We start from the raw sequence: 46,013 nt of genomic DNA, 5'->3' as shown, positions 1-46,013 counted from the left end.
CTCTAAAAAACGCGATTCCAAGTAATCAAGAGGGTATGCCCAGCCTATCAAAAAGGATTTTGTTTTTGATAGGGGCAAATCGAACCGCTAGTATACTTCTTAAAATCAGTAAGTTAAAGGCTTAGCGTGTAAATCCGCCCTTCTGCAACAAGAACCCCTTAGTTCACCCGCACCAGCTTTCGCGTATACACCTGGCTGCCGGTTACCAGCCGCACGAGGTACATGCCCACCGCCAGCTCGGAGCCGGCCAGCGTGAACTGCCGGCGCTCGCCGGCCGCGGCCGAGCCAGCAAAAAGCCGCCGCACGAGACGGTTTTGCACATCGTAGATTTCGAGGGTGGCGCGGCCCGCCTGGGGCAGCACAAACCCGATGCTAGCCTGGCCGGTAAATGGATTGGGGTAGAGGATGAGGCCGGTGGCGGCGGGGTCGGCGGCATCATTGGTGGCCAGGGTGCGGGCGCTTTGGGCGCTGGCCTCCTGGCCACCGAGAAGGCTGGCTGCCGTGCCAAACGGGAGGAGGTGCGCGCCCGCAATGGGCGCTTCGACGGTGCCGCCGGGCAGCGTCCAGCCCACGGCCACGAAGTCGCCGCCGCCCATTTCGAGGTGCAGAGCTTCGATGTAGTAGCGGCGGCCGGCCAGCAGCTGCACCGGGGCCGACTGCTGGCTGGCGTACTTGGTCCACTCGCCGGGGTTAGTCCAGCCATTTACGTTGGCAATCAGCATTTTATTAGCCGCGTTGTCGTCGGTGCTCAGCCACAGCTGGCAGTCGTCGTCGCCGGCAATCGCGAAGGTGTAGCTGCCATCCTGGGGCGGGCATACGTAGCCCCGGATGCGCGCCCCGTAGTTGTCGCCGATGTTGTGGGCGCTCTCAAACTGCGTGAGCAGCACGGTATTATCAGGCGTTTTCTGGGTCGGAATCGCGCTTAGCGAATTGCCGTTCACGTTCGTCCACTGCTCCCAGCCGATGGAGCCGGTGCCGGTGCAGGCGCTGGCCGTGGGGGGTATAGCGGGCGTGCCACCGGCCGCCACAAACTGCGGCGTTTCGGTCACGGTGAGGGTGAGGCGGCCGCCGGGGGCGCTCACCGGGGTGGTGCTCATGCTGGCCTGGCCCGCCTGCGGCTGGTAAATGGTAGCGGTGGTAGCCCCGCCCAGGTCGAGAGTGTAGGTGGCGGTGCGGCCCTTCTCATCGGGCACCACCAGGGCAAAGATGGTCTTGCCAGCCGCCTCGTAGCGGTCCACAAGGGGGTCGCTGTTGAGCGTGCCGGTGAAAATATAGGCCCCCAGCAACTGGTTGGCCTGGCGCAGGAAGTCGGCCGCGGGCTTAGCCGAGCGGTCGGCATTGACGAGGCCCGACGAGCTGAACTGCACCGCGCTGGCGGGGTTGTCGTCGGCCAGCTGGTAGAAGAACGTGCGCTCCACGCCCCAGCGCGCATACAGCAGGGCGGTGCGCAGCGTCCAGTCGGCTTCGGTTTGCAGCACCGAGCGCGGCCCGATGGCAATGGCCTTGAGCGGGCTGCCCGGGTTGGTGTCGTAGCCGGTTTCGGTTACCCACACCGGCATGTCGTTGGCGTATTGGTGGGCCATCGTCACGAAGGCCTGGGCCACCTGGGCCACGTTCGACACCTCGGGGGCCGCGCCGCGCGTCGAGTTGCCGCCCTGCGAGGTGCTGGCGTCGTTGGAGTAGAGGTGGTAGTTAATCACGTCCCAGCAGAGGTTCACGCTGCCGTCGGGCTTGTAGCCGCGGTACTGCTTGCACCAGTCTAGCATGCCGCGCACGTAGTCGGGGGTGGCGGCGGCCAGGCCGCCCATCACCACCTGCATGGTGGGGTCAGCGTTTTTGACGCCCACGCCCGCGCCCAGCGTGTTCTTATTCCCGTCGTAGAAAGCCGACAGGTTGGCGGCGTACTCGCGGCCGGTTTGATAGGCTTTGCGGCCCTTCCACCACTTGTCGCGCTCATTATCGCATTCGATGTAGTGCACCAGGTTGAGGCCGATTTTAACCTCGTTCACGCCGTCGCCGGCCCAGCGGGTGCTTTGGTCCACGTGCAGCAGGTTGGCCGGCACACCGGGGTTGGCCCCGTAGCGCGCCGCGAATTGAAACGCCACCTTGGCCTGCTCTACGTAGGAAGCGGGGTCGGCAAAGTCCTTGCCATAGCGCACGGGCACGTTCTCCAGCTCGCGCTGGTCACCGGGGTAGGTAGCCAGCAGCCAGTCGGGCAGCGTTTTAAGGCAGGTTAATACCGTAACCCCTTCGCTTTTAAGGCGTTGGTACAGCAGGTCGTAGTTCCAGCCGCCGCTGTGCACGGGGTTGAAGGTGTAGCCGCCCTCCGTCGATTCGAGCTTCTGCCAGTCGAGGTAATGCCGGAAGCCGGTGAAGTTTTTCACCCCTTTGAGGCGCGTTTCGTCAATCTGGCCGGGATTGTTGGGGTCTTCCACGTCCCACTCAAAGGCGTTGACGCCCAGCTCCTGGCTGAACTTGATTTTCTTTTGCACGGCCAGCGCGGCTACGTCGGCCACGGGCAGCGGCGAGCCCGCCGCGTAGCTGCCACCCAGCTCAATCTCCGTCGGATACGCCCACGAGGCCGTAATAACCAGGTAGCGAATATTGCCAACGGCCGCAGGCAGCTTGAACACGTCGGGCTGGTTGGGGTCGGGCCCCACCCAGCGGTTGTACTGCCCGCCCGTGAAGGTGGCCACCGGTACGCGCTGCCAGGTATCGGTAATGACGGAGAGCGTCATCGGGTCACCGGGGTTTGTACCGTCGCCGTCAAATAACCGAATGGTTTCCAGGCTCATCGCCTCGCCTGGTAGCAGCGGATAATAGGCATCGTACACCGGAATCACCTTGCCCCAGCCAATGGTAGCGCCTGTGTTCGTTGCGCCATCGAAGAGGGGCTTAATTTCATTAGGCGCATTGGTAAGCTGGTACCAGCGGCTGGCATCGAGCGGAATTTTGCCCGCCGTCACGGGTCCGGTGGGCGGCGTGGGAGTAGGGGTTGGAGTGGGCGTGGGCGGCGGCGGCGTAGTGGCGGCGGCCTGCACGGTCAGCGTTTGGGTGGCGCTGGCGGCCAGGTAGGTGCTGCTGGCCGCCTGGCTGGCCGTGATGGTGGCCGTGCCGGCCCCGGTTACCGTAGCCAGCCAGGTACCGGCGCTGGTCTGGGCCACGCTCACCACCCCGGCATTAGACGAAGCAAACGTGATGGGAATCAGCCCATTGGTACTGCTGGCCGCAAGGGCAAACGGCGCATCGCCCACCGTTTTGGTAGCCAGTGCGCCAAAGCCCAGCAGGGCCGCTACTGGCGCGGTGGGCACGGGCGTAGTAGTGCCCCCACTAGCCTGGCCAAACACCTTGATTTTGACCGGAATATTGTTGCAAAACTTGTGAATGACGATGGCATCGGCCGGGAGGCTGCCGGGCGCGGCCAGGTCTACCCACACGTTGTACTGCGACCCGTCGAAGCTGCCGATGAGGGTGCGCTGGCTACCGCTTTGGGCGTAAATGAGCGCCGGCTGCGCCGTGAATATTCCTTGGTAGTCAAACAGCGAAATTCGGGTGAGCACGGTGGGCTGGGCGAGCTTCAGGGTCACGTCCACGTACTGGAAGTTGGTGGGAAACCAGCTGTCCTTCACCAGATTGCCGGGGTTGTCGTCGAGCCAGGGCGAATAGTCCTGGCCAGTGTCGAGGCTGGGCGTGATGCCGGTGATGGCCACGCGCTGCTCGCCGGCTACCTGGGCCTGCGCCGAAAAAACCAGTAAGTAGCTGGCCAGCAAGGCCGCTAATCGACTCATTAGGGTAGGGATGCGCATGATAATAAGGAAAAAAATGAGCACGCGGATGCTGGTATCAGCCGCCTGATAAAATCAAAAACCGGAATAGGGATGGGTGGGAGCGGCGGCCAAAAGCCGCCCGGGATAAGGATTAAGCAGGCGGCGATTTTTGTAATCGCTACCCTCAGCGAACTAAATGGGGCAATGTTCCGGCAGCGTTGCCAGCGCCCGCGGGGCCAGCAACCTGGGGCAAATCTGTACGCTGCGAAAATACAACCCAAAAGACAAACTACTCCAAATGACCAGGTTAATTTACGGTTTAGTAATCAAGCAGTTGCATCTTCTTTTTATACTTTTCGGCAAACTGGTAGCACTTTCTTTGGCTTGCTATATTCGCCCTAAACAGTGCCTGATTTTTCCTGAAAAACCAACTCAATGCTGCCCCTGCGCCGCGTAGAGCGCCGAATACCGGCCACCACCGTTGCCCGGCGCAATGCCAGTTAGCCAGCGGCCGCAACTACTTGACTGATTGCACTTTTTTTTTGCTGGGGCGCCTAAATAAAATCTACTACCCTACTGCCCCAGCGGTGTGCGCGCAAAAAAAGCCGGCGTGCCCGTGAGGGCAAGGCTAGTGCCGGGGCAGGGCTGGCCGGCCGCGCCGGGCACATGGTTCCAGGCGTAGCGCGTGAGGGTGGGCTGCTGCCAGGCGGCGGGCAGCGGGTAGGTGGCGGCGGCCGCCTCGCTCTGGTCGGCTCGGGCCTGGGCCCACAGCACCAGCACCGCGCCGGGGCCAGTGCCAAAGGCCGCCCCCGCCACGCCGGGCGGCAGGTGCAGCGCGGCGGTGCCGGCCGCGTCGTAGGGCCGGCCGGCCAGCAGCCGGCCGCTGGTGCGCAGGGCTTGGCCCAGCTCGGTGAGCTTTTGGCGGCCGGGCGGGTCGCGGGTCAGGCTTTCGTAGAGGCCCATGAGCTGAAATTCGGTGTCGCCACTCACGGCCTCACCGGGCGGCGGGGCCACGGCCCCCTCGCCCACCCGGTAAAAATGCAGCTGCGTAATGCCGGCCTGCTGGGCCAGCACCAGCGCCTTCAGGCCAAAGTTGCGCTGTAGCTCGTCGGAGCCGGCGCGCCAGTCGGCGGGCCGCCGGCCCACGTTGGTTTCGCTCACCAGGAAGTGCTTGCGTGGGTAGGCGGTGCCGTCGTAGCCGTATTTGTGCAGCACGGCGGCCATTGCCTGTTGGTGGGCAATGACTTGCTCGGCCGCAAAGTCGGAGTTGCGGGTGTAGGCAAAGCGGCCGGCGCGCTGCCAGTCGCGCCGCCGCAGGTCGTACGACGGATACACATGGTAATCAAGCACATCGAAATACGCGCCGCCGGTAGCCGGGTACTCGGCGTTGGGCGCGCCGTCGCGGGGGTTGTCGGAGTAGCGCAGCAGGGCATCGAGAAACTCGGGGTAGCCCAGGCCGCCGGGGGCCACGTAGGCGGTGGGCTGGTATTTTTTCACCACCTCCCAGGTGATGCGCAGCGTGCGGATGTAGCGGCCAATGGGGGCCAGCACATTGGGCAGCTCGGCGGGCGCGGGGGCACGGTCCAGCCACTTTCTATTGAGGGTGCCCGTGATGTAGTCGGGCTCGTTCACCACCTCCCACACCCGCACGTGCCGCCCGTAGCGCTGCGTGAGCTGGTAGATGTACTGGGCGTAGTAATTCTTAGGATTAACGGTACTATCGGCGTTCCAAATGGGCTCGTACAAGTTGGCAAACAGGTGGCTGGGCTCGGGGCAGCCAGGGTACACCACGGGGTCGCGGTGGGCCGGGCTGGGGTCGCCTACAAAGCACGTCAGGTTGCTAAATTTCAGGGAATCAGTATAATAACTGAAAGTGCTTTTACGCACGTCCCAGCCCCACTGCACCAGAAACTGCTCGGGCAGTGTCACGCGGATGGTGTTGCCGCCGGCCGCGTGCACGGCGCGGGCCAGCTGCTCATCGGGCCAGGTGGGGCCGTAGTAGCCCAGGTTGCAGCCGTAGCCGAAGGCCGCCGGGTAGGGCCGCACGGCCACCTGCGCCGTGTGCGGGGCCGGTGGCAGGCGGGCGGGCGGCTCGGCGTTGCAGGCACTGAGGCAAGCGCCCAGCAGCAGCGTGGCCCCGCGGCCGCGCCCAAGCCGGCCAATAATTAAAGGAGCGCACGCGGGCCTTTCTGTCATAAACAACATAGGCGGAGTTACCTGATAGGTGCTTTTCTTGCCAATTCGGCAGCGGGGCCGCAGTGGGCCCCGCAAGCGACGGTCGGGTGGGCGGCGGCGGCGCGACGAGTGCGTTAAGTTAGCAATGTACCTCAAAACAGCACTTTACTAGGTATTGGCAGCAAAAAACCAGTACCTATGCAGCCTTTCGGGCGAAAGGAGCATCTGGAGGGAGTGGCTGCGCGGGGGTGCCTTACCCGTCGAGCAAAGGGCGGGTCTGGTCGATTAAGCTGGGCTTTTAGAAACTAAAGGGCCCGGCACGGTGCTTGTTCATTAGCAAATCACCGCCTACCCGTTACTTTTGAGCCAGCCCTGGCTTTTCCACGCTATTTTCTTCGTACCCATGCGCTTAGCTACTCGTTTTTTATCTTTGGCACTCGCGGCGCTGGCTTTGCTACCCGCCGTTACCGCCGCCTACGGCGCGCACCTGGGTGCGGCGCCGGCCGCGGTGGCCGCGCCGCAGCAGTTGCCTAGCCAAACGGCTACTATTACGCAAACCACCGCGCGCCTAGTGTGGGCGCGGAGCGTGCGCCCCACGGGCCTCGGCAACCCGCTCGCCACCTGGACGCCCGGCAGCCCGATTCCTGGCATGGCGGCTTTCCTCACGCCAGCTAGCCCCGCTACCTTCACGGCACCCAGCCTGCACGCGGCGCTGGCGGCCGTGCCCGCGCCCAGCCAGTCGGGCGCGCCGTCGCTGAGCGTATTTCCGAATCCTGCGCGCGGGCTGCTCACGGTGCAGCTCTCGGCCCAGCACGGCCCTGACTACAAGCTGCGTCTGAGCAACGTGCTTGGTCGCGAGGTGCGCCTGCTGCCCTTGCCGCTGGCAACCGCCGCCACGGGCCTACCCCTCGATGTGACGGGCCTACCAGCCGGCCTGTACTTCTGCTCGCTGCTGGTGAATGACAAGGCCGTGAGCACCAACCGCCTGACCTTGCTCTAGGAGTAGCTATCAAACGTTTGTCCTTGCGCGCGCAACGAAGTGGAGCGCGGCAATCACACCAGAACGACCTGCATGGGTAGCGTTCGAGTGTGATTGCCGCGCTCCACTTCGTTGCGCGCGCAAGGACAAACGTTTTTAAACCCTTAATGCGCTGGCCGACGCAACCCCTGGCGGGTTAATGCCTACTTTTGGGGGATTCTTGCCAAATGGCAAGGCTTTAGTTATTCCGGAATTTCCCGCTAGTCTGGCGGCGCGGGCCTTTGGCCGCGGCGACCAGCCTTTTTTGCCCCGTATGCGTTCATTTCAACGGTTGAATAACCTGGTCGGTTGGGTGGTGTTTGCCATCGCTACCGTCGTCTTTCTGCTCACGCTCGAGCCCACTGCCTCGTTCTGGGACTGCGGCGAGTTCATTGCCTGCTCCTACAAGCTGCTGGTGCCGCACCCCCCCGGCGCGCCCACCTTCCTCATTCTGGGGCGGTTGATGTCACTGCTCAGCTTCGGCGACGTGACCAAGGTGGCCGTGCTGGTCAATGCGCTATCGGCCCTCAGCAGCTCGTTCACGGTGCTGTTCTTGTTCTGGATAATCACCCGGCTGGCGCGCAAGCTGCTGCTGGCGCGGGGCGAGTTTGAAACCGAAACGCCCGAGCCCACCGGCTACCAAACGCTGCTCATTTTGGGCGCGGGCGTGGTCGGCGCGCTCTCGTTCGCGTTTTCCGATTCGTTCTGGTTCAACGCCGAAGAAGGCGAGGTGTACGCCATGTCGGCCCTCTGCACCGCCGCCGTGGTCTGGATTATGCTGAAGTGGGAGGAGCACGCCAGCGAGGCCGATTCTGATAAGTGGCTCATTCTCATTGCCTACGTCATCGGCCTCAGCATCGGCGTGCACTTGCTGAACCTGCTGGCGCTGCCGGCCCTGGCCTTCATCTACTACTACCGCCGCTCGGCCAACCCGAGCGTGCTGGGTGGCATCATCACGCTGGTTGTCAGCCTGGTTATCGTGGGCTCGGTGCTGGTGGGCATCATTCCGGGCCTGCCTACGCTGGCCGGTGGCTTCGAGGTGTTCTTTATTAATACGCTGGGTTTGCCCTTCGACTCGGGCCTGATTATTTTCCTGCTGCTGTTTGTGGGGTTGATTTACGCAGGCTTCCGGCTTTCGTACCAGCGCCGCAGCCAGCTGCTGAACACGGGCATGCTGTGCTTCGTGTTTATCCTCATCGGCTACTCGACCTACCTGATTGTGCCGATTCGCTCGTCGTTTCACCCCACCATCAACGAGAACAACCCCGAGGATGTGCTGAGCTTCGTGAGCTACCTCAAGCGCGAGCAGTACGGCTCGCGGCCCCTGCTCTACGGCCCGCAGTTCAACGCGCAGCCCGACCACTACGAAGAGGGCGCGCCGCGCTACAAGCGCGACGGCGGCAAGTACGTCGAAATCCTGCCCCGCGGCCAGGAGCCCGGCTACGCCGACGCCGACAAGATGCTGCTGCCCCGCCTCTACAGCTACGACCCCGCGCATATTCAGGAGTATAAGAAGTGGGTACCCGACTTGCAGGAAGGCACCAAGCCCACGATGGGCCAAAACCTGGGCTTCCTGTTCCGGTACCAGATTGGGCACATGTTCTGGCGCTACTTCGGCTGGAACTACATCGGCCGCGAATCTGATGTGCAGCAGGCGGGCGTGATTGGGCCGCTCAGCCCCAGCGCCTCCACCCTGCCCGACCGCATTGGCGGCAGCTTTGCGCACAATAACTTTTTCGCTATCCCGCTCATTCTGGGGTTAATAGGCTTGTTTGTGCAGATTCGCAAGCGCGGGCACGATGCGCTGGTGGTAGGTTTGCTGTTCCTATTCACGGGCATTGCCATTGTGATTTACCTCAACCAGCCGCCCATTGAGCCCCGCGAGCGCGACTATACCTTCACGGGCGCCACATTTGCCTTCGCCATCTGGATTGGCCTGGGTGTTATTGGCGTGGGCCAGGCGCTGGCCGCCGCTCTCAAGGCCGAAAACCTGCGCGCCAGCGTAGCTGTGCTGCTGGGGCTGATTTCGCCCGGTATTCTGCTGGCCCAGGGCTGGGACGACCACAACCGCTCGGGCCGCTACAACTCGGTCGATTCGGCCCGTAACCTACTCAATAGCTGCGCCCCGAACGCCATCCTGTTCACCAACGGCGACAACGACACCTTCCCGCTCTGGTACGCCCAGGAGGTGGAGGGCGTGCGCACCGATGTGCGCGTGGCCGTACTCTCGTACCTGAATACCGACTGGTACATCCAGCAGATGAAGCGCCGCTCGTATAAGTCTGACCCCGTGCCGGTTACAATGAGCGATGCCACCTACGCGCAGGGCAACAACGACATGCTGCCCTTCTCGCCCAACCCCTCGGTAGATAGCCTCGACCTCAAGCAGTTTATCAGCCTCGTGGGCCAGGGCAGCCCCCTTCTAAAGTACACCGATGGTAACTACTCGACCATGACTTTCCCCACGCCCAAGTTCTTCCTGAACGTAGATACGACGGCGGTTAAAGCCCTGGGTATCATTCCGAAAGACCGTAAGGGCCAGCTCGTAAGCCGCCTGGACTGGAGCATGGGCAAACGCGCCATCGAGAAGAAAAACCTGGTGATTCTGGACATGATTGCGACCAACAACTGGAAGCGACCCATCTACTTCAGCTCCACGGTGGCCCCCAGCGACTACATGAACCTGCAGCCCTACTTCCAGCTCGAAGGCATGGCCTACCGCCTGCTGCCGCTGCGCGACCCCAACTTCTCGCCGCGCGGCGACGAGGGCTACGTGGAGAAGGACATCTGCTACGACGTGCTGATGAACAAATTTCAGTACCGCGGCCTGGATAACGCCAGCGTGTTCTACGACGAAAACAACCTGCGCTTCCCGGCCAACTACCGCGACAAGTTTGCCCGCCTCGCCAACGCCTACCTCGCCGACGGTGACCTGGCCAAAGCCAAAGAGGTGGCCAACAAGTGCTTAGCCGTGATGCCCGACAACGCGGTGCCCTTCGACTTCTACACGCCGCAGCTGGTGCCGGTGCTCTACGCCGTGGGCGAAAAGGACAAGGCCAACGCCATCCTCGACAAGCTCACCACCCGCAGCCTCACCATCCTGAGCTACTACAACACCCACGACGGCGCCCTCTTCGACGACAGCCAGCGCCAGTACCTCTACATGCTGCAAAGCGTGTACCAGGCCGCCGCCCAGGTGAAGGACGAGGCGCGCGCCAAAAAGGCCTACGACGTGCTGGAGCCGTACCTGCGGCAAGGCGCGCAGTAGATAGCTCACGCATAAGAAAGCCCCGCCGACAGCAAGTCGGCGGGGCTTTCTTATGCGTGAGCTAATTGATAATCTGGCTACTTCTTCTTCAGTGCCGTGGCCACGGCCTGCTCCAGCAGCGGGCTCATAATGCGGTAGCCGGCCAGCGTGGGATGCACCTCGTCTTTGGCGAGGGCGGGCGGCAGGCCCTGGCGGCTGTCGGCCATGGCCGAGTGGTAGTCGAGGTAAGTGGCGTGCCGCTGGGCGGCGTAGGCTTTAATCATTTGATTAAGCGCCAGCACTTTGGGCGCGGGCGTTAGGCCCTTGCGCCAGGGGAAGTCGTAGGCGGGTAGCACCGAGCACAGAATGACCCGGATGCCGTTGGCCTGCGCCAGCTCGGTCATCGACTTCACGTTGTTGAGCGTGGCCTGTGGGTCGTAGGGGCCAGTGTTTTCGGCAATGTCGTTGATACCCGCCAGAATGGCCACCACCGCGGGGTGCAGGTCGAGCACGTCCTGCCGGAAGCGCACCAGCAGCTGCGGCGACGTTTGCCCCCCAATGCCGCGCCCCACGTACTCATAGCGCTTACTGGCAAAGAAGGCCGAATCGGCCTTGGGCCAAATGTCGGTGATGGAGTTGCCGAGCAGCACAATGCGCGGGCGGGCGGGCTGGGGCGTGGGTAGCGCTTGGTTGGCGGCTGCGTAGCGCGTCAGGCCATCGCGGTCGGTGGGGGCTTGGGCGGCGGCGGGCGCGGCGTAGCCGCCTAGCGCCAGCAGCGCAACTATCAGTTTTTTCATCGTAACTACTACTTAATTAAGATTTTAACTCGTAGCTCGCAAAGTCTTTGCGCAGCTGGGTTTTGAGGAGCTTGCCGGTGGCGGTGTGCGGCAGCTGGGCTACAAACTCCACGGCGTCGGGGCGCCACCAGGGGGCAATTTTACCGTCCAGGAATTTCAGCAGCTCCTCACCCGTCACCTCGTGGCCGGGCTTGCGCACGGCTATCAGCAGGGGACGCTCACTCCACTTGGGGTGGGGCACGCCGATAACAGCCGCCTCGGCGATGCCGGGGTGGGCGATAGCCAGGTTCTCAAGGTCAATACTGGAAATCCACTCGCCGCCCGACTTTATCACGTCCTTCGAGCGGTCGGTAATGTGCAGGAAGCCCTCGGGGTCGATGGTGCCCACGTCGCCGGTGCGAAACCAGCCGCCGGCCGTGAGCTGGCCCGCGCCGGGCGCGCCAAAGTAGTCGCTCACCACAAACGGCCCGCGCACCAGCAGGTCGCCAAAGGCCACGCCATCGTGGGGCAGCGGCTGGCCGTCGCCATCCACAATCTCCATGTCGATGCCGAAAATAACGCGGCCCTGCTTGATTTTCAAGAAGAACTGCGCCTCCTCGGGCAGGTCGAGCTGCTGGGCTTTGAGGGTGCTCACGGTACCCAGCGGCGAGGTTTCGGACATGCCCCACGCATGGCGGATTTCCACGCCCAGCTCCTCATCGAAGGCGCGCAGCAGGGCCGGCGGGCACGACGCGCCGCCCACTATCATCTTGCGCAGCGTGCTAAACCGGCGCGCGCCCTCGCGCATGTATGTCAGCAGCCCAAACCAGATGGTGGGCACTCCGGCCGAGAACGTAACCCCTTCGCTTTCAAATAATTCGTAGAGGCTGGCCGCGTCCAGGGCGGGGCCGGGCAGCACCAGCTTACAGCCGTTGAGCGCCGCCAGGTAGGGCACGCCCCAGGCGTTGACGTGGAACATGGGCACCACGGGCAGAATCACGTCGCGCGCGCCGCAGTTGAAGCAGTCGGGCAATGAGGCCGCGTAAGCGTGCAGCAGCGTGGAGCGGTGCGAGTAGAGCACGCCCTTGGGCTCATCGGTGGTGCCGGAGGTGTAGCACAGCGAAGAAGCCGTGTTCTCGTCAAACGTAGGCCACTCAAAATCAGCACTTTCGGCGGTCAGCAAGGCTTCATAGCTAGCCAGGCCGGGCAGGGCCAACTCGGTGGGCAGGTGCTCGGGACCGGCCATCAATACCCACTTTTCTACCGAAGGGCAGTGGGGGGCCAGCTTATCGACGAGCGGCAGAAACGTGCTGTCGAAGAACAGCAGCCGGTCTTGCGCGTGGTTGATAATGTAAACCAACTGCTCGAAAAACAGCCGCGGGTTGATGGTGTGGCACACCGCGCCCAGGCCTGATATGCCGTAGTACAGCTCAAAATGCCGGTGCGTGTTCCAGGCCAAAGTGCCCACGCGGTCGCCCTCGGCGATACCCAGGCGGGTGAGGGCATTGGCCAGCTGCTTGGCCCGCTGGTGGGCGTCGGCGTAGGTGTAGCGGTGCAGGGGGCCGCCCTCGGGCAGGCGCGACACAATTTCGGTGGTACCGTGCCAGCGGGCAGCGTGTTCAATCAGCCCCGCGATGCGCAGGGGCGTTTGCATCATTAGTCCGAGCATAGTGCGGGGCAGAAATGGAGTGGGAAGTTGGCGGGCGGAAGATAGCAGCCGCACCGCGCATTGGGCGGCCGGCGCGGCCGGCTTTTTACGTAACCCGAACGCGGGGCCTGCCCCGACCGTTAGAGTGGCTACTTAGCGACTGACTGGCCCCCGTGGGCTGCCACTTTATGCCCCAGTTTTACCCGGCTTCTTCCGAGCGCCTCGAAATAATCTATCAACCTGATTTACAGATACTTTTTGGCCGCTGGCTGCGGCCCGTCACGGAAGCCGAAGCCCGGCAGGACTACGCCGACCTGCTGGCGGCCGCTCAGCATTTTGGGGCCCGCAGCTGGCTGTTTGATATTCGGCGGCGCGGCCGCAGCGACCCCGCCACCCTGGCTTGGCTCTTGGATGTGTACTACGCCCAGGCGGTGCGCGCGCTGGGCCCACCCGTGCGCCTGGTTTACTTCATGGCCCCCGGCTTGCGCCAGGAGTTCCAGGCCGATGGTGTGGTGCCCGAGCCGATAGCGTACGCTGCCAACCAGCCCTTTCGCATGAACCAGTGCATCACCGAGGGCGAGGCCGTCGGCTGGCTGCTGAGTGAGCAAGCGGCCTCTTGAGCTTGAGGCGGGCCCGCTGGTTATAGCCGATACCAAAGGCCAGTGCCATCCTCCTCATAGCCTACTACCCCTTTGCCACGTGCATAATAAACCCGCCGGATAGCCCGCAGCCGCGGGCTGTAGCCCACTGTATTCAGTTGAGGGCTGATGCGCAGGGTTGGGCCATAAGTTACACCACCCAGCACAACCGTAGGCAGCAACTCAACTGTGGAGCTCTGCAGGGGCCGATTGGTCGTGACAGCATCCAAGGGCAGGCTTTGGCTGAATGTTTTAGACCACTCCACATCTGCTCTTAATTCAACCGTACCCGTGCTTTTATTGTAGTACTTGTATAACTCCAATAACTCATCTACTACAGCCACCGAATCGCCATTGGTGCGAAAGATATACGTGAGAGAATCAGTGCGCTGCCCCAGCACGGTAATCGTCTGGTAAGTGCCTCGGGGTGGAATCAGCGAGCTACTTGCCTGAGGCTGTGTTTCATCCTGCACTTTCAGCACCCGAAAAGTGCGCACTTTAGGGCTGCCCGCGCGGCCAAAGCGTAGTTCTTGGCCTTGCTGGTAGCCCTGCCACACCAACTCGTCGGGCGTTAGTTGGTACGTGGGCGTAGGAAAAGGGTCAGGCTCCAGATTAAACTTGCAACTACTTAGTAGCAAGTATGATACGAAAGTAACGTAACGCTTGCGCTTGCGGGTGCCGATGAGTGCCATGAATAGCCTATTCGTTTTGAGGTATAGGCACGAAAGTACCGTGCTCCCTACCCAAAACGTCTTAGCTACTTTGGCTAACTAAAGTCCTTTTTCGAGGAAGAAAAAACGCTCTTTATGGTTCAAAAAATAAAATATTGCGCATTATTTCGGACTCCGGAGCACGTTTTATAAAGTCTGCTTTACTAAGAAATATTGTCTGTGCACCTACCGCAGGGCCTCAATTGCCACCTGCTGAATCTGGGTGCGCACGTTGAGGTCGCTCAGCTTGTTGTTGCGCCGCGAGGGATTGAGGCGGTTGGTGAGCACTACCACCACCAGTCCTTTATCAGGGTCTACCCAGAAGTACGTGCCCGTGAAGCCCGAGTGCCCGAAGCTGCCCGCCGATGCGCCTGGCGCGGTGTTGCCGGTGGCCGGGGCGCTGGGCCGGTCAAAGGCCAGGGCGCGCCGGTTGGCGGTACCGGGGAATTGCTGGCGCGTCCAATCGGCCAGAATCTCCTTACTGAATACCTGCTGGCCGCCGTAGCGCCCGCCCCAGGCGTAGGTTTGCGCCAGCTGCGCCACATCGTTGGCCGAGCCAAAGAGGCCCGCGTGGCCCGATACGCCGCCCAGCAGCGCCGCGCCCTCATCATCGACGTAGCCGCGCAGCAATTGGCGCCGAAACAGCGAGTCGTACTCGGTGGGCGCAATGCGGGTTGAGGCGGCGTGGTGCAGCGGCTGAAAGTGCAGCCCCGAGCCAAGTGGCTGGTAAACTGATTTTTCCAAAAATTGCTCAAACGACTGCCCGGTGCGCAGCTGCACCAGCTCAGGGTAGAGGTAGAATGACAAATCGGAGTACACATAGCCGGGCTTGGCGTTGAGTGGCGCGGCCCCAATCTGCTCATAGATGCGGGCGGGCAGCTCGCGGCGGCCCCACAGCCCCCGCGCCACCGGCAGCGGAAACCGCGCCGACGAGTCGGACCGGAACCAGCGGCGGCGCAGCGTGCCATCGGCCTTGGCATAGGCCTTCCAGAACGGAATCCAGGCGGGCAGGCCGGCTTGGTGAGTCAGCACATCACGCATTTTCAATCCAGCTTTATCGGTCTTCCGCAAGAAAGGAAACAGCTGCCCCAGCGTGCTGTCGGGGCTGAACTTGCCCTGCTCTTGCAACTTGAGCAGGGCCGGCGTGGCGGCCAGCACCTTGGTCAGCGAAGCCAGGTCGTAGAGGTCGGTATTCTGCACCCAGCGCGGCCCTTGCGGCCCGATGCCTGGCGCTGCTTGCGCGGACGGCGCACCGGCAGCCGCGCCCGGCTCACTCCCAAAGCCACTCGCCGCCGAGCTGGCATTTGGGTTTGTGGAGGAGCTGGCCGACAGCGCCGCGCCGCTCGTAGCAGCTTGGTAACCATAGCTTTTGCGCAGCACCACTACGCCGCGCCGCGCAATGAGCACCTGCCCGCCCGGCGTGGCCCCGGCGGCCAGCGCCTGCGCCATCACGCTGTCGATGCGGGCTTCGAGGCGGTTGTCCAGGCCCGCGTCTTCGGGGTGGGCGTAGGCCAGGCGCAGGCCGGGCTGGGTGGTGAGGCCGAAGCCCACTGGCAGGTTGTTGGCGACCGTCACGGGCAATTTTCCTACCGCGCCGATGCCGCCAAAAATGAGCTGCGCGGCCAGCTCCTGGGCCTCGGGGCTTTCCTGATACGCCATCACCACGGCACTGGCCCGGTCGAAGTCACGCACCTTGGCCGCCGCGTAGGCCGAGCCGAAGATGCTGAGAATAATGCGCTGGCCCGGCTTGGTGAGCTCGCGCAGCAGCAGGTTGGCCTCGGGCGCAATGCCGAAATTGGTGGCCGGCAGCCGGCCCAGGCTTTGCAGCGCCACCAGCACTACGTCGTAGCCAAACAGCTTGGCCCGAATGTCCACCAGCTCATCGAGCGTAGGCGCGGCGGGCAGGTGAAAGTGCGCCATGGGTACGTAGCTGGCCACGGCTTTTTGGAAGTCGGTGGTGTCGGCGGGGTTGCCGCCCAGCACCAGCGTGGCCATGCGTAGGGTGTCGAGCCGCTGCACGGGCAGCAGGTTGCCCTGGTTGCGCAGCAGCGTGAGGCTGTGGGCCGTGAGGCGGTGGGCCAGGTAGCGGGCGTGGGCCGGGTTGAGGTCAGCCATAATATTCAACTCGCTGATAACCGGCTTCTTACGCAGGCCCGCCCACTGCTTGAGGGCCAGCACCCGGCGGCAGCTTTCGTCGATGCGCGCCTGGCTGATGCGGCCGCTGTCCACGGCGGCCAGCACGCTGGCCAGGGCCAGCGGCACATTTTTGCTGAACTCCAGCACGTCGTTGCCGGCCAGCAGAGCGCGCACCTCGGCCTCGCCGGTCGGCACCTGCGTGATAAGGCCCTTCATGTTCATAGCATCGGTAAACACCACGCCTTTGAAGCCTAGCTGCTGCCGCAAAATGCCCGTGACGATGGGTTTGGAAAGCGTACTGGGACCGCGCACGGTGTCGAGGGCCGGCACGTTGAGGTGGGCCACCATCATACCGCCTATGCCATTGGCAATCATGTTTTTAAAGGGCGGCAGTTCCAGCGTATCCAGGCGCTCGCGGTCGACGCGCACCACCGGTAGGGCCAGGTGCGAGTCGGCATCTACGTCGCCGTGGCCGGGGAAGTGCTTGGCCACGGCCAGCACCCGCGCATCCTGCATCCCCTTCATATACAGGCGACTGAGGCGCGCCACGGCCGCCGGGTTTTCGCCCCATGAGCGGAAGCCGATAACCGGGTTGGCGGGGTTGTTATTGACATCCACCACCGGCGCAAAATTGACCTGCATGCCCAGGCGCGTGAACTGCCGCGCCACCTCGCGCCCCATGTCATACACCAGCCCCGAATCGGCGGCCGGCACCGCACCCAGGCTCATTTGGTACGGAAACTTCAGCACGCTGTCGAGGCGCATGCCCGCGCCCCATTCGCCATCCATCGCCACCAGCAGCGGCACCCGGCTTTGACCCTGGAAGCGGTTGAGCAGGCGCGCTTGCCGTACCGGCCCACCCTGAAAAAATATCAGCCCCCCAATGCCATAATCCCTTATCAGCGTGGAGATGGAGTCCTGGTAAATGGCGGGCTTGTTGGAATACGCGGCCAGCATAAACAGCTGCGCCACCCGCTGCCGGGGCGTGAGCGCGCGCATCAGGCTATCGACCCACGGCGAGTGCAGGTAGCGCAAAAAAGCGGGCGACTGGCCGCTGGGCACCGTTTTTTTGGCGATAACGACCGCCTTAGTCGGCCGCGGACGGGCAGCGGGGCGGCGCTGGGCCGAGGCTAGCAGCGGCATGGCCAGCAACAGCAGCAGCAGGTATTTTTTGAGCAGCAAGCGGAGGGGTAGCAAAGAGTGAGGCAGCGTGAATGTAGGGTAAGCTTTAGCTTGCCACCGTTGGGCCAGATGGTCAATGCGCTAAACAGCCCAGCGGTGGCAAGCTAACGCATCCCCTACATGGGCAGCAAATCGCAGAACCAAAAGCCGGTGGCAAACGGGTCGTCGGGCCCGCTGGCCGCCGTACCGGCCGGCGACGCGTACACCCGGCGCACCAGCTCTCCTTTGGTGAAGGCGATGGGCGCGCTGAAAATCGGGCCGTCGAAGACAAAGCTATGGTACTCGCCATTTTCGCCGCAGGGGTCTACGCCGGGTGGCAGGTCGCGCACAAAGTCGGCATCGAGCAGCCGCCCGCAAAAGCTGGCGTCGAGCCAACACTCATTCACACAAACGATTACCGCCCGAAAGCCCAGCTGCCAGAACTCGGCCAGCAGCTCAGCGCCCGGCCGCTGCCACAGCGGAAACTCGCCCCGCAGCCCCGCCCGCGCCAATTGCTGCTCGCGGTAGGCCCGCAAGTCTTCCAAAAAAATATCGCCGTAAACGGCTACCGCCACTCCCTGCGCCCGCAGGCCGGCGAAGGCCGCCCGCAGGGCCTCGTCGTAATCGGCCATGGTGGGCATTTTGGCCAGGCGCAACTGCGTGAGCGGCAGTCCAATGCGCGTCGCCTGGGCTTCGAGCAACGCCAGCCGCACGCCGTGCATCGATACGCGCTCATAGTGGGCGCTCACCGACGTCAGCAGGTGCGTCACGGTATAGTGCGGGTTGCGCTGGGCGTGGTACAGGGCCAGGGCCGAGTCTTTGCCACCGCTCCAGCTCATCAGGGCTTGCTCGGGCATGGAAAGGGGGATTCTCTAGCTAAAAATCAAAAAGAACGTCATGCTGAGCTTGCCGAAGTATCTCGCTCGCGCCGCTGGATTACCAACTCCAACGATTCGAGCGAGATGCTTCGGCAAGCTCAGCATGACGTTCTTTTACTCAGTCAACTATCTTATTATTAATTACTTAAGTGTAAACATAGCTTTGCCCATCAAAGCGCCGCCTTCGTACAGCTCTACCGTGTGCTGGCCGATTTTGTAGTCGGCACCCTTGGCGTACACAAAGTTGAGGGCCTGCTTGGTATTGTCAAATACTACGTCCTGCTTCATGGTGTAGAAGGCCTCCTGGCCGTCCACGGTGAAGGTGCCGCCGCCGGTACTCAGGTTGTAGAGGGCCGCGCCGTCGGGCTCCAAAATGCGCATGTAAATAGTTTTGGTGTCTTTGGGCGTCACATCGTTGCGCGACAGCGCGAAGGCCACTTTCACGCGGTCCACCTTCTTGGCTTTGAACTCCTCCTTATCGTCCTCCTTCTCCTTGTCCTTCTTATTGAGCACGCTCACGTGAATGTTGCTGGCCTGCACGCGCGAGGCCAGGGTCACCTTCTCGCTCAGGTCGCGGTTGGTTTTGGCAATTGTGCTGATGGTGTCGGCCAGCTTGTTCTGCTTTTCCTTGAGGGTCGTGGTTTCGACGTACAGGTCGTCGTTCGACTTTTTGAGGTCGGCAATCTGGTCGTCTTTTTTCTTCAGCTGGCTTTCCAGGTTGAGGGCGCGCTGCTTAAAGCGCTGCTGTTCGGCCACCGAAAACGAGCCGGCCTTGAAGGAGCGCAGCTTGAGCAAATCGGCGTTGATACCCGAAATGCGGGCTTCAAGCGAGTCGTTGCTGAGGCCCAGCTTTTGCAGGTCCTGGCTCTGGCGCTCGTAGCTGGCTTTCAGGTCTTCGTACTCCTTGATTTGGGTTTGCAGCTTGGTGTCCTTGGCCTGCACCTGGGTAGTTAGCTGCTCGTTTTCCGTTTTCTTCTGCGAATTCAAATAAAACAATACGCCATTGATACCGAGCAGCACCAAAACGAGCGCTACCCACAGCAGCACGCGACTATTGTTTTTGCGGGGTTCGGGGTATTCCTGTTGAGGCTCCATAAAAGGGGTTCTGGGGGAAAGAAGTGGCGGAAAAAGGGCGGGCAACCGGGGTCGGCTGGGCTAGCGCCTACCTTTGTGACGGGTAAAAATAGGCGAAATTTCCAATCGGCTCCGGTCGTCGTTATAATTAGCTCTTATGCAAACGGTTTTTCCGGCCTTCGATGCCGCCTACTGGCAGGCGCGCTACGCCACTCCCGGGCGCGCCGGCTGGGATGCCGGGCGCATCACCCCGCCCCTGCGTGCCTACTTCGACCAACTACCAGTTAGTCAAGAACTTCGCATTCTGATTCCGGGGGCCGGCCGCGCCTACGAAGCCGAGTACCTGCACCGCCGGGGCTTCCGGCACGTGGTAGTGGCCGACCTGGCCACCGCGCCCCTGGCCGCGCTGGCCGCCCGCGTGCCCGATTTTCCGCAAGCGAACCTTCGGCAAGTAGATTTCTTCACCATTTCCCCCACCGAGCCCTTCGATTTGCTCATCGAGCAAACGTTCGTGAGCGCCCTCGACCCCGCCCTGCGGCCCGCCTACGCCCGTCAGTGCGCCGCGCTGCTGCGGCCGGGCGGCAAGCTGGTGGGCTTGCTCTTCGACGCCGAGTTTGCGGGCGCTACCGAGCCGCCATTCGGCGGCAGCCGCGCGGAGTACGCGGCCTACTTTCAGCCGTATTTCGAGTTCATTCACTTTAGTACGGCGTATAACTCGCTGCCCGCCCGCGCCGGACGCGAGCTGTTTATTTGCCTGCGAAAGAACTAAACACGCCCGTCATTGCGAGCCTGCGAAGCAAGCGCACCCGCGCCGGGCGCGCCAGTCGTTCTGTAATCGTGCGGGTGCGCTTGCTTCGCAGGCTCGCAATGACAGCCTACTCATTTACTCACTCACTCCTTTACCGATGCTTACCTCCCTCGCCCAGGCCCTCCCCCACTTCCGCAACACCAATTCCGGCCAGTTTTTTCTGATGGCCGGGCCCTGCGTCATCGAAGGCGAAGATATGGCCCTGCGCATTGCCGAGCGCATCAAGCACATCACCGATAAGCTCCAGATTCCGTACATTTTTAAGGGCTCGTACCGCAAGGCCAACCGCTCGCGGCTCGACTCGTTCACGGGCATCGGCGACGAAACGGCGCTGCGCATTCTGCAAAAAGTGAGGCGCGAAATCGGCGTGCCCACCGTGACCGATATTCACGAATCGGACGAGGCCGCCTTGGCCGCCGAATACGTGGACGTGCTGCAAATTCCGGCCTTCCTCTGCCGCCAGACCGACCTGCTGGTGGCCGCCGCCAAAACCGGTAAAGTGGTGAATATCAAGAAGGGCCAGTTCCTAAATGGCGAGGCCATGCGCTGGGCCATGGATAAGGTACAGGGCGCGGGCAACCCCAACGTTATCCTCACCGACCGAGGTAACTCGTTTGGCTACAGCGACTTGGTGGTTGACTTTCGCAACCTGCCCACCATGCGCAGCTTTGGCGTGCCCGTGGTGATGGACGTGACCCACTCCTTGCAGCAGCCCAACCAGGCCAGCGGCGTTACCGGCGGCCAGCCCGCCCTCATCGAAACCATTGCCAAGGCCGCCATTGCGGTGGGGGCCGACGGCCTGTTTATCGAAACACACCCCACGCCCGCCACCGCCCTCTCCGACGGGGCCAACATGCTGCCCCTCGACCAGCTCGAAGCCCTGTTGCAGCGCCTCACCCGCGTGCGCGAGGCCGTGCGCCCCAGCGGCGACGTTAACCCCCAGGGCCTGAACGCGTAAGCCAGGTAGTTGACCCGGCTTTATTTATCAAAATAGCTTGCCATGACGGAAGTAAAAATCTATAAGTCGCCGTGGCAAGCTATTAAAATGATGCTGTTGTGCTCGGTTTTTGTCGGGCTCGGTTGCTTCATGCTCGGGCAGCCGCACGCGCCACAGTGGGTGGCGTGGCTCAATATTGGCTTCTTTGGCCTGAGCTACCCGCTGGGCATCTACCAGCTGCTCGACCGCCGCCCGAAGCTGATTATCAACGAAGTAGGCATTTTTGACCGTACTACGCACCGCGACTTCATCAACTGGCAACTTATTGAGGAAGTGTACCTAACGGAGATTAATCGGCAGACCTTTATTTGCCTGGTAGTTCCGAAAGAATTTGAGCCCTCCCGCCGCAAGGGCTTCTTTGGGCGCGGCGTGGCGCAGCTAAATAAGGCCCTGGGCTTTCAAGAGCTGAACATTGCATTGGGCGCGATGCGGGTAGATGCAGTGCGGCTGGGACTCTTCCTGGTGGCGCTGAGCCAGGCCGACCGGCCGACCCGGGCGCAGCTACTTACCCAAGCCCACAGTATCTTGTAGCACCAGCTCAGTACCGCAGCCAGAAATCTTCGCGCCGCTGCTTCTTGCGAAAAAATACGAGCCCCACGTAGAACAAGTCAATCGTGACCGTCACCGAGGGGTGCGCTTTAATAGCCACCCAGGCCTGCTCCATCTCGGCCGACCAGTGGATATCATCGAGCACGAACACGCTGTTTTCGTGGGCGTTGGCCAGGCAGGCTTCAAAGTAGCGCAGCGTGGGCTCGTAGCGGTGGTTGCCATCGAAGAACACAAAATCGAGCGGCTGGCTCAGGCTGGCCAGCGTGGCGGGCAGCGTCTGGTCGAGGTTGCCTTCCATGAGGCGCACATTCTTAACACCCAGCTCGTCAAACGTTTGGCGAGCCACAGCGGCGGTATTAGGGCAGCCCTCGAAGGTGATAACCTGGCTCCGCGAGTCGGCCAGGGCCAGGTAGGCGGTGGTGAGGCCCAACGACGTGCCCAACTCCAGAATGGTGGCGGGCCGAAAGTAGTTGACCAGCCGAAACAGCAGCTGCGCCAGGCGCGGCGACTTAGCGGCGTGGCGGGCGATATCGCGCACCGGCCGGCGGCGGCCACCCGCGCCCGCCACCTGCGAGCCGGCCCCAAAATCGGTTACGTCCAGCACCTGCTCGCTGGCTAGCAGCGCCAAGCGGCGCTTTTCGATACGCGCAAACGCCTGGTAGTCACCCGTGTGCCGGATAACGGTGGTGTACAGCCCAAACACAAACGGCGAATGTAGCCCGTGGGCATTGCCCGAGCGCAGCAGCCAGTAGCGGAGGTAAGCGAAGAGTTGGTACAAGATTGAGATGTTAGCTGTTAGCTGTTAGCTTCGTCCAGAAGGCCGGGCTAAAAAAGCTAACAGCTAGTAGCTAACAGCTAAACAAGAATCAGTTCATCCGAAACGGCACCATGAGGGTGAATTCGGGGATGTTGACCTGGAAGTGCTCGCCGCTGGCCAGGCGCTCCATGAGGTAGGTGCCGCGCATCTTGCCCATGCCCGATTTGAGGTTACAACCGCTCACGTATTGGTGCGTTTCGCCAGGCTCCAGCACGGGCGTGCGGCCTACTACGCCTTCGCCTTCCACCTCGCGCAGCACAGTGCCCACGTCGGAAATAAACCAATGACGACGCAGGAGCTTGATGGTAAATTCGCTATCGTTGCGAATATCAATGCGATAGGCAAACACGAAGTGTTCCTGCGCGGGGCTCGAATAGTCGGGCAAGTAATTGGTCGTAACCGTAACGGTTACGCCCTGCGTAGTGGTAGTTGGCATAGGGGCGGCCCACAAAATTACGCTGCCGGGACAACAGTCGCCCCAGAAGTTCGGTTTTGTAGTCTCAACGCCCGGCCCGGCAGTTTAGTTGTGGCTTTTTTCCTTTTCCATTTCCTCCTCTCACATGGTCAAAATCGCCGAAAGCTGGCAGCCCGTACTCGCCGCCGAATTTGAAAAACCCTATTTTCAAAAGCTCACGGCTTGGGTAAAGGGTGAGTACGCCACCGCCGCTGTGTACCCGCTGGGCTCACAGATTTTTCATGCCTTCGATGCTTGCCCCTTCGAGGAAGTGAAGGTAGTTATTCTGGGCCAGGACCCCTACCACGGCAAAAACCAGGCGCACGGCCTGGCCTTCTCTGTGAATGAGGGCATCCGCACGCCGCCGTCGCTGCAAAATATTTTCAAGGAACTGCAAGCCGATATTCCGGGCACGCCAGCCCCCGCCAACGGCAACCTCGACCGCTGGGCGCAGCAGGGCGTGCTGCTGCTCAATGCCACGCTCACCGTGCGGGCCGCCACGCCCGGCTCGCACCAGAAAAAAGGCTGGGAAGAGTTTACCGATGCCGTTATCAAGCAGGTGTCGGCGGGCCGGCCGCACGTGGTATTCATCCTCTGGGGCGCCTATGCCCAGAAGAAAGAAGAATTAATTGACGCTAGCAAGCACCTAATTCTCAAGGCTGCGCACCCGTCGCCTTACTCGGCAGACCGGGGTTTCTTCGGCTCCAAGCCTTTCAGCCAGACTAATGCGTGGCTGAAGGGACACGGCGAGCAGGCGATAACGTGGTAGTAGCGTGGACTTTGTGAGTCCGCGCGTGGGAACGTTGTTCAACGCTTTCACGCGCGGACTCACAGAGTCCACGCTACAACAACCGCTTGATTAGGCGTAGCTTATGGCTGTACTTCTGCCGCTCGCGGTTGAAGATGCCGTGGTGGTCGAGCGGGTCGAGGCGCACCTCGCCGTGGGCGTGCAGGATGAGACCTTCGTCCAGCACCAAACCTACGTGCACGATGGCCCCGTCGGCATTATCGAAAAAAGCCAAATCACCAGGCTGGGCCTGGGTCACAAAATCGACGGGCTCGCCGAGCGCAATCTGCTGCTTGGCATCGCGCGGCAACTGGATGCCGACCAGGCCAAACAGCGTCTGCATCAGCCCCGAACAGTCGATGCCGAAGATATTTTTGCCGCCCCATACGTAGGGGGCGCGCAGGAACTGCTGACCCATTTTGCGCAGTAGCACCAGTTGGCGCTCGGGCAGGCACGCCTGCGCCAGGTTGGTAGCTGTGCCGTTGTAAAACAGCGCGTTATCATCACCCAGCTTCAGCGTCATGCCATCAAAAAAGGGCAGTCGGCAGCCCAGCGTGATGGGCTGGCGCATGGCGGCGCTAGATACTACCTGCACCACATCGAGGGCGCGGGGGTGGTCCTGGGCACCCCAGGCAGTGAAATATTCGGGGCTCACCGGGCAGTGCTGCTTGGCATCCATCCAGCCCAGGTACTTATCGGCGGCGGCCTCTATGCGCAGCCAGTTGCCCTGCGCGGCCAGCACGGTGTAGCACTCGCCAAACAGCAACTCGGTGACCAGCTCGGCGCGGTCAGTGGGCTCGGCGCGGACGGGAACGGCGCTCAGCGCACAAATACCGTGGTTCAAGTTTGGGGAAAATTAAAATAGGAAGTGTCACAAAGAACGTCATGCTCATCTAGTGTCCACGCAGTGCAGCATCTCTACCGCTTCGTTGAATGAGGCGGTAGAGATGCTGCACTGCGTGGACACTAGATGAGCATGACGTTCTTCTGCGAGCCCTCACCTTCTTACCCTATCGCACGAACCGCTCTATTTCGCGCTTCTGGTCTTTGGCTTTAAGGTCTTCGCGCTTGTCGAACAGCTTTTTGCCCTGGGCCAGCGCAATCTCGATTTTGGCAAAGCCGCGGTCGGTTACGAACAAACGCAACGGAATGATGGTGAGGCCAGTATCCATTTTGCCGGCCAGCTGCTTGAGCTCGCGCTTGTTGAGCAGTAGCTTGCGGGCGCGCATGGCGTCGTGGTTGTTGTAAGTACCTAGCGTATAAGGAGCTATGCGCACGCTGTGCACCCACAGGTCGCCCTTGTGGTCGAAGGTGCAGTAGCCGTCTTGCAGGTTGGCCTCGCCGGCGCGGATGCTTTTTATCTCGGTGCCTTGCAGCATCATGCCCGCGTCGTACTTGGCCAGGAACGTGTAGTCGTGGCCGGCGCGGCGGTTCTTGATGTTGATGTTAGCGGGGGTCTTGTCTTTCATAAATCGCAGATTTTCGCAGATTGGGCAGATTTCGCTGATGCAGTCGGCACGGGCATAGGGGCGCGTCGCACGCGCCCACCGTTGAACGGATTACCAGGCGCAGTATACGCAGTTACCCATGCGTCACGTCAATTTCAACCTCGGGTCGGGGCTGGTGAGCTGGCTAGCGAAGTCACCGGCTTCGTATTGAAAAATGGCCGCCTGACCCACCATTGCCGCATTATCGGTGCAAAACTCAAAATCGGGGATGAATACCGCCCAGCCTTCAGCTTCGGCCAGCGCCTGCAAGCCCTGGCGCAGGCCCGAGTTGGCGGCTACGCCGCCTGCCAGCGCTACCTGCTGCAAGCCAGTGGCTTGGGCCGCTTTTTTGAGCTGCTTAAGCAGCGTTTGCACGATGGTGTGCTGGATGCTGGCGCAGAGGTCGGCCAGGTTTTCCTGGATGAAATTGGGGTTGGCGGCAGTTTGCTTTTTGAGGAAGTAGAGCACCGCCGTTTTCAGGCCGCTGAAGGAGAAGTTGTAGCCTTCGAGCGCGCCTTCAGGGAAGGGGAAGCGGTGCGGGTTGCCAGTTTGGGCGAGCTTGTCGAGGCGCGGGCCGCCGGGGTAGGGCAGGCCGAGCAGCTTGGCCGTTTTATCGAAGGCCTCGCCGGCCGCGTCGTCAATGGTCTGGCCCAGGATTTCCATTTCGGCCGCGCCGCGTACCACCACCAGCTGGGTGTGGCCGCCACTCACGGTGAGGCACAGAAATGGGAATGCCGGCCGCGGCTCCCGAATAAAGTGCGCCAGAATGTGCGCCCGCATGTGGTTCACGGCCAGCAGCGGCTTACCCAGCGCCAAAGCCAGCGTTTTGGCAAATAAATTACCTACTAACAAGGAGCCCAGCAAACCCGGCCCCTGCGTGACAGCCACCGCGTCGAGGTCGTTTTTGCTGATGCCCGCCTGGCGCAGCGCGGCCGTGACCACGGGCAGCAAGTGCTGCTGGTGCGCCCGCGAGGCCAGCTCGGGCACCACGCCGCCGTATTGCGCGTGCACGGCCTGGCCAGCTACCACGTTGCTCAGCAGCTGGCCGTTCTGAAATACGGCCGCGCCGGTGTCGTCGCAGCTCGATTCGATGGCTAAGATGGTCATTTCAATTATCAGTTATCAGTCAATTGTCCTTGCGAGCGCAACGCAGTGGAGCGCGGCAATCGCATCAGAACGAAATCGCTCGGGTGTCGTGCTAGTGCGATTGCCGCGCTCCACTGCGTTGCGCCCGCAAGGACAGACAGCTTGTGCTTTGTTATGCAATAGCGAAACCGTAAAGGTCGGGCGAACCTGGGGACTACTGCGTGCGTTTGCGCACTCGTTGTGCGCTAAAAGCCGCACCTTTGCGTTAGGTTACGCTCGTTTGGGTCCTATTTATCAACCTGCTGCTGCTGTTTTTCGTGCGTCGCGTCCTCCGTATTCTGCTCCGAATCTTGCTTGGGCTGGCCGTGGTGCTGGTGCTGGCGGTGGGCGGCATATTGCTGGCGCTGCGCGTGCCAAGCGTGCAAACGCGGGTGGCGCGGCAAGTAGCCCAGGTGCTATCGCAAAAGCTGGGGCAGTCCGTCACCATTGGCAGCGTCGATGTGCGGCCGTTTTCGCATGTGCTGCTGGAGGGCGTGCGGGTGCTGGACCGGCGCGGCGGCGAGCTGATAGCCGTGGGCCGCGCCGACGCTGATATTCAGCTCTTTTCGGTGTTTGACCCCCGGCACCTGCACGTGGGCACGCTCACGCTCACCGAGCCGCACTTTGCGCTGCGCGACGTGGCCGGGCAGCCTGATTCGACCACGCTCGACCAGCTTTTGCGCGCTATCAAGCGCCTGAGCGGGCCGCCCGATACGACTACCTCGAAGCCCTTCGATTTCCAGCTGCACGACGTAGCCATTCGCAACGGGCAGTTTACGCTGGAGCGGCCCGACCGGCCCCGCGAGAAATACTACGGCAAGGCCGTGGACTACGCGCACATGCAGGTCGATAGCATCTACGCCGACATTTCGGCGCTGAATTGGAAAACCGACACCCTGCGCGCCCGCGTGGCCGGCCTACGGGCCGTGGAGACACCCTCACACACCAACCTGCGTGAGCTAACGGCTAACATTCAGTATAACAAGCATTTCTGGGAGTTTGATGGCCTCACGCTGCGGCTGGGCCGGAGCGAGCTGCGCAAGTACCTGCGCTTTGAGTACAAGCGCTTTGGCAATTTCTCCGACTTCAACGACTCGATGCGGGTGGTGACGCAATTGCGCGGCACCAAGCTTTATACCGACGACATTGCCAAGTTTGCCCCCGACCTGGCTTCGCTGAAAGACTCCATCTTTATTTCGGGCGATGCCAAGGGCTATGTACGTGATTTTCAGATTAAAAACCTCGACTTACGCTACGGCCGGCGCACGCACGTGGTGGCCAGCCGGGCCTCGGCCAGCAACCTGCCGCGCTGGCGCGAAAGCCTGATTGACTTGCGCCTGCAACCCTCGCAGGTGGATGCCGCCGACCTGCGCCGCTTCCTGCCCACCTCGGCCAACCGGCTGGTGCAGCGCCTGGGTTTGATAAAGCTTGACGGTGAGTTCATTGGCTTCTATAACGACTTTGTGGGCAAGGCCAATTTCAGCACGGCGCTGGGGGCGATTTCGACCGACGTGAACCTCAAAACCAAGAGCGACTTTGACCATGCCGTATATGAGGGCACCATTCGCAGCACGGCCTTCAACCTGGGCAAATTTATTGGCGATGAGTCGGTTATCCGCGACATAACGCTGAATGGCAAGGTGCGCGGCACTGGCTTTGTGCCGCCCGTGGCCAAGGGCCACGCCGTGGTGAGTGTGCCCGCTATCTGGCTAAATGGCTACCGCTACCACAACATCAGCCTCGACGGCGACTTTGCCGGGCAGGGTTTCAAGGGCAAGGTGACGGCCAACGACCCGGCCGTGCGCCTCGTCGCCAATGGCGATTTCAACCTCGACCCGCGCCACCAGCGTATTGACGTGCAGGCTACTATCGCGCACGCCAACTTGGCTACGCTGGGTTTGATGAGCGTGCCGCTCACGGTGAGCACCACGGCCCGCGTGAACCTGCGCGGCACCCAGCTCGACTCGCTGCTGGGCACGGCACAGCTACGCGGCTCGCACTTCACGCTGCGCGGCCAGAGCCTCGACCTCGATACACTGGATGTGAACAGCAGCCGCAACAGCCGCGGCCAGCGCCAGGTAACGCTGCGCTCGGAGCTGCTGGACCTCACCGCCAACGGGGCCTTTGAAGTGGCGGCCGTGTCACGCGACTTGCAGACGCTCTGGCACGAGTACCGGCTCAATTTTGAGAGTAACGCCGCCGCCACGGCCGACTACTACCGGCGCAAGCGCCAAGTGCGGCTGCCCGTGTATGCCGTTGAGCTAGATATTAACCTCAAGCATATCAACCCGTTGCTGAATTTATTTCAGCCCGACTTGCAGGTGGCCGACCACAGCCACCTCGACGGCTCGTTTCGGCAGGGCGAAACGTCGATTTTGCAGCTTGGGGGTAAGTTTGACAGCATCTGGTACGGGCCGGTGCACACCGTGGCTACCGAGTTTGACTTCACCACCTCCAAGCTGCCCTACCAGCCCGAGGTGCTGGCCCAGGCCAGCTTAACATCTGACCGCCAGTTGGTTCCAACCCTGGGCCGCACCGAGAAATTCGTATTGGAAGGCGTGTGGGACCAGCAGCGCATCAATTTTTCGACTTCGCTGGCCCAGAGCGGCACCACCAACCGCGCCGACATCAACGGGGCGCTGGAGTTTTTGCCGCGGGCGGTACAGGTGGTTTTTCGGCGCAGCGGGCTGCATTTGCTGGACCGCGACTACGTGATTGCGGCCGATAACTCGGTCAAAATCAGTGACTACGGTAAGGTGCTGGATATTCAAAATTTTAGCCTCACCAGCGGCCGTGAGCGCCTGAGCGCCCAGGGCATCATTTCGCCCGATGCGGGCCAGCCACCGCTCAAGCTGGACATTGCCAACCTCGATTTGGCCTCGCTCAACTCCGTTATTAATCAGCGGCTGGGCGGGCGGTTGAATATGCAGGCCACCGTGAGCGGCGTGTACAATCAACTGGCGGTCAATAGCACGCTGGCCGTCGATTCGCTGGTGTACGAGGGCACGCCCATTGGGCAGGTAGCCGGGCGCGGCGAATGGGACAACCCCAGCGGCCAGCTGCGCGTGAACCTCGACGTGGCCCGCCAGCAGCAGCGCGTGCTCACCGTGACGGGCTACCTCGCGCCGCGCTCCAACACGCAGCAGTTCAACCTGGTAGGCGAGCTGAACGACGCGCCCGTGGTGCTGGCGCAGCCGTTTTTGGGTAGCATTCTGCAAAACCTGGGCGGCACCGGGCAGGGGCGCTTGCAGCTGGGCGGAATGTTTAGCGCGCCCACCATTACGGGGTCCGTGGACGTGAAAGACGGCCGCTTCACCTTCGGCTACCTGGGCACCACGTACCGGTTCAACGACCGTATTAGCTTCACTACCACGTCGATAGCATTCAGTAAAATCCAGCTGCGCGACACGCAGGGCAACCTGGGTACGGTGGATGGCATTATCCGGCACCAGGGCTTTCAGAATATGGTGCTGGATATCAGCGCTAGCTTCCGCAAGTTTCAGGTACTGCGCACCACGCGGCGCGATAATGACATGTATTTCGGCACGGCTTACGCTAGCGGCACGGCCACCGTGCGCGGCCCCGCCGACGACCTGGTGGTGAACGTGACCGCCAACTCGGAGGCCGGTACCCGCCTGGCCCTGCCCCTCGACAATGCGGCTAAAGCGCAGCAAGCCAGCTATATCAAGTTTGTGAACCGCAACTTGTCCGACTCGGTGCGCCGCCGGCAAGCCCGGCAGGCGGCCGTTATCGCGGCCCAGGACAAGGTCGATTTGTCGGGTATTCAGCTGAATATGAACCTGACGGTGACGCCCGACGCCTACCTGGAAATCTTGCTAGACGAAGCCACCGGCGACGTGATTCGGGGCACCGCCACCGGCCAGCTGCGCCTGGCTATTGACACGCGCGGCGACTTCAACATGTACGGGCAGGTGGAGATTGTGCGGGGCGCGTACAACTTCACCTTGCAAGGCCTTGTTAATAAGGAGTTTGTGGTGCAGCCGGGCGGCGTTATCACCTGGAACGGCGACCCGCTTGATGGCCAGATGAACGTGACGGCCACCTACACCCAGCGCACGTCGCTGGCCCCTATTCTGTCCACCAGCGGCTCGGGCACCAGCGGCGCGGTAGTGCCCGTGACGGCCGTCATGAACCTGACCGGGCCGCTGCTGCTGCCGGTTATCAAGCTGGCGCTGGAGTTTGACGACGCGCCCAGCTCTTTGCAAAACGACCTGGCGGCGTTCATTGCGCTGCTGCGTAATGATGAGCAGGAGCTTAACCGTCAGGTATTTAGCTTGCTGGTTTTCCGCACCTTATCGCCTACCAACAGCAACAGCTTCAGCGGCATCTCGCTCACGGGGCAGGGCAACGCAGTGCAGAACAGCCTGGGCCAGATTATTTCGTCGCAGCTCGGCGTGCTCACCTCGCAGATTGACCAGAATCTCGAAATCGACTTCAACATCAACGGCCTCACCGCCGACCAGCTCCAGGCGCTGCAAGTGCGCCTGAGCTACTCGTTTCTCGACGGCCGCCTGCGCCTCACCCGCGAGGGCGGCATCAGCAACTCGACTAGCTCGGCCATTAATCCCAACACCGGCCTGCCCTACTCGGCCACCCAATCGTCGCTCATCGGCGACTTCAGCCTCGAATACTTCCTGCGTTCCGACGGGAAATTTCGGGCCAAGCTGCGCTACGAAACCACCCCGCGCGACAACATCGTGACCAGCGTGAACCAGCCCCGCGCCGGCATTTCGCTGCTGCACACCAAGGAGTTCAACACCATCAGCGAGTTGTTTGGGCGCGAAAACCAGAGCCGCCGTGAGCGCGACGCCCGCCGCGCCCGCGAAGTACTGACGGTGGATGAAGACCGGCGCACGACACTGTAAGTACTTGCTCATAAGTTAATTAACAATTTTTTACTCGCAACTTATTGTTAATCAAACCAAGAAATATCACCTTACCACTTAGCTACCTTTTCAACACCTGGCTGACTTTCCCATGTTTACGGTCCACATTCATACCCGCTTCGACAAGGTATTAGGGCTACGTATTCCGGCCAGCGAAAATGGCTATGCCGCGTTGGCTGGCTTTCAGGAACTGGGCTACGAAGTGCTGTTTTTCGATACGCTTCCCGAGCTGCAAGCCCAGCTGGGGCCGGGTGATATTGTAGTGGGGTATCTGCGCGACGCGGCGTTTGCCTTCGCCCAGTTGGGCCTGCCGCCGCCGCCGCCCCTCGATTACCCGGCGGAGTTAGCTGCTTTTTACGGCCGGCGCATCTGGCCTACCGTCCTTTCCCAGGTAGCTAACCACCCTGAAACGTGGCCCGTTTTTGTGAAGTCTACAGTCCAGAAAGGCTTCACCGGGCGCGTGGTGCACACGGCGCACGACTTGCAAGGCACCGCTTTTCAAAACTACGACCAGCCCGTTAGCTGCTCAGAAGTAGTGGAGTTTGCGTCGGAATGACGGGGGTTTGTGCGCCACGGCGAGCTCTACGACTTGCGCGGCTACCGCGGCCGCTGGGACCTTTTCCCTGACCCCGCCGTGGTGCGCGCCACCCTCGCCGCGTGGGCAACCAAGCCGGCCGGGTGTAGCATCGATTTTGGCGTGACAGCGGACGGGCGCACCCTAGTGGTAGAGTGCAACGATGGCTTCGCCCTGGGCCACTATGGGCTCAACGCCTTGCGCTACGCCAAACTCATCAGTGCCCGCTGGCACGAGCTGATGCAACAGCCCGACCCCTATCAGCTTATTTATTAAGTAGTTGGGTAAATAAATAGTGCGTGAGCAGCACGAATGAGCCAGGAAGCAAGGCTTGCTCAATAATTATTCCTTCCCAATTAAAGGCAAGCGTACCTTTGCCCCCTATGGCCCGGCCCCGCAAAAAGACACTTGGCTCCTACCCTACCCTGCTGGTGGTGTTCAGCATCACGCTGGCCCTGGTGGTTATCGGGCTGTTTGGCCTGCTGCTGCTCCACGCGCACAAGCTGGGCGAGGTAGTGCGCGAAAACCTGGAAGTGCAGGTGTACCTGGAGCGCAACCTGCCCGAAACCGAGCTGCTGCGCCTGCAGCAAGACTTGGAGCACCAGCCCTACGTGGCCGAAAAAAGTGGCCGCCCGCAGGTACGCTTCGTGAGCAAGGAGGAAGGCGCCCGCCAGCTGCTCGAAACTACCGGCGAAGATTTCCACAACTTCTTGGATGACAATCCCTTGCGCGATGCCTACGTGCTCAAAGTGAACCCCACGCACACCGACACCGCCAGCCTGCGCCAGCTGGGCCGCAGCCTGGGCCAGATGCGCGGCGTGTTTGAGGTGCAGTACCCTAAGAGCCTCTTTACCAGCATCAACCAGAACCTGGCGCGGGTAAGCTTGCTGCTGGTGGGCTTTGCGGCGGTGCTCGTGCTGGTGGTGGTCATTTTGATTAATAATACCATCAAGCTGGCCATGTTTTCGCAGCGGCTGCTCATCCGGTCCATGCAACTGGTGGGCGCTACGCGGTTCTTTATCCAGCAGCCGTTTCTGCGGCGCGCCACCTGGCAGGGCCTAGCCAGCGGCGCACTGGCCGTGCTCATTTTGCTCGGCCTGCTGCAATACGCTTACCTCGAAATTGCGCAGCTACGCCTGCTGCGCGACGACCACCTTATTGGCTTGCTGCTGGCCGGCGTGTTGGGCCTAGGCACAGCCATCGGCTTTTTAAGCTCATTTTGGGCCGTGAACAAATACCTCAACGTTTCGCTCGACGAGCTCTACTAAGTAACTATAAAAGAGTGTCTTGCTTGGCCAACGCGCTTTCTTTCTACCTTATTTATGCAACCAACTTCTGCCGCCCCGCGCTTCGCCTTTGGCCCCCGCAATTTTCGTTTGATGTGGCTGGGCCTAGCCGTGCTGGCTGCGGGCTTCATCACCATGATGCTCGATAAGGCCGAGTACGGCGAGGGCTTTTTGGGCCTCACGCTGGGGCCGATTTTGCTGTTCGTGGGCTTCGTGATTGAGTTTGCCGCCATTATGGTGCGCAGCAACCCCGGCGAAATGGTGCCGGTGGCCCCCATCGTAGCCGCCGCGCCAGTGGCTACTACTCAGCCGATTGCTACGCCGGTAGCAGTGCCGCCCGCCACGCCGGCCCGGCCCGCCTACAAGCGCCCCAGCTAGTTCGCTGCTACATAGCACCTCTGTCATTGCGAGCCTGCGAAGCAATCGCACCTGAACGATACTCCAGTAGTTCATTCAGGTGCGATTGCTTCGCAGGCTCGCAATGATAATTGGCACAACTGTTTGATTATTATTTACTTACTAAAATGACTTACTGGCACGCGCTGTTGCTCGCCATTGTGGAAGGAATCACTGAATTTCTACCCGTGTCGAGCACTGGCCACATGATTATCGCCTCCAAGCTGCTGGGCATCGCGGCTACGCCGTTTGTGAAGCTGTTTTTGGTTGTCATTCAGCTCGGGGCTATTCTGTCGGTGCTGGTGGTGTACTGGAAGCGCTTTTTCCAGAGTTTCGACTTCTACCTCAAGCTCCTGGTGGCTTTTATGCCCATTGTAGTAGTGGGGCTACTGCTCAAAAAGCACATCGACGCGCTGCTCGAATCGGTGACGACGGTGGCGGTGATGCTCCTGCTGGGCGGCATCGTGCTGCTATTCGTGGATAAGTGGTTTCCGCAAGAGGACTCCCAGGCGGGCGGCCACCCCGTCACGAACCCCAGCTATAAGGAGGCGTTTTTCATTGGCCTGTTTCAGTGCCTGGCCGTGGTGCCGGGTGTGAGCCGGTCGGCAGCCACCATCATCGGCGGCCTCACCCAAAAGCTCACGCGCAAGGCGGCGGCCGAGTTTGCCTTTTTCCTGGCCATGCCCACAATGGCGGCGGCGGCGGTGAAAGACATTTACGACTACTATAAAGACGCTCACGCTCAAGGTATTGACCTGGGACATTTGTTTTCGAGCGAGGAGATAAAGCTGCTGCTGCTCGGCAACGTAGTAGCCTTTGTGGTGGCGCTGCTGGCCATCCGGCTGTTCGTGGGCTTCGTGGCAAAGTATGGTTTCCGGGCCTTCGGTATCTACCGCATCATTGTGGGCGGCTTGCTGCTGCTCATGATTGGAATAGGCCTTAATTTACAGTTGGTATGAGTGAGAAAAAACAGCTGGCGGCTTTTGATTTTGAGAAGGGCGAAGTGCTCCTGCTCGATAAGCCGCTGACCTGGACGTCGTTCGACGTGGTGCGCAAGGTGAAGAACACGCTGCGCCCGCGCAAAATAGGGCACGCCGGCACCCTCGACCCGCTGGCTACCGGCCTACTCATTTTATGCACCGGCAAGAAAACCAAGGAGATAGACCTCATTCAAGCGCAGGAAAAGGAGTACGAGGGCACCTTCCGGCTGGGCCAGACCACGCCCAGCTTCGACCTCGAAACGCCCGTGGACGCCGAGCAGCCCTACGCCCACCTCACGGAGGCCGAAATACGAGCGGCCGTAGCCACGTTTGTGGGCAAAATCGAGCAGATACCGCCGGTATTTTCGGCCGTGAAAGTGGATGGCCAGCGCGCCTACGAGCTGGCCCGCAAGGGCGAGGAGGCGGTTATCAAGTCGAAAACCGTTGACATTAAGGTGTTTGAACTAACGCGCATTGCGCTGCCCGACATCGACTTTCGGGTGGTGTGCTCGAAGGGCACCTACATCCGCAGCCTGGCCCGCGACCTGGGCGTGGCGCTGGGTTGCGGCGCGCACCTCACGCGCTTGGTGCGCACCCGCATCGGCGAGTACCGCCTAGCCGACGCCTGGACGGTGGCCGAGGTGCAGGCCCTGCGCCCGCCCCGCCCCGAGGCCGAAGGCACCACCACCCGCCCCGAGCGCCCGCGCCGTGAGCGCATTAAGGCAGCCCGCGTGGGCCTCGAATACTACGCTAGCCAGCAGGCCGCAAACCAGCCGGCAGCGGCCCCAAATACCCCGGAATCGCCGCAGTCATCCGAATCTGCGTAATCCCAAAATCTGCGTAATCTGTGTAATCTGCGATTCATGGTAGTCATCACCGACCCCGCCGAATTTCCCCACCTTGCCAACGCCGTGGTCACGAGCGGCACCTTCGACGGGGTGCACCGGGGCCACCAGCGCATTTTGGGGCGCCTGCGGCAGGTGGCCGACGCGGTGGGCGGCCCGGCCGTGGTTATCACCTACTGGCCCCACCCGCGCCTGGTGCTGGGGCCGCCGCCCTCGCACCCCGAGCTGCTGGAGCTGCAATTGCTCAACACATTGGAAGAGCGCGTGGCCCGGCTGGCCGAGTTTGGGGTCGATTACCTGCTGGTGATGCCCTTTACCCGCGAGTTTGCGCAGTGGACGTCGGAGGAGTACATCCAGGAGCTACTTCTTAAAGCGGTTCATACCAAGCACTTGGTAATTGGCTACGACCACCGCTTCGGCAAAAACCGGGAGGGCGGCTTTGACTACCTCAGCCAGCACGCGGCGCGCTACGGCTTCACGCTGGAAGAAATTCCGCGCCAGGACGTGGATGCCGTGGGCGTGAGTAGCACCCTCATCAGGCGGGCGCTGCGGGGCGGCGACGTGGCCACCGCCACCGCCTGCCTCGGCTACGAGTACCCGCTCACGGGCGTGGTAGTAACGGGCCAGCAGCTCGGCCGCACTATTGGCTACCCTACTGCTAACCTGCACGTTACTGATAAGCTAAAGCTGATGCCGGCCATCGGTATCTACGCGGTGTGGGTGACCACGGCGGCGGGCACGCGGCACCCGGGCATGCTCAGCATTGGCGTGCGGCCCACCATCGGGGCCGACCTGGCCCAGACCATTGAGGTCAATATCCTGGACTTTAGCGGCGACCTCTACGGGCAATTACTGACCCTGGAATTCGTTGCCTGGCTGCGGGGCGAGGAAAAATACGACGGCCTCGCCGCCCTCACGACGCAACTGGCGCTCGATGCGCTGGCTACCCGGACGGCCCTGGGGCGGTAGTTTACCCGCTTTCCGTAGTGCATTAACTTATTCTTAATGAAAGTTTTACGATTTATCTTAGCCGCTGGCTGCTGGTTGGCGCTGGCGGGTGCCGCACAGGCGCAGGGTCGCCTCACGGGCGTGGTGCAGGACTCGGTTACCCACCAGCCGCTGGCGTTTGCTAGCGTGTTTTTGGCCAATACCACGCTCGGGGCCACTACTACCGAGCAGGGGCAGTTTGAATTCAGCAAGGTGCCGGCGGGCACCTACGACGTGGTGGGCTCCTACGTGGGCTACCGTTTGGGCAAACAAGTTGTCACCATCGCCAACTCCAAAACACCGCAGGAAGTAACCATACTACTCGGCTCGGCCGGGCCGCAGCTGGAAGAGGTGGTAGTGCAAGCCAGCGCTCACCGGCCGGAAGACTATAAAAAATTCAGCGACCTGTTTCTGGGCCAGAGCACGTTTTCGCAGCAGTGCCAGATTACCAACCCCAAGGACATCGTGGTGTACACCAACGACTCGACCAAGGAGCTGACGGCTTCGGCCAAAAACTTTGTGCAGGTGGAAAACCAGGCCCTGGGCTACCGGCTCAAGTACTTCGGCATGTTTTTCACCTATAACCCTGATACTGATTTTGTTGGCTTTAATGGCCAGCCGGTATTTGAGGAAATGACCCCGCGCGATGCCGCCCAGCAGCGCCAGTGGCAGCTGAACCGCGTAGCGGCCTACACGGGCTCGTTTCGGCACTTTTTGCGCAGCGTGTACCACAAGAGCCTCAAGGCCGACGGCTTTTTGACCCAGCAGGTGCGCCTGGTGCCCAACCGCCGCTTTGAGCTTACCGACAGCCTGCGCCGCCGCTTGCAGCGCCGCCGGCCCGACGGCAACTTCACCGCGGCCGAGCAGGATTCGCTCACTAAATGGGGCGACGCAGCCCCGGTGACGGCTACGCTTTACCCCCTGGCCCGGCCCATTGACAGCGTACGCTACGTGTCGGTCGATGGCCGCCACACCTACTTGCGCTTCACGCAGGAGCTGCAAGTATGCCACTTTGGCGAGGCCCCCGACCCGCGCTACGACCAGCCCATGTCCACCATCGGGCCCGAGCCGCGCAAGTCGCCCTACCCGGCCAAGCGCCAGGTGTCGCGCCTGCGCTTGCAGGGCCGCGAGGCCGAGATTCAGCCCAACGGCACACTGCGCAACTCGGCAGCCGTGTCGCTGGGTGAGTACTGGGGCTTCGAGAAAATTGGCGAGTTTCTGCCGTTTGACTACGACCCGGCCGCGGCTTCGTCCGCAAGCGCGACCAAAGCAACGCCCTAGATGCCAGGGCTGGCATTGCGTGGGACTGCGCAGTAACAATAGGCTACCGGCACCAGCTACCAGCCGTATGCACTGACGAACGCTGGGGTTTCGAAAAAATAGGTGAATTTTTGCCGGTGAATTATCGGCCCCCGGCTTTCCTTTCCCACCCATGATAACCAAAACTGTAGCCAACGCCCAGGCCGCCCTCGCGGGCCTGGCCGATGGCATGACCCTGATGCTCGGCGGTTTCGGCCTCTGCGGCATCCCCGAAAACGCCATTCAGGAGATTTTGCGCCTCGGCGTGAAGGACCTTACCTGCATCTCCAACAACGCGGGCGTCGATGACTTCGGCATTGGGCGGCTGCTGCAAACGCGGCAGGTGCGCAAGATGATAAGCAGCTACGTGGGCGAGAATGCCGAGTTTGAGCGGCAACTGCTGGCCGGCGAGCTGGAGGTAGAATTGATTCCGCAGGGTACGCTGGCCGAGCGCTGCCGGGCGGGCGGGGCGGGCATTCCGGCCTTTTACACCCCGGCCGGCTACGGCACCGAGGTGGGAGAAGGCAAGGAAAGCCGTGAGTTCAATGGCAAAATGTATTTGCTCGAAACCGGTCTCACTGCCGATTTTGCCTTCGTGAAAGCCTGGAAGGGCGATACCGCCGGCAACCTCATCTACAAAGGCACAGCCCGCAACTTCAACCCCATGATGGCCACAGCCGGCAAAATCACCGTGGCCGAGGTGGAGGAACTGGTGCCCGCCGGCGAGTTCGACCCCAACCAGATTCACACGCCGGGGATATTCGTGCAGCGCATTTTTCAGGGCGAGCACTACGAAAAGCGCATTGAGCAGCGCACGGTACGGGCCACGGCTTAGCCCGAAATACGACGAATTTCACGGCGCTGACCCGCGGGTTACCAATTTTGCAGACGATGACTATGCGAACTATTTGCCTGGGTTGGCTGCTGGCACTCGGGGCCTGGGGCGCTGCGCCGGGGCTAGCCCAGCCGGCCGCGCCCGTCGCGGCCCCGGCTTCGGCCGTACTGCCGGTGGCAGCACCCGCCAGCGTGGGGGTCAACCCCGAAAGCCTGCGGCAGCTCGACAAGCTGCTGCAAGGCTACGTGGCCGATGGGCGGCTGCCGGGCGTGATTGCCCTGGTGGCCCGCGATGGTAAAGTAGTGTACCACAAGGCGTTCGGCTACGCCGATGCCGCCAAAACACCGCTGCGCCCCGATGCCATCGAGCGCATTGCGTCCCAAACCAAGGCCATCACGAGCGTGGGCCTGATGAAGCTCTACGACCAGGGCAAGTTTCAGCTCGACGACCCTATCAGCAAGTACCTGCCGGCCTTTGCTCACCCGCGGGTGTTGGCCAGCTTCAACGCCAAGGACACCACCTTCACCACCGTACCGGCGCGCAGTGAAGTGACTATCAGGCAGCTGCTGACGCACACCTCGGGCATTGGCTACGCGGTGATTGGCTCGGCCGAGGCGCGGGCCATTTATGCCAAGGCACACGTACCGTCGGGGGTGGGCTCGCCGCAGGGCACGCTGGGCCCGGCCATCGACGTGCTGGCCCGCCAGCCGCTGATGCACCAGCCCGGCGAGCGCTTCACCTACGGCCTTAGCGTGGATGTGCTGGGCCGCCTGATTGAGGTGCTGAGCGGGCAGCCGCTCGACCAGTACCTGCGCGCCCACGTGTTTGAGCCGCTGGGTATGCGCGACACCTATTTCTACCTACCCGCCGACCGGCAAAGCCGCCTCGTGCCGCTCTACACCGAGTACCAAGGGCGCACCGTGCCCATGCCGGCAAGCGGTATGCTGAGTTTACGGCCCGACTTTCCCAACCAGGCCGGCACCTACTTTTCGGGCGGCGGCGGGCTGTCTTCGACCATCGATGACTACGCCGTTTTCCTGCAAATGCTGCTCAACGGCGGCACCTACGGCGGTCACCGCCTGCTGAAACCCAGCACGGTGGACCTGATGACCCAGAACCAGATTGGCGACGTGAACCAGGGGCTGAACAAGTTTGGCCTGGGCTTTAGTATCGTGACGCCGGCCGGCGCGGCCCAAACCGGGCAGTCGGTAGGCAGCTACGAGTGGGGCGGCGCCTTTGGCACCGACTACTGGGTTGACCCCAAGGAGCACCTGGTGGTACTACTCTACACCCAAAAATTTCCTCACAACAACACGCCCGACCTGGTACCGCGCTTCCGCAAAGCTGTATACGCGGCCTTAGCTAAGCGTCAGGCAGCGAAATAGTTACCTTTCCATTCCCACCCCATGTTAGACAAACACGGCATCGCCAAGCGCATCGCGCAAGAAGTACAGCATAACTCCTACGTGAACCTGGGCATTGGCATTCCGACGTTGGTGGCCAATTACTTACCGGCCGGTATCGACGTGGAGCTGCAATCCGAAAACGGGCTGCTCGGCATGGGGCCTTTCCCGACGGAGAGCGAGGTAGACCCCGACCTCATCAACGCGGGCAAACAAACGGTGACCACGCTGCCGGGCTCGTCACTCTTCTCATCGGCCGATTCGTTTGGCATGATTCGGGGCGAGCACGTGGACCTCACCATTCTGGGCGCGATGGAGGTGAGCGAGCGCGGCGACATTGCCAATTGGAAGATTCCGGGCAAGATGGTGAAGGGCATGGGCGGCGCGATGGACCTAGTGGCCTCGGCCAAAAACATTATCGTGGCCATGCAGCATGTGGCGCGCGATGGCTCTTCTAAGTTATTGCCTGACTGCACATTACCAATCACGGGCCTGCACTGCGTGAAGAAAATAGTAACCGAGCTGGCCGTGCTCGACGTGACGCCCGACGGCTTTGTGCTGCGTGAGCGCGCCCCCGGCGTGAGCGTGGCTCAGATACGGGCGGCCACCGCCGGCCGCCTGGTGGTGCCCGTGCCCGACGAGGAGGTGCCCGAAATGACGGGCGTGTAGCCCGCGCCAATTGTGCAAAACCAGCGGGCGGGCTTTAGCTTTAGGCTGACAACCAACTCTTGACTAACCCGCTGGCCTATGCTTCGCTACTCGCTACTTCTCTCGTTTACGCTGGTAGCCGGGAGTGCCCTGGCCCAAACCTCGCCCAGCATCACGGCGGCCGACATGCCGGTGGTGGGCGACTCGCTCCGGCTCAGCCAGGCCGCTACTACGTTGCCCGTTAGCGCCCCGCTACTCACCCGCAACGGGGCCAACCAAAACTGGAACTACGCGGGTTTAGCTAATACGTCGCAGCGTGTGGAGCGCTACGCCGCCGTGAGCACGGCCGCCGGGCTGCTGCTGCAACTCACGTTCAATAGCCCCTTTAGCCCCGACAGCCGGGCCACGCTGGTAACCCCGCGCGCCCTGCCGGTGGCGGGCGCGCTGCTGCCCATCAGCGACCCGCTGGAGTTTTCGGCCGTGTCGGCCGCCGATTTTCGGCTGGTAGGCTATGGGGGCACTCTCAACGGCACGGCCGTGCCCGTAACCTATACTACTAGAAGTCAGCAGGATATAATCTACCGCTTCCCGCTCAGCTACGCCAGCGCGCCCGACGTTAGCAATTCGCTACTCACCACGCCGGCCTCGCTGGCTGCCACCGGCTACTTCAGCCAGAAGCGTGAGCGCCGCAGCCAGGCCGATGCCTGGGGCACGCTGACTACGCCCTTCGGCACGTTCCAGACCGTGCGCGTGGTGACTACTATTACCGACCACGATAGCCTGGTGGTAAGCGGCACCAGCCAGGTGCTTACGCTACCTATTACGCACGAGTACAAGTGGTTGGCCAAAGGTATTCACGTGCCGGTGCTTACTATCACGACGACCACTGTGGCGGGCCGCGAAGTAGTTTCGGGCGTGGAATACCGCGATGTTTTTCGCCGCGTGGTGCCGCTGGCCGCCCGTAATGCGGCTGGTGCGGCCGGCTTCAGCACCTACCCCAACCCTTCGGCCGTGGGCACGGCGCTGCGGCTGGCGGTGCCGGCCGGCGGCGGTCCGCTTACCGTGGTGGGCACTGATTTATTGGGGCGGCGGCTGTTTGCGGTGGGGCTGCCGGCGCCGGCTGGCGAGGCCACGCTGGGAGCCGAAGTATTTGGCACCTTTCGGGGCATGGCGCTACTCACGCTGCAAACCAACCAGGGCACTACTACCCAGCGCGTGGTGCGCGAATAGCGGGCCGACGCATCTTTTTTGGGCTAAACGTGGTTTAACTAGCTGGCTGACCTTGCGGTTGGCCAGTTATTTTTTGTTGATTCTACCCGTATTTATGGCTACTTCTGCTAGCACAAAGGCCGCTCCTGGCGGTGCTCACCACAAGAAAACCGGCAAGCCCGTGCTCGACGAGCGCCTCACGCCCACCGCCGTGCCGGCCCACAAATTGGTACTGCGCCAGCTGCGCCGCTCCGATTTCAAGGCCATTGAGGAAATCATGGACAAGGTGTATTCCAACATGGAAGGCGCCTGGGCGGCCGACGAGTTTGCGGCGCTTATCCGTAAGTTTCCGGAGGGTCAGATTGGCATTGAGGACAACGGCCGCCTGGTGGCCGCCGCCCTGGCTATCATCGTGGACTACAACAAGTTTGGTGACAAGCATACCTACGCCAAAATCACCGGCAACGGCAAGTTTGATACCCACGACTCGGACGGCGATACCCTGTACGGCGTCGACGTGTTTGTGGACCCCGAGTACCGCAGCCTGCGCCTGGGCCGCCGTCTCTACGACGCCCGCAAGGAGCTGTGCGAAAACCTGAACCTGCGCGCCATGGTAGCCGGCGGCCGCATTCCCGGCTACGCCGCCTACGCCAGCGACATGACGCCCGCCAAGTACGTAGAAATGGTGCGCAACAAGGAGCTCGTGGACCCCATCCTCACGTTCCAGCTCTCGAACGAGTTTTACGTGCGTAAAATCATCCGCGGCTACCTGCCCTACGACTCGGAATCAAAGGCGTATGCCACGCTGTTGGAGTGGATTAATGTCTACTACGATGAGGAATTCGACAAACTCATCGGCAACCAGAAGTCGAACGTGCGCATCGGCATTGTGCAGTGGCAGATGCGGGCCACCAATAGCTTGGAAGATTTCTTCCAGCAAATTGAGTTCTTCGTGGATACCGTGAGTGGCTACAAGGCTGACTGCGTGTTGTTTCCGGAGTTTTTCAACGCGCCCATGATGGCCCTCACCAACGAGAAATCGGCGTCGGCGGCCATCCGGGGCATGGCGGCCTTCACCGAGCCCATCAAAGTGCGCATGATGGAGCTGGCCGTGAGCCACAACATCAACGTAATCGCCGGCTCAATGCCCGTGTACGAAGATGGTAAGCTCTACAACGTGAGCTACTTGTGCCGCCGCGACGGCACTGTGGATGAGCAGTACAAGCTGCACGTGACCCCCGACGAGGCCAGCTACTGGGGCATGCGCGGCGGCGACAAAATCAAGTGCTTCGACACGGATTTTGGCAAAATCGGCATCCTGGTGTGCTACGATGTGGAGTTTCCGGAGCTAAGCCGCATTCTCAGCGACGAGGGGATGAAAATCCTGTTCGTGCCCTTCTGGACCGACACCAAGAACGCCTACCAGCGCGTGCGCATCTGCGCCCAGGCCCGGGCCATCGAAAACGAGTGCTACGTGGCCATTACGGGCTCGGTGGGCAACCTGCCGCGCGTCGAGAACATGGACATTCAATACTCGCAGTCGGCCGTGTTCAGCCCCAGCGACTTCGCCTTCCCGCACGACGCCATCGTGGCCGAGGCCACGCCCAACACGGAGATGACCCTCATCGCCGACCTCGACCTCGACTTGTTGAAGGACCTGAATACCAGCGGTGCGGTGCGCAACCTGCGCGACCGCCGCAAGGACCTCTACGGCGTGAGCTGGATACCCAAAAAGACCGAGCGCGACGACGAGCTACTAGCCCAGGGCGAGGAGCGCCAGCCCGGTACCAAGCCCGCCCGCCGCAAGCCTACCGTGGCCAGCTAGGTAGCGGTAATAACCTGATTTAGAAAAGCACGTCAAGCTGATACCCTCAGTTATTGACGTGCTTTTTTGGTTTTTCCCGTGCGGCAGATGGCTGAGAGGCTATCCGAGTAGACGTTAGGCAGGCTGCCGGGGTTGAGTTGGCTGGCCGCTCCGGTCCGCCGGCGCTGGCCGGCCGACCGGTTGTCGTTGACACGCCTAGCATAGTAAACCGGTCGGCCGGCTAGCGCCGGCGGACCGGAGCGGCCACCAACCTAAAGACCCAACCTGAAGAAAAATTAATGTGTCCTTAAGCTTATACTCAGGGGGCGGTAGAAATTTTGTAGGGTCAAAAGGGCAACCGGAGCCTCTCGACGAACTCCTCAACGCTTCTAATTTTTCTATCCCAGTACCATGAAAAAGTCGTTTTCTGCGGTAGCCCTGCTGGCTGCCCTCCTGCTGGCCGGCCCCGCCGCCCACGCCCAACAAACGGTTGTCAAGACCAAAACCAAGTCATCCAAATCGGCCAAATCTGCTGCCGCTGTACCAGCCCCACTGCCCGGCATGGCTCCGCCCGCCGGCGGCCCGGCCGGCCCCCCGCCTCCGCCGCCGGCCGGTGGCCCCCGCGGTGAGCGCGGCCCCGGCGGCCCCGGCGGCCCCGGCCCCGGCGGCCCCAAGGGGGGGCCGAACGGCCCCGACGGCGGCCCTCGCGGCGGCCAGGCCCAGGTGCTGACCGACATGCGCGGCACGCTCACCAGCTACCAGGCCCGCAATGACGAGCAGGTGTACGATGCCTTCGTGCTGCGCCCCGAGGGCGGCGCGGCGGCCGATACCATCCACTTTCCGCGTCACCTGGGCCAGCAGCTCACCAACGCCGTGAAGGCCGGTAGCAGCCTCACCGTCACGGGTTTCCGGCAGGCGGGGCCCGATGACCGCAGCCGCTTTCACTTCGTGAGTTTGACCAGCGGCAGCCAAACGGTGCGCGACACGCCGCCCGTGCGCCCCACCACCGCCCCTACTGAGGAATCGACCACCGTGCGCGGCACCATCAGCCAGGTGCGGCGCGGCCCCCGGGGCGAAGTCAAGAGCCTGCTGCTGAGCGACCAAAGCATCTTGCAGCTCTCGCCCCGCACCGTGGAGCAGCTCGCCGACAAGTTGACCGCCGGCGCCAGCATTGAGGCTACCGGCACGCTGCGCACCGCCCATAGCGGTGAGGCGCTGGCCACTACTACCCCTATCCGTGTGGTGCGCGCCGAAACCCTGACGCTCGGCGGCAATAAATATTTAGCCCGCTAATTATCAGTGTTTTATCTTGAAGCGTCAGCCGGATTCATTCGGCTGACGTTTCGAGTTTTGGGCAAAGCAAGCCGATTTTATTAACTAGTTTTTAATCAAGTACTTACTTACGTGCGCATTCTTGTAGTCGAAGACGAAGCCCGGCTGGCCGGCTTTATTCAGCAGGGCCTCACCCAGGCCGGCCACGTGGCCGACGTGGCCGCCACCGGCCCCGCGGGCCTGGAGCGCGCCGCCACCACGCCCTACGACGCCATTTTGCTCGACCTGATGCTGCCCGGCCAGAGCGGCCTCGACGTGCTACGCAACCTGCGCGAGTTTGGCATTGCCACGCCCGTGCTCATTGTCAGCGCCTTAACCGATAGCAAGCACGTGGTGGGCGGCCTCGAAGCTGGGGCCGTGGACTACCTGCGCAAGCCTTTCGCCTTTGATGAGCTGCTGGCGCGCCTGCATATCATCGGGCGCAAAACGGCCGGGCCAGCCGGGGCCGACGCCCTGCACCTGGCCGACCTGGTGCTCGACCCGCTGGGCCGCGTGGTGACGCGCGCCGGCAAAACCCTCAGCCTCACCAACCGCGAGTTTGCGGTGTTGGAGCTGCTGCTGCGCAATGCCGGCCGGGTGGTGAGCAAAACCCGCCTCGCCGAAAAAGTGTGGGACGTGGACTACGACATGGGCTCCAATGTGATTGAGGTGCACATTTCGCAGCTGCGCCGCAAGCTGGACCGCGACTTTGCCCCCGCCCCGGCCCTACTCGAAACCGTGATTGGGCAAGGCTACCGGCTGCGGAATTAGAAAGTTGGAATGATGAATGTAGAACTAGCTGATTCGCAGGGAATTACTACCGAGCCGCCGGCGCGGCGCGGGTGGCGGCTGGGGCTGCGCGGGCAATTGCTGCTGGTGTTTGGGCTGGTGCTGGGGCTGGCCACGCTGGCGGCAGGCGGCTACCAGTACCGCAGCCTGCGCCAGCAGCTCACCCACGCCGATGATGAGCTGCTGCGCGCCCGCGCCCAGGAGCTGCTGAGCCGCGTGACCCTCGACCCGCTGCCCACCCTACCGCTACCCGACCAGCAGGGCGAGGTAATGCGCGTGGCGTTTGCCGAGGAGGGCCAGCCGGCGCGCGAGCTGTTTCGGTCGGCGCAGTTTCCGGGCGGGGCGGGGCCGGCGCTGCCCCCGCCCAAGGCACCGGGCCGGCCGCTGGGGCCGCGCCGGGTGGTGGCCGTGGGCCGCGCCGCCGCCCCCCCCGGCCCCGGCGCTGCTGAGGCAGCGGCCACTGGCCAACTCACGCTGTGGCTGGCCCA

At 61.9% G+C, this 46,013-nt stretch carries 35 protein-coding genes and 1 pseudogene (1 of these 36 cut by a window edge); 23 read left to right on the top strand and 13 right to left on the bottom strand.

Features of this window, described 5'->3' with window-relative positions; genetic code table 11:
- Positions 1-158: 158 nt before the first annotated feature.
- Both ACYVGC_RS13095 and ACYVGC_RS13090 read right to left on the bottom strand, forming a co-directional pair.
- Positions 159-3,806 (bottom strand): PA14 domain-containing protein, encoded by a 3,648-nt coding sequence (locus tag ACYVGC_RS13095; protein WP_460584275.1) that lies wholly within the window; start codon positions 3,804-3,806, stop codon positions 159-161.
- A 534-nt stretch (positions 3,807-4,340) separates the two neighbouring features.
- Positions 4,341-5,963, bottom strand: a complete 1,623-nt coding sequence (locus ACYVGC_RS13090; protein WP_460584274.1) for a glycoside hydrolase family protein — start codon at positions 5,961-5,963, stop codon at positions 4,341-4,343.
- 382 nt (positions 5,964-6,345) lie between these two features.
- On the opposite strand from ACYVGC_RS13090, the gene ACYVGC_RS13085 reads away from it, so the two are divergent.
- Entirely contained in the window at positions 6,346-6,942 is a 597-nt protein-coding gene (locus tag ACYVGC_RS13085; RefSeq protein WP_460584273.1) for a T9SS type A sorting domain-containing protein, read from the top strand.
- 292 nt (positions 6,943-7,234) lie between these two features.
- Positions 7,235-10,228: a protein O-mannosyl-transferase family gene (locus tag ACYVGC_RS13080; protein ID WP_460584272.1), complete on the top strand. Its 2,994-nt coding sequence runs from the start codon at positions 7,235-7,237 to the stop codon at positions 10,226-10,228.
- A gap of 77 nt (positions 10,229-10,305) precedes the next feature.
- Here the strand turns inward: ACYVGC_RS13080 and ACYVGC_RS13075 are convergent, their stop codons facing one another.
- Positions 10,306-11,004: an SGNH/GDSL hydrolase family protein gene (locus ACYVGC_RS13075; RefSeq protein WP_460584271.1), complete on the bottom strand. Its 699-nt coding sequence runs from the start codon at positions 11,002-11,004 to the stop codon at positions 10,306-10,308.
- A 16-nt stretch (positions 11,005-11,020) separates the two neighbouring features.
- Positions 11,021-12,652 (bottom strand): 3-(methylthio)propionyl-CoA ligase, encoded by a 1,632-nt coding sequence (locus ACYVGC_RS13070; protein WP_460584270.1) that lies wholly within the window; start codon positions 12,650-12,652, stop codon positions 11,021-11,023.
- 167 nt (positions 12,653-12,819) lie between these two features.
- Between ACYVGC_RS13070 and ACYVGC_RS13065 the strand changes: the two genes are divergently transcribed.
- On the top strand, positions 12,820-13,251 hold the full coding sequence (locus tag ACYVGC_RS13065; protein WP_460584269.1) for a hypothetical protein: 432 nt from the start codon (positions 12,820-12,822) through the stop codon (positions 13,249-13,251).
- A 20-nt stretch (positions 13,252-13,271) separates the two neighbouring features.
- Here the strand turns inward: ACYVGC_RS13065 and ACYVGC_RS13060 are convergent, their stop codons facing one another.
- The 4 genes from ACYVGC_RS13060 to ACYVGC_RS13045 form a co-directional block, all read right to left on the bottom strand.
- Positions 13,272-13,961, bottom strand: coding sequence for a hypothetical protein (locus tag ACYVGC_RS13060; protein WP_460584268.1), 690 nt, complete (start codon positions 13,959-13,961; stop codon positions 13,272-13,274).
- Between the two features lie 204 nt (positions 13,962-14,165).
- The gene (locus ACYVGC_RS13055; RefSeq protein ID WP_460584267.1) at positions 14,166-17,312 is read right to left on the bottom strand and encodes a glycoside hydrolase family 3 N-terminal domain-containing protein; all 3,147 of its coding nucleotides are present in this window, start codon (positions 17,310-17,312) and stop codon (positions 14,166-14,168) included.
- A gap of 101 nt (positions 17,313-17,413) precedes the next feature.
- Positions 17,414-18,133: a Dph6-related ATP pyrophosphatase gene (locus ACYVGC_RS13050; protein ID WP_460584266.1), complete on the bottom strand. Its 720-nt coding sequence runs from the start codon at positions 18,131-18,133 to the stop codon at positions 17,414-17,416.
- Positions 18,134-18,295: 162 nt separating this feature from the next.
- Positions 18,296-19,249: a hypothetical protein gene (locus ACYVGC_RS13045; protein WP_460584265.1), complete on the bottom strand. Its 954-nt coding sequence runs from the start codon at positions 19,247-19,249 to the stop codon at positions 18,296-18,298.
- Between the two features lie 136 nt (positions 19,250-19,385).
- Between ACYVGC_RS13045 and ACYVGC_RS13040 the strand changes: the two genes are divergently transcribed.
- The 3 genes from ACYVGC_RS13040 to ACYVGC_RS13030 all read left to right on the top strand — a co-directional run bounded on the left by ACYVGC_RS13040 (position 19,386) and on the right by ACYVGC_RS13030 (position 21,564).
- Positions 19,386-19,997 carry a class I SAM-dependent methyltransferase gene (locus ACYVGC_RS13040; RefSeq protein WP_460584264.1) on the top strand — a complete coding sequence of 204 codons (612 nt, stop codon included), beginning with the start codon at positions 19,386-19,388 and terminating at the stop codon, positions 19,995-19,997.
- Between the two features lie 136 nt (positions 19,998-20,133).
- Entirely contained in the window at positions 20,134-20,994 is an 861-nt protein-coding gene (gene kdsA, locus ACYVGC_RS13035) for a 3-deoxy-8-phosphooctulonate synthase (protein WP_460584263.1), read from the top strand.
- Positions 20,995-21,036: 42 nt separating this feature from the next.
- Positions 21,037-21,564: an STM3941 family protein gene (locus ACYVGC_RS13030; protein WP_460584262.1), complete on the top strand. Its 528-nt coding sequence runs from the start codon at positions 21,037-21,039 to the stop codon at positions 21,562-21,564.
- A 7-nt stretch (positions 21,565-21,571) separates the two neighbouring features.
- On the opposite strand, the gene ACYVGC_RS13025 is transcribed toward ACYVGC_RS13030, so the two are convergent.
- Positions 21,572-22,360: an O-methyltransferase gene (locus ACYVGC_RS13025; RefSeq protein ID WP_460584261.1), complete on the bottom strand. Its 789-nt coding sequence runs from the start codon at positions 22,358-22,360 to the stop codon at positions 21,572-21,574.
- Positions 22,361-22,448: 88 nt separating this feature from the next.
- The gene (apaG, locus tag ACYVGC_RS13020; RefSeq protein ID WP_460584260.1) at positions 22,449-22,835 is read right to left on the bottom strand and encodes a Co(2+)/Mg(2+) efflux protein ApaG; all 387 of its coding nucleotides are present in this window, start codon (positions 22,833-22,835) and stop codon (positions 22,449-22,451) included.
- A 124-nt stretch (positions 22,836-22,959) separates the two neighbouring features.
- Here apaG and ACYVGC_RS13015 point away from each other — a divergent pair, with 124 nt between their 5' ends.
- Positions 22,960-23,622, top strand: a complete 663-nt coding sequence (locus ACYVGC_RS13015) for a uracil-DNA glycosylase (RefSeq protein ID WP_460584259.1) — start codon at positions 22,960-22,962, stop codon at positions 23,620-23,622.
- Positions 23,623-23,695: 73 nt separating this feature from the next.
- Here the strand turns inward: ACYVGC_RS13015 and ACYVGC_RS13010 are convergent, their stop codons facing one another.
- The 3 genes from ACYVGC_RS13010 to tsaD form a co-directional block, all read right to left on the bottom strand.
- A complete protein-coding gene (locus ACYVGC_RS13010) occupies positions 23,696-24,484 on the bottom strand; it encodes a C40 family peptidase (protein WP_460584258.1) in 789 nt (262 codons plus the stop codon).
- A gap of 166 nt (positions 24,485-24,650) precedes the next feature.
- A complete protein-coding gene (gene smpB, locus ACYVGC_RS13005; protein WP_460584257.1) occupies positions 24,651-25,109 on the bottom strand; it encodes an SsrA-binding protein in 459 nt (152 codons plus the stop codon).
- 123 nt (positions 25,110-25,232) lie between these two features.
- Positions 25,233-26,234 carry a tRNA (adenosine(37)-N6)-threonylcarbamoyltransferase complex transferase subunit TsaD gene (tsaD, locus tag ACYVGC_RS13000; RefSeq protein WP_460584256.1) on the bottom strand — a complete coding sequence of 334 codons (1,002 nt, stop codon included), beginning with the start codon at positions 26,232-26,234 and terminating at the stop codon, positions 25,233-25,235.
- Positions 26,235-26,530: 296 nt separating this feature from the next.
- Between tsaD and ACYVGC_RS12995 the strand changes: the two genes are divergently transcribed.
- From ACYVGC_RS12995 to ACYVGC_RS12920, 16 genes and pseudogenes are all read left to right on the top strand, one after another.
- A complete protein-coding gene (locus tag ACYVGC_RS12995) occupies positions 26,531-31,138 on the top strand; it encodes a translocation/assembly module TamB domain-containing protein (RefSeq protein ID WP_460584255.1) in 4,608 nt (1,535 codons plus the stop codon).
- Between the two features lie 112 nt (positions 31,139-31,250).
- Positions 31,251-32,009 (top strand): annotated as a pseudogene (locus tag ACYVGC_RS12990) (ATP-grasp domain-containing protein).
- Positions 32,010-32,116: 107 nt separating this feature from the next.
- Positions 32,117-33,001 carry a cell division protein FtsX gene (locus ACYVGC_RS12985; RefSeq protein ID WP_460584254.1) on the top strand — a complete coding sequence of 295 codons (885 nt, stop codon included), beginning with the start codon at positions 32,117-32,119 and terminating at the stop codon, positions 32,999-33,001.
- Between the two features lie 54 nt (positions 33,002-33,055).
- Positions 33,056-33,397 (top strand): DUF3098 domain-containing protein, encoded by a 342-nt coding sequence (locus ACYVGC_RS12980; RefSeq protein WP_460584253.1) that lies wholly within the window; start codon positions 33,056-33,058, stop codon positions 33,395-33,397.
- Between the two features lie 146 nt (positions 33,398-33,543).
- Positions 33,544-34,374 (top strand): undecaprenyl-diphosphate phosphatase, encoded by an 831-nt coding sequence (locus ACYVGC_RS12975; RefSeq protein ID WP_460584252.1) that lies wholly within the window; start codon positions 33,544-33,546, stop codon positions 34,372-34,374.
- Positions 34,371-35,222 carry a tRNA pseudouridine synthase B gene (gene truB / locus ACYVGC_RS12970; protein WP_460584251.1) on the top strand — a complete coding sequence of 284 codons (852 nt, stop codon included), beginning with the start codon at positions 34,371-34,373 and terminating at the stop codon, positions 35,220-35,222. Before ACYVGC_RS12975 ends, truB begins: the two co-directional genes overlap by 4 nt.
- A gap of 36 nt (positions 35,223-35,258) precedes the next feature.
- Positions 35,259-36,209, top strand: coding sequence for a bifunctional riboflavin kinase/FMN adenylyltransferase (locus ACYVGC_RS12965; RefSeq protein WP_460584250.1), 951 nt, complete (start codon positions 35,259-35,261; stop codon positions 36,207-36,209).
- 36 nt (positions 36,210-36,245) lie between these two features.
- Positions 36,246-37,508, top strand: a complete 1,263-nt coding sequence (locus ACYVGC_RS12960) for a carboxypeptidase-like regulatory domain-containing protein (RefSeq protein ID WP_460584249.1) — start codon at positions 36,246-36,248, stop codon at positions 37,506-37,508.
- Between the two features lie 151 nt (positions 37,509-37,659).
- Positions 37,660-38,361 carry a CoA transferase subunit A gene (locus ACYVGC_RS12955; RefSeq protein WP_460584248.1) on the top strand — a complete coding sequence of 234 codons (702 nt, stop codon included), beginning with the start codon at positions 37,660-37,662 and terminating at the stop codon, positions 38,359-38,361.
- 62 nt (positions 38,362-38,423) lie between these two features.
- Positions 38,424-39,746 (top strand): serine hydrolase domain-containing protein, encoded by a 1,323-nt coding sequence (locus ACYVGC_RS12950; protein WP_460584247.1) that lies wholly within the window; start codon positions 38,424-38,426, stop codon positions 39,744-39,746.
- 21 nt (positions 39,747-39,767) lie between these two features.
- On the top strand, positions 39,768-40,433 hold the full coding sequence (locus tag ACYVGC_RS12945) for a sugar phosphate isomerase family (RefSeq protein WP_460584246.1): 666 nt from the start codon (positions 39,768-39,770) through the stop codon (positions 40,431-40,433).
- 78 nt (positions 40,434-40,511) lie between these two features.
- Positions 40,512-41,642 carry a hypothetical protein gene (locus tag ACYVGC_RS12940; RefSeq protein WP_460584245.1) on the top strand — a complete coding sequence of 377 codons (1,131 nt, stop codon included), beginning with the start codon at positions 40,512-40,514 and terminating at the stop codon, positions 41,640-41,642.
- A 256-nt stretch (positions 41,643-41,898) separates the two neighbouring features.
- Complete coding sequence (locus tag ACYVGC_RS12935) at positions 41,899-43,446, top strand: GNAT family N-acetyltransferase (RefSeq protein ID WP_460584280.1); 1,548 nt, start codon at positions 41,899-41,901, stop codon at positions 43,444-43,446.
- 390 nt (positions 43,447-43,836) lie between these two features.
- Entirely contained in the window at positions 43,837-44,718 is an 882-nt protein-coding gene (locus ACYVGC_RS12930; RefSeq protein ID WP_460584244.1) for an OB-fold nucleic acid binding domain-containing protein, read from the top strand.
- Between the two features lie 111 nt (positions 44,719-44,829).
- Positions 44,830-45,507, top strand: coding sequence for a response regulator transcription factor (locus tag ACYVGC_RS12925; RefSeq protein ID WP_460584243.1), 678 nt, complete (start codon positions 44,830-44,832; stop codon positions 45,505-45,507).
- 9 nt (positions 45,508-45,516) lie between these two features.
- Positions 45,517-46,013, top strand: the beginning of a protein-coding gene (locus tag ACYVGC_RS12920; protein WP_460584242.1) for a HAMP domain-containing sensor histidine kinase. The gene runs 949 nt beyond the window's last position; only the first 497 of its 1,446 coding nucleotides appear in the window; it begins with the start codon at positions 45,517-45,519; the stop codon falls past the right edge of the window.

This window comes from Hymenobacter arcticus (assembly GCF_054779975.1).
This window is presented reverse-complemented; position numbering and strand designations above follow the sequence as displayed.

Bases quoted from the DNA above. Each gene is read 5' to 3' on its own strand.
- ACYVGC_RS13095 (WP_460584275.1), bottom strand. From the start codon at position 3,806: ATGCGCATCCCTACCCTAATGAGTCGATTAGCGGCCTTGCTGGCCAGC.
- ACYVGC_RS13090 (WP_460584274.1), bottom strand. From the start codon at position 5,963: ATGACAGAAAGGCCCGCGTGCGCTCCTTTAATTATTGGCCGGCTTGGG.
- ACYVGC_RS13085 (WP_460584273.1), top strand. From the start codon at position 6,346: ATGCGCTTAGCTACTCGTTTTTTATCTTTGGCACTCGCGGCGCTGGCT.
- ACYVGC_RS13080 (WP_460584272.1), top strand. From the start codon at position 7,235: ATGCGTTCATTTCAACGGTTGAATAACCTGGTCGGTTGGGTGGTGTTT.
- ACYVGC_RS13075 (WP_460584271.1), bottom strand. From the start codon at position 11,004: ATGAAAAAACTGATAGTTGCGCTGCTGGCGCTAGGCGGCTACGCCGCG.
- ACYVGC_RS13070 (WP_460584270.1), bottom strand. From the start codon at position 12,652: ATGCTCGGACTAATGATGCAAACGCCCCTGCGCATCGCGGGGCTGATT.
- ACYVGC_RS13065 (WP_460584269.1), top strand. From the start codon at position 12,820: ATGCCCCAGTTTTACCCGGCTTCTTCCGAGCGCCTCGAAATAATCTAT.
- ACYVGC_RS13060 (WP_460584268.1), bottom strand. From the start codon at position 13,961: ATGGCACTCATCGGCACCCGCAAGCGCAAGCGTTACGTTACTTTCGTA.
- ACYVGC_RS13050 (WP_460584266.1), bottom strand. From the start codon at position 18,133: ATGCCCGAGCAAGCCCTGATGAGCTGGAGCGGTGGCAAAGACTCGGCC.
- ACYVGC_RS13045 (WP_460584265.1), bottom strand. From the start codon at position 19,249: ATGGAGCCTCAACAGGAATACCCCGAACCCCGCAAAAACAATAGTCGC.
- ACYVGC_RS13040 (WP_460584264.1), top strand. From the start codon at position 19,386: ATGCAAACGGTTTTTCCGGCCTTCGATGCCGCCTACTGGCAGGCGCGC.
- kdsA (WP_460584263.1), top strand. From the start codon at position 20,134: ATGCTTACCTCCCTCGCCCAGGCCCTCCCCCACTTCCGCAACACCAAT.
- ACYVGC_RS13030 (WP_460584262.1), top strand. From the start codon at position 21,037: ATGACGGAAGTAAAAATCTATAAGTCGCCGTGGCAAGCTATTAAAATG.
- apaG (WP_460584260.1), bottom strand. From the start codon at position 22,835: ATGCCAACTACCACTACGCAGGGCGTAACCGTTACGGTTACGACCAAT.
- ACYVGC_RS13015 (WP_460584259.1), top strand. From the start codon at position 22,960: ATGGTCAAAATCGCCGAAAGCTGGCAGCCCGTACTCGCCGCCGAATTT.
- smpB (WP_460584257.1), bottom strand. From the start codon at position 25,109: ATGAAAGACAAGACCCCCGCTAACATCAACATCAAGAACCGCCGCGCC.
- tsaD (WP_460584256.1), bottom strand. From the start codon at position 26,234: ATGACCATCTTAGCCATCGAATCGAGCTGCGACGACACCGGCGCGGCC.
- ACYVGC_RS12985 (WP_460584254.1), top strand. From the start codon at position 32,117: ATGGCCCGGCCCCGCAAAAAGACACTTGGCTCCTACCCTACCCTGCTG.
- ACYVGC_RS12980 (WP_460584253.1), top strand. From the start codon at position 33,056: ATGCAACCAACTTCTGCCGCCCCGCGCTTCGCCTTTGGCCCCCGCAAT.
- ACYVGC_RS12975 (WP_460584252.1), top strand. From the start codon at position 33,544: ATGACTTACTGGCACGCGCTGTTGCTCGCCATTGTGGAAGGAATCACT.
- truB (WP_460584251.1), top strand. From the start codon at position 34,371: ATGAGTGAGAAAAAACAGCTGGCGGCTTTTGATTTTGAGAAGGGCGAA.
- ACYVGC_RS12965 (WP_460584250.1), top strand. From the start codon at position 35,259: ATGGTAGTCATCACCGACCCCGCCGAATTTCCCCACCTTGCCAACGCC.
- ACYVGC_RS12960 (WP_460584249.1), top strand. From the start codon at position 36,246: ATGAAAGTTTTACGATTTATCTTAGCCGCTGGCTGCTGGTTGGCGCTG.
- ACYVGC_RS12955 (WP_460584248.1), top strand. From the start codon at position 37,660: ATGATAACCAAAACTGTAGCCAACGCCCAGGCCGCCCTCGCGGGCCTG.
- ACYVGC_RS12950 (WP_460584247.1), top strand. From the start codon at position 38,424: ATGCGAACTATTTGCCTGGGTTGGCTGCTGGCACTCGGGGCCTGGGGC.
- ACYVGC_RS12945 (WP_460584246.1), top strand. From the start codon at position 39,768: ATGTTAGACAAACACGGCATCGCCAAGCGCATCGCGCAAGAAGTACAG.
- ACYVGC_RS12940 (WP_460584245.1), top strand. From the start codon at position 40,512: ATGCTTCGCTACTCGCTACTTCTCTCGTTTACGCTGGTAGCCGGGAGT.
- ACYVGC_RS12935 (WP_460584280.1), top strand. From the start codon at position 41,899: ATGGACAAGGTGTATTCCAACATGGAAGGCGCCTGGGCGGCCGACGAG.
- ACYVGC_RS12930 (WP_460584244.1), top strand. From the start codon at position 43,837: ATGAAAAAGTCGTTTTCTGCGGTAGCCCTGCTGGCTGCCCTCCTGCTG.